The organism is Streptomyces sp. NPDC057136 (assembly GCF_042670885.1).
Lineage (GTDB): Bacteria > Actinomycetota > Actinomycetes > Streptomycetales > Streptomycetaceae > Streptomyces.
The window spans coordinates 1-56,817 of record NZ_JBHUUV010000041.1; the positions used below are offsets into that span (position 1 = coordinate 1).

General features: G+C 70.5%; 46 protein-coding genes and 2 pseudogenes. 19 read left to right on the forward strand and 29 right to left on the reverse strand.

All coding sequences use genetic code 11. The features are described from left to right. Nucleotides 1-91 precede the first annotated feature (91 nt). The 5 genes from ACFT7S_RS32825 to ACFT7S_RS32845 form a co-directional block, all read right to left on the reverse strand. Nucleotides 92-1,624 (reverse strand): cytochrome P450, encoded by a 1,533-nt coding sequence (locus ACFT7S_RS32825; protein WP_382738191.1) that lies wholly within the window; start codon nt 1,622-1,624, stop codon nt 92-94. A 130-nt stretch (nt 1,625-1,754) separates the two neighbouring features. Further along, a complete protein-coding gene (locus tag ACFT7S_RS32830; protein WP_382738194.1) occupies nt 1,755-2,369 on the reverse strand; it encodes an ATP/GTP-binding protein in 615 nt (204 codons plus the stop codon). After that, on the reverse strand, nt 2,350-2,718 hold the full coding sequence (locus ACFT7S_RS32835; RefSeq protein ID WP_382738197.1) for a DUF742 domain-containing protein: 369 nt from the start codon (nt 2,716-2,718) through the stop codon (nt 2,350-2,352). Before ACFT7S_RS32835 ends, ACFT7S_RS32830 begins: the two co-directional genes overlap by 20 nt. After that, nucleotides 2,715-3,122 carry a roadblock/LC7 domain-containing protein gene (locus ACFT7S_RS32840; RefSeq protein WP_382738200.1) on the reverse strand — a complete coding sequence of 136 codons (408 nt, stop codon included), beginning with the start codon at nt 3,120-3,122 and terminating at the stop codon, nt 2,715-2,717. Before ACFT7S_RS32840 ends, ACFT7S_RS32835 begins: the two co-directional genes overlap by 4 nt. Next, entirely contained in the window at nt 3,119-4,759 is a 1,641-nt protein-coding gene (locus tag ACFT7S_RS32845) for a sensor histidine kinase (protein WP_382738203.1), read from the reverse strand. The genes ACFT7S_RS32840 and ACFT7S_RS32845 overlap by 4 nt, the downstream gene beginning before the upstream one ends. A 452-nt stretch (nt 4,760-5,211) precedes the next feature. Between ACFT7S_RS32845 and ACFT7S_RS32850 the strand changes: the two genes are divergently transcribed. Continuing rightward, complete coding sequence (locus ACFT7S_RS32850; RefSeq protein ID WP_382738206.1) at nt 5,212-6,009, forward strand: IclR family transcriptional regulator; 798 nt, start codon at nt 5,212-5,214, stop codon at nt 6,007-6,009. A gap of 14 nt (nt 6,010-6,023) precedes the next feature. On the opposite strand, the gene ACFT7S_RS32855 is transcribed toward ACFT7S_RS32850, so the two are convergent. Both ACFT7S_RS32855 and ACFT7S_RS32860 read right to left on the reverse strand, forming a co-directional pair. Next, on the reverse strand, nt 6,024-6,530 hold the full coding sequence (locus ACFT7S_RS32855; protein WP_382738208.1) for a MarR family winged helix-turn-helix transcriptional regulator: 507 nt from the start codon (nt 6,528-6,530) through the stop codon (nt 6,024-6,026). Further along, nucleotides 6,527-8,284 (reverse strand): FUSC family protein, encoded by a 1,758-nt coding sequence (locus tag ACFT7S_RS32860; RefSeq protein ID WP_382738211.1) that lies wholly within the window; start codon nt 8,282-8,284, stop codon nt 6,527-6,529. Before ACFT7S_RS32860 ends, ACFT7S_RS32855 begins: the two co-directional genes overlap by 4 nt. Before the next feature lie 137 nt (nt 8,285-8,421). Between ACFT7S_RS32860 and ACFT7S_RS32865 the strand changes: the two genes are divergently transcribed. Next, a complete protein-coding gene (locus ACFT7S_RS32865; RefSeq protein ID WP_382738214.1) occupies nt 8,422-9,183 on the forward strand; it encodes a VOC family protein in 762 nt (253 codons plus the stop codon). A 124-nt stretch (nt 9,184-9,307) separates the two neighbouring features. Here the strand turns inward: ACFT7S_RS32865 and ACFT7S_RS32870 are convergent, their stop codons facing one another. The 4 genes and pseudogenes from ACFT7S_RS32870 to ACFT7S_RS32885 all read right to left on the reverse strand — a co-directional run bounded on the left by ACFT7S_RS32870 (nt 9,308) and on the right by ACFT7S_RS32885 (nt 10,987). Further along, complete coding sequence (locus ACFT7S_RS32870; RefSeq protein ID WP_382738217.1) at nt 9,308-9,658, reverse strand: hypothetical protein; 351 nt, start codon at nt 9,656-9,658, stop codon at nt 9,308-9,310. Nucleotides 9,659-9,744: 86 nt separating this feature from the next. Beyond that, a pseudogene (locus ACFT7S_RS32875) lies at nt 9,745-10,065 on the reverse strand (IS982 family transposase); the annotation flags it as partial. Further along, nucleotides 10,055-10,249, reverse strand: a pseudogene (locus ACFT7S_RS32880) (IS982 family transposase); the annotation flags it as partial. The pseudogenes ACFT7S_RS32880 and ACFT7S_RS32875, both read right to left, overlap by 11 nt. Nucleotides 10,250-10,309: 60 nt before the next feature. Continuing rightward, a complete protein-coding gene (locus tag ACFT7S_RS32885) occupies nt 10,310-10,987 on the reverse strand; it encodes a hypothetical protein (protein WP_382738221.1) in 678 nt (225 codons plus the stop codon). A 388-nt stretch (nt 10,988-11,375) separates the two neighbouring features. Here ACFT7S_RS32885 and ACFT7S_RS32890 point away from each other — a divergent pair, with 388 nt between their 5' ends. The 3 genes from ACFT7S_RS32890 to ACFT7S_RS32900 are packed head-to-tail and all read left to right on the forward strand — an operon-like array spanning nt 11,376 to nt 12,688. Then, entirely contained in the window at nt 11,376-11,837 is a 462-nt protein-coding gene (locus ACFT7S_RS32890; RefSeq protein WP_382738224.1) for a hypothetical protein, read from the forward strand. Nucleotides 11,838-11,872: 35 nt separating this feature from the next. Continuing rightward, nucleotides 11,873-12,268 carry a hypothetical protein gene (locus ACFT7S_RS32895; RefSeq protein ID WP_382738226.1) on the forward strand — a complete coding sequence of 132 codons (396 nt, stop codon included), beginning with the start codon at nt 11,873-11,875 and terminating at the stop codon, nt 12,266-12,268. 21 nt (nt 12,269-12,289) lie between these two features. Continuing rightward, the gene (locus ACFT7S_RS32900) at nt 12,290-12,688 is read left to right on the forward strand and encodes a hypothetical protein (protein ID WP_382738229.1); all 399 of its coding nucleotides are present in this window, start codon (nt 12,290-12,292) and stop codon (nt 12,686-12,688) included. Between the two features lie 409 nt (nt 12,689-13,097). Here ACFT7S_RS32900 and ACFT7S_RS32905 read toward each other — a convergent pair whose 3' ends face one another. Together ACFT7S_RS32905 and ACFT7S_RS32910 are read right to left on the reverse strand one after the other, a co-directional pair. Then, nucleotides 13,098-13,619 (reverse strand): ATP-binding protein, encoded by a 522-nt coding sequence (locus tag ACFT7S_RS32905; RefSeq protein WP_382738232.1) that lies wholly within the window; start codon nt 13,617-13,619, stop codon nt 13,098-13,100. 88 nt (nt 13,620-13,707) lie between these two features. Next, the gene (locus ACFT7S_RS32910) at nt 13,708-14,553 is read right to left on the reverse strand and encodes a phospholipid scramblase-related protein (RefSeq protein ID WP_382738235.1); all 846 of its coding nucleotides are present in this window, start codon (nt 14,551-14,553) and stop codon (nt 13,708-13,710) included. Between the two features lie 71 nt (nt 14,554-14,624). Between ACFT7S_RS32910 and ACFT7S_RS32915 the strand changes: the two genes are divergently transcribed. The 5 genes from ACFT7S_RS32915 (at nt 14,625) to ACFT7S_RS32935 (ending at nt 18,256) form a co-directional block, all read left to right on the forward strand. Next, nucleotides 14,625-15,053, forward strand: coding sequence for a hypothetical protein (locus ACFT7S_RS32915; protein ID WP_382738238.1), 429 nt, complete (start codon nt 14,625-14,627; stop codon nt 15,051-15,053). A 78-nt stretch (nt 15,054-15,131) separates the two neighbouring features. Then, a complete protein-coding gene (locus ACFT7S_RS32920; RefSeq protein ID WP_382738241.1) occupies nt 15,132-15,788 on the forward strand; it encodes a DUF3105 domain-containing protein in 657 nt (218 codons plus the stop codon). Then, nucleotides 15,785-16,444, forward strand: a complete 660-nt coding sequence (locus tag ACFT7S_RS32925) for a DUF305 domain-containing protein (RefSeq protein ID WP_382738244.1) — start codon at nt 15,785-15,787, stop codon at nt 16,442-16,444. Before ACFT7S_RS32920 ends, ACFT7S_RS32925 begins: the two co-directional genes overlap by 4 nt. 121 nt (nt 16,445-16,565) lie before the next feature. Beyond that, nucleotides 16,566-17,822, forward strand: coding sequence for an ROK family protein (locus ACFT7S_RS32930; RefSeq protein ID WP_382738247.1), 1,257 nt, complete (start codon nt 16,566-16,568; stop codon nt 17,820-17,822). Then, the gene (locus ACFT7S_RS32935) at nt 17,819-18,256 is read left to right on the forward strand and encodes a protein-tyrosine phosphatase family protein (RefSeq protein WP_382738250.1); all 438 of its coding nucleotides are present in this window, start codon (nt 17,819-17,821) and stop codon (nt 18,254-18,256) included. The genes ACFT7S_RS32930 and ACFT7S_RS32935 overlap by 4 nt, the downstream gene beginning before the upstream one ends. 137 nt (nt 18,257-18,393) lie before the next feature. On the opposite strand, the gene xylA is transcribed toward ACFT7S_RS32935, so the two are convergent. Beyond that, complete coding sequence (gene xylA / locus ACFT7S_RS32940) at nt 18,394-19,563, reverse strand: xylose isomerase (protein WP_382738319.1); 1,170 nt, start codon at nt 19,561-19,563, stop codon at nt 18,394-18,396. Nucleotides 19,564-19,800: 237 nt separating this feature from the next. On the opposite strand from xylA, the gene xylB reads away from it, so the two are divergent. From xylB to ACFT7S_RS32960, 4 genes are all read left to right on the forward strand, one after another. Then, nucleotides 19,801-21,282: a xylulokinase gene (xylB, locus tag ACFT7S_RS32945; RefSeq protein WP_382738253.1), complete on the forward strand. Its 1,482-nt coding sequence runs from the start codon at nt 19,801-19,803 to the stop codon at nt 21,280-21,282. A gap of 70 nt (nt 21,283-21,352) precedes the next feature. Continuing rightward, complete coding sequence (locus tag ACFT7S_RS32950; RefSeq protein ID WP_382738256.1) at nt 21,353-22,627, forward strand: VWA domain-containing protein; 1,275 nt, start codon at nt 21,353-21,355, stop codon at nt 22,625-22,627. Continuing rightward, a complete protein-coding gene (locus ACFT7S_RS32955) occupies nt 22,627-23,481 on the forward strand; it encodes a hypothetical protein (protein WP_382738259.1) in 855 nt (284 codons plus the stop codon). Before ACFT7S_RS32950 ends, ACFT7S_RS32955 begins: the two co-directional genes overlap by 1 nt. A gap of 234 nt (nt 23,482-23,715) precedes the next feature. After that, a complete protein-coding gene (locus ACFT7S_RS32960) occupies nt 23,716-26,661 on the forward strand; it encodes a glycoside hydrolase family 2 TIM barrel-domain containing protein (protein WP_382738322.1) in 2,946 nt (981 codons plus the stop codon). Nucleotides 26,662-26,717: 56 nt separating this feature from the next. Here ACFT7S_RS32960 and ACFT7S_RS32965 read toward each other — a convergent pair whose 3' ends face one another. Continuing rightward, entirely contained in the window at nt 26,718-27,968 is a 1,251-nt protein-coding gene (locus ACFT7S_RS32965) for an alginate lyase family protein (RefSeq protein WP_382738262.1), read from the reverse strand. Between the two features lie 47 nt (nt 27,969-28,015). Beyond that, nucleotides 28,016-28,690 (reverse strand): ThuA domain-containing protein, encoded by a 675-nt coding sequence (locus ACFT7S_RS32970; RefSeq protein WP_382738264.1) that lies wholly within the window; start codon nt 28,688-28,690, stop codon nt 28,016-28,018. Between the two features lie 137 nt (nt 28,691-28,827). On the opposite strand from ACFT7S_RS32970, the gene ACFT7S_RS32975 reads away from it, so the two are divergent. Further along, entirely contained in the window at nt 28,828-29,631 is an 804-nt protein-coding gene (locus ACFT7S_RS32975) for an alpha/beta fold hydrolase (protein WP_382738267.1), read from the forward strand. A gap of 9 nt (nt 29,632-29,640) precedes the next feature. Here the strand turns inward: ACFT7S_RS32975 and ACFT7S_RS32980 are convergent, their stop codons facing one another. From ACFT7S_RS32980 to ACFT7S_RS33010, 7 genes are all read right to left on the reverse strand, one after another. Beyond that, nucleotides 29,641-34,146, reverse strand: coding sequence for a Tat pathway signal protein (locus ACFT7S_RS32980; RefSeq protein ID WP_382738270.1), 4,506 nt, complete (start codon nt 34,144-34,146; stop codon nt 29,641-29,643). A gap of 104 nt (nt 34,147-34,250) precedes the next feature. After that, complete coding sequence (locus ACFT7S_RS32985) at nt 34,251-35,180, reverse strand: carbohydrate ABC transporter permease (RefSeq protein ID WP_382738273.1); 930 nt, start codon at nt 35,178-35,180, stop codon at nt 34,251-34,253. After that, nucleotides 35,177-36,127, reverse strand: a complete 951-nt coding sequence (locus ACFT7S_RS32990) for a carbohydrate ABC transporter permease (RefSeq protein WP_382738276.1) — start codon at nt 36,125-36,127, stop codon at nt 35,177-35,179. The genes ACFT7S_RS32985 and ACFT7S_RS32990 overlap by 4 nt, the downstream gene beginning before the upstream one ends. A 9-nt stretch (nt 36,128-36,136) precedes the next feature. Further along, a complete protein-coding gene (locus tag ACFT7S_RS32995; protein ID WP_382738279.1) occupies nt 36,137-37,471 on the reverse strand; it encodes an ABC transporter substrate-binding protein in 1,335 nt (444 codons plus the stop codon). Nucleotides 37,472-37,776: 305 nt separating this feature from the next. Continuing rightward, nucleotides 37,777-38,841 carry a LacI family DNA-binding transcriptional regulator gene (locus tag ACFT7S_RS33000; protein WP_382738282.1) on the reverse strand — a complete coding sequence of 355 codons (1,065 nt, stop codon included), beginning with the start codon at nt 38,839-38,841 and terminating at the stop codon, nt 37,777-37,779. 74 nt (nt 38,842-38,915) lie between these two features. After that, nucleotides 38,916-41,024: an alpha-galactosidase gene (locus ACFT7S_RS33005; protein ID WP_382738284.1), complete on the reverse strand. Its 2,109-nt coding sequence runs from the start codon at nt 41,022-41,024 to the stop codon at nt 38,916-38,918. A 26-nt stretch (nt 41,025-41,050) separates the two neighbouring features. Continuing rightward, on the reverse strand, nt 41,051-42,070 hold the full coding sequence (locus ACFT7S_RS33010) for a hydroxyacid dehydrogenase (RefSeq protein WP_382738287.1): 1,020 nt from the start codon (nt 42,068-42,070) through the stop codon (nt 41,051-41,053). Between the two features lie 166 nt (nt 42,071-42,236). Between ACFT7S_RS33010 and ACFT7S_RS33015 the strand changes: the two genes are divergently transcribed. Both ACFT7S_RS33015 and ACFT7S_RS33020 read left to right on the forward strand, forming a co-directional pair. Further along, nucleotides 42,237-44,021 (forward strand): ABC transporter ATP-binding protein, encoded by a 1,785-nt coding sequence (locus tag ACFT7S_RS33015; RefSeq protein ID WP_382738290.1) that lies wholly within the window; start codon nt 42,237-42,239, stop codon nt 44,019-44,021. Nucleotides 44,022-44,120: 99 nt separating this feature from the next. Then, complete coding sequence (locus ACFT7S_RS33020; RefSeq protein ID WP_382738293.1) at nt 44,121-44,789, forward strand: DUF6000 family protein; 669 nt, start codon at nt 44,121-44,123, stop codon at nt 44,787-44,789. On the opposite strand, the gene ACFT7S_RS33025 is transcribed toward ACFT7S_RS33020, so the two are convergent. Continuing rightward, the gene (locus ACFT7S_RS33025; protein ID WP_382738296.1) at nt 44,698-46,290 is read right to left on the reverse strand and encodes a glycoside hydrolase family 43 protein; all 1,593 of its coding nucleotides are present in this window, start codon (nt 46,288-46,290) and stop codon (nt 44,698-44,700) included. The two genes, ACFT7S_RS33020 and ACFT7S_RS33025, sit on opposite strands and share 92 nt — an antisense overlap. A 235-nt stretch (nt 46,291-46,525) precedes the next feature. On the opposite strand from ACFT7S_RS33025, the gene ACFT7S_RS33030 reads away from it, so the two are divergent. Beyond that, complete coding sequence (locus ACFT7S_RS33030) at nt 46,526-47,566, forward strand: LacI family DNA-binding transcriptional regulator (RefSeq protein ID WP_382738299.1); 1,041 nt, start codon at nt 46,526-46,528, stop codon at nt 47,564-47,566. Nucleotides 47,567-47,726: 160 nt separating this feature from the next. Beyond that, nucleotides 47,727-49,124: a cytochrome P450 gene (locus ACFT7S_RS33035; RefSeq protein WP_382738302.1), complete on the forward strand. Its 1,398-nt coding sequence runs from the start codon at nt 47,727-47,729 to the stop codon at nt 49,122-49,124. Between the two features lie 57 nt (nt 49,125-49,181). Here ACFT7S_RS33035 and ACFT7S_RS33040 read toward each other — a convergent pair whose 3' ends face one another. The 5 genes from ACFT7S_RS33040 to ACFT7S_RS33060 all read right to left on the reverse strand — a co-directional run bounded on the left by ACFT7S_RS33040 (nt 49,182) and on the right by ACFT7S_RS33060 (nt 56,574). Beyond that, on the reverse strand, nt 49,182-50,165 hold the full coding sequence (locus ACFT7S_RS33040) for an ABC transporter substrate-binding protein (RefSeq protein WP_382738305.1): 984 nt from the start codon (nt 50,163-50,165) through the stop codon (nt 49,182-49,184). A 1-nt stretch (nt 50,166) separates the two neighbouring features. Then, nucleotides 50,167-52,149, reverse strand: a complete 1,983-nt coding sequence (locus ACFT7S_RS33045) for an ABC transporter permease (RefSeq protein WP_382738308.1) — start codon at nt 52,147-52,149, stop codon at nt 50,167-50,169. After that, on the reverse strand, nt 52,149-53,210 hold the full coding sequence (locus ACFT7S_RS33050; protein WP_382738311.1) for a glycine betaine/L-proline ABC transporter ATP-binding protein: 1,062 nt from the start codon (nt 53,208-53,210) through the stop codon (nt 52,149-52,151). Before ACFT7S_RS33050 ends, ACFT7S_RS33045 begins: the two co-directional genes overlap by 1 nt. Then, nucleotides 53,207-54,802 carry a GMC family oxidoreductase gene (locus ACFT7S_RS33055; RefSeq protein ID WP_382738313.1) on the reverse strand — a complete coding sequence of 532 codons (1,596 nt, stop codon included), beginning with the start codon at nt 54,800-54,802 and terminating at the stop codon, nt 53,207-53,209. The genes ACFT7S_RS33050 and ACFT7S_RS33055 overlap by 4 nt, the downstream gene beginning before the upstream one ends. Before the next feature lie 269 nt (nt 54,803-55,071). Next, a complete protein-coding gene (locus tag ACFT7S_RS33060; RefSeq protein ID WP_382738316.1) occupies nt 55,072-56,574 on the reverse strand; it encodes an aldehyde dehydrogenase family protein in 1,503 nt (500 codons plus the stop codon). Nucleotides 56,575-56,817: the final 243 nt, after the last annotated feature.

A 56,817-nucleotide genomic window follows, 5' to 3' on the forward strand; every position in this document is an offset into this window, starting at 1 on the left:
CACCGCAAACAATTGTCAGCTTCACGCTGCTCGTTGGTACGTAAGTCGACGCCCGCGCGGACCAAAGACCGGCGCGGGCGTCGACGGCGCGTCAGTACCCGTTCCACCAGCGCGACACGGCCTGCCACAGCCGGGCGGGTGCTCCCGCCCGGCGCTGCCCGGGAATCGCGGGTGCACGGTCCGGCGCTCCCGGCTCCTGCGGGGAGGTGCCGGGAACGTGGGCGGGCGGCGGAACAGCCGTGCCGTGACTCGGCGCGGGGGTCGGCCGGGCCGGGGACGACACCTCCCAGTCGCTGCGCGGCCCGGGCCGGCTCATCAGCGTCAGCGGGTCGGCGTCGATCTCGTGCTGCGGGCCCGGCATGAACTTCACCGGCAGTTCCACCAGATGCCGGGACATGATGTTCCCGATCCAGCGCAGTTCGCTCTCCTCGACGCCGAGCTCCATGTCCGGCAGCCGCATGAGCAGCGCGTCGACCCCGACGTCCGCGATGGCACGTCCGATGTCCTGGCCCGGGCATTCGTGCGGGCCGCCACTGAAGGCCAGGTGGGCGCGGTTGCCCTCCATGTTGGCGGTGAGGTCGGGGCGTACGTTCGGGTCGGTGTTGGCGGCGGCGATTCCGACGAGCAGGGCGTCGCCCGCCTTGATCTGCTGCCCGCCCAGCTCCGTATCGCCCACGGCCCAGCGGCCGAACACGGCGGTGAACGGCGGTTCGTCCCAGAGGGTCTGTTCCACCGCTTCGGGGACCGTCATATGGCCGCCACTGAGCCGGGCCCGGAAACGTGGATCGGTCAGGACCATGCGCAGCACGTTGGCGATCAGGTTGGCGGTCGACTCGTACGCGGCGATGAGGATCAGGCGGAGATGCTCGGTGACCTCGATGTCGGTCAGCGAGGCAGGATGCTCCAGCAGCCAGGACGCGAGGTCCGGGGCGGGATCGGCACGCCTGTGCTGGACGAGCCGGCTGAGTGCGCCGACCACATAAGCGTTGCTCGCCACGGCGGTCTCGGTGCCGCGGGTCATGTCCCGGGCTGCCTGCACGAGACGGTCGTCGTACTCCTCGGGCATGCCGAAGATCGCACACATCACCATCATCGGCAGATGCTCGGCGAACTGGCTGACGACATCGGCGGTGCCCTTGAGGCAGAAGTCGTTGACGAGCCGGTTACTGAAGCGGTTGACGTGCCTGCGAACCCCGCGGGTGTCGATGCGCGCCATGCTGTCGGTGACGGCGCCGCGCTGGCGCTCATGGGTCGCGCCGTCGGCGAAGACACAGACCGGCTGCCAGGTGAAGATCGGCGCGAGCGGGTGGTCGGGGGCGACGCTGCCGTCCTGGAGGGCCCGCCAGCGCCGGGAGTCCCGGGAGAACTGCGAGGGCGTCCGGGTCATGTGCAGGTTCTCGCTGTGCCCCAGGACGAGCCAGGCGGGTACGTCTCCGTGCAGCAGCACCGGTGCCACCGTGCCGTGTTCGGCGCGCAGTTTGTCGTAGAGGCCCGCCGGGTCGTTCTCCGCCTCGGGGCCGTATAACCGGCGCAGTCCGCCGGGGGTGAGGCCGTGCGCGGGGCACTCGGGGGGCGGCACGGGCCCCGGGGCCGTTCCGGGTTCGTGGTGGAAGGGCGTGGTCACAATCGCTCCAGGGGTCGGGCCGCCCGGTGTCCGGGCGAGGGGCGCGCGGGGTGCGGCCGCGCGGGCGGGACGTGCGCGGACGGAAGGTGCGCGCGGGGGCGTACGCGGGCGCCGCGAGCGCGCACCTTCGTCAGGCGAGGGGAACGGCGACGCTGTGCAGATACCGCATCAGGGTCATCAGCACGTCACGGCTGGAGACCCGCAGCCGGGCATCGCAGTCGATCATCGGGACCTCGTCCGGCAGGTCGAGTGCGGTACGCAGCGCCTGGACCGGGTGATGCGGCGCGTCGGGGAAGGTGTTGACGGCGACGACGAACGGCACGCCGCGCTCCTCCAGCCGGCCGATCACATCGAAGCTGACCTCGAGCCGTCGGGTGTCGATCAGGACGACTGCCCCGAGAGCTCCTTCGAACAGCCCGTTCCACAGGAACCAGAAGCGTTCCTGGCCCGGGGTGCCGAAGAGGTAGAGAATCAGTTCCTCGCTGAGACTGATCCGGCCGAAGTCCATGGCTACGGTGGTGGCGGTCTTGCTCTCCACCCCGGCGTTGTCGTCCACGCCGACACCGGCCTGGGTCATGGTCTCTTCGGTCGTCAGGGGCCGGATCTCGCTCACCGAGCCGACCATCGTGGTCTTGCCGACCCCGAACCCGCCGACGATCACGACCTTCACCGCGGCCGTGGCCGTGGTGGGTAGGACGTCCTCGCTCCTGGGGCCAGTGATCGTGTCAGAGCTTCTGAAGTCCATGCATCACCGCTTCGAGAAGGGATCGGTCCGGGAGGGTGGCGCGGACGATGGGCGCACGTGATTCGATCTGTTCGCTCGCGAGCAGTTCGGTCAGGAGCGAGGTCACGACACTGAAGGGCAGGCTCAGATAGGCCGAGATCTCGGCGACGGACAGTGGCGCCCGGCAGAGCCGCAGGATCGCGGCCTGCTCGGGCTGGACCGTCGGCGAGGGCTCCGCCTGCGAGACCACCATCGTGACGAGGTCGAGTGCCGCACGCTCGCCGTCGGGATCGCCGGTGATGACGTACAGCCGTTCCGGATCGCTCAGCGCCGGGTCGGCCTTTCGGCGTTCTCGTCGGGGAGCATTCATCCGGCCTGCCCGTCATGTCGGGGCGGGCTCGAGAGGTGGGCTCCGATCCGGACGACCATGTCGCGCATGCGTGCTCCCACCAGTCCGGCGTCGACCGTTTCGTCGGCCAGGACCGCGAGGTACGAACCCGCTCCGGCGGCCATCAGATAGAAGAACCCGCCGTCCACCTCGATGACGACGAGGCGCATCAGGCCGTCGCTGTAAGGGATTTCGGAGGCGACGGCGGCCGCCAGGCTCTGCAGCCCGGCGCAGGCCGCCGCGAGACGGTCGGCGACGTCGGGGTCGCCGCCGTGCCGGGCGATGCGCAGGCCGTCCGAGGAGAGCACCACGATCTGGTGGATGCTCGGCACGTCGTCGGCCAGTTCCTTGAGCATCCAGTCCAAGTTCCCGCGCTGCTGGATCACTTCAGGTCTCCCTTGTCCCACGCATCATCAGAGTCCTCGTCGTTCTTCGGTTCCTGGGGCACACCGTTGACGGCCTGGGTGAATGCCTCAAGCCAGAGCCCGGGCGGCGGCGGCTCGCCGTTGCTCCGCCCGCCGTTGTGCCCGTTCTGCGCTCCCGCGGCGGGGACGGCCGGCTGTGCCGTCTGCTGCGGGAGGTTGTGCGAACCGAGCGGCGCGCGCCCGCGGCTGCGGCGCTGCGGGAGCCCGCCCGCGGTCCACTCGGTCACCACGGGGACGTCGTCCTCCAGGGCTGCCGCCGGGACCACCGGGCCCGTCGGGGTGGCCGGCTTCTCCGTGTAGCCGGGCATGCCGGCGGCCACCGAGGGGGGCAGCTCCGTGGAGACGGGCCGGGGCTTGCGCTTGCCGGGGGGCGGGACGACGTGCTGGAGCTGCGACATGTCGAGCGAGCTCTGGGGCCGCGAGGTGGCGCCGATGCCGTGGGCGATACCGGGAGCGGCGCCCGTGGTGAGCATTTCGCGCGGCACGATGACCACGGCACGTACCCCGCCGTAGGCGGACTGCCGTAGGGAGACCTGGAGTTGGTACATCCGCGAGATCCGGCCGACGACGGCCATGCCGAGGCGCGGGGACTCCCCGAGGTCGTTCATGTTGATGCCGGCCTGTGCCTGGGCGAGCATGTTCTCGGCTCGGGCGCGGGCCTCCTCGCTGAGGCTGACGCCGCCGTCCTCGATCTCGATGGCGATGCCGGTCTGGACCTCGACCGCGGTGACGTGCACACGGGTCTGCGGCGGCGAGTAGCGCGTCGCGTTGTCCAGGAGTTCGGCGCAGGCGTGGATGAGCGGTTCGACCGAGGTGCCGACGACGGCGACCTTGGCGATCGAGTGCAGATCGACGCGCTGGTATTCGAGAATCCGGGACATCGCACCGCGCAGCACGCTGAACAGCGGTACGGGCTTGGGCCATTGGCGGCTGGGGCGGGCACCGCCGAGCACGGCGATGGAGTCTGCGAGCCGTCCGATCAGCGCGGTGCCGTGGTCGATACGGAGCAGGTCGTCGAAGACCTCGGGGTTGCGCCCGTGGTGGTCCTCCATCTCCCGCAGCTCACTGGCCTGCCGGTGGACAATGGCCTGGACACGACGGGCGACGCTGACGAACGCGCGCTGCGCGGAGTCACGCATCGCCTCTTCGTTGTCGATGATGTCGAGGATCTGGAAGACCAGGCCGCGCAGGGCCTTGGGGAGGTTGCGGTACGACTCGTCCGCGTCGACGATGTCGCGCATCACCTCTTCGGGCGAGTTGCTGGCACGCAGTCGACGGATCGCGGTCGGCAGCAGTTCCTTGGTCATCCGCACGGTCTCCGCGTCGTGCGCGGCGATGCGGTGTTCCAGGTGTGCGATGCGCTGTTCGTAGTGCGCACGCTGGACGTTCATGGCGCGGCGGCGGCGGTTGAGTACGACGGTGAGCACGGAGACCACGAGCGTGGCGATCGCACCGCACCAGACGACTGGTATCCGCGCGGGCTCGGTCACCAACGCCGCGCCGGCGGCAGTGGCGCCGGCCATCAGCACAAGGGGCAACACCACAGCACGGACCACGGGGATTTCTCGGTCAATCGGTGGTGATTCAACACGAACCATCTAAACCCTCTGGCGGTTGATTCGGGGGGCATTCGGAAGATCTGCGCACTTGTGATGACAGTCGCGAACAAGTGCTCGAATTCATATCAACTCGACTTCGATGCGCGTGAGCTTAGCCAGATCAGAACACCACTTCGGCATATTCACCCAACCCCCTGCGCGAGCACTCCGGCAGTAATACACTCACCAGTTTTTGCACTGAACGGCGTCGGGCGTGCGCGGGGAGTAATCGGTGACGGTGGCGCGTGGGTACGACGCTGCGGCGTCCCGTGGTGCGGGATGCTGAAGTACGGCCCTGGCAGCGGGGCTTGACGGATCGTCGGGACTGCCCCGTAAAGGGCCACCCCGAACAGGGAACATAGGCGACCTATTCGATTCCTGAGCGATTTACTCCGTCCCTCATGACGGGACAGAGGCACAGGTGATCGAACCGGATCGAAAGGAGCAGATTCATGACCGAAGGACTGATTCACCGAAAAGAAGCCATCGCGGCGACGCGGGGCTGCACCATCGAGTCACTGGACACCGGCCTCCGGCTGATGCGACTTTTCCTCACCCACGACACACTCACAGTCTCCGGGGCCGCCGAGCTCCTGTCCGTCGGCCGTTCCACCGCGCACCGGGTGCTCTTCACCCTGGAGGGGCGTGGCTTCGCGACCCGGGACCCCTCCGGCAGCGGGTACTCGGCCGGCCCCGAGCTGATCCGGCTCGGCCGGCCCGCCGGCTTCGGTGCGGCGCTGCGGGCGCGGCTCGGAGACGTACTGGAGGATGCCGCCCGGCGCACCGGCGAGACCGTGCAGAGTGCCGCGCTGATCGGGGACCGGGTCATCGTCACCGACGGCCGCGAGTCGTCCCAGCCGGTGCGGGTGGTGCTGGAGATGTGGCGCACGCACCCCGCCCACGCGACGTCGGGCGGCAAGCTGCTGCTCTCCCGGATGACGGCCGACCAGGTGTGCGTCCTGTATCCGCAGGAGGTGCTGTCGGCAGCCACCCCGCACACCCTCACCTCGCGCGCGGCGCTGCTGGACGAGCTGGCGGAGATCCGCGACCTCGGTCACGCGGTCAGCCGCGGCGAGTCGGTCCGGGGCATGAACGCCGTCGCCGTCCCCCTCGGCGGGGCGGGCCCCCGGGACCGGCTGGCCCTGACCGCGTCGGCGCCCGCCGATCGCGGGGACGACACGGCACTGGTGGAGTTCGCACGCCAGTTGCGGCGGTCGGCCTCGCTACTGAAGGCGGCGGACGCGTCCTGATGCTCGGAGCCGGGTCAGCGGCGGGCGCCGCCGATACGGCCCTCCAGCTGCACGAGCAGTTCGCTGAGCTGCGCGCTCAGCCGGCTGCGGGCCCCGTCGTCGAGGCCGGAGAGGACGCTGCGTTCGTACGCGAGCTGCTGGGGCAGCAGCCGGTCGACCAGGGCACGGCCCTCCTCGGTGAGGCGGACGTGGGCGACCCTGCGGTCGCGGTCATCGCCGCGGCGGTCGACGAGGCCGCGTTCCTGGAGGGCACGGAGGCGTTTGGTGACGGCGGCGCCCGACGAGAACGTTTCGCGTGCCAGCTCGCCGGGTGTGAGTTCGCGGTCGGTACGGCGGACCGCGCCGAGCAGGTCGAATTCGGCGCGCGTCAGTCCGGCGGAGCGCAGCGGGGCGTCCTCCGCCTGCTGGAGGAGCGCGGCGCAGCGGTTGATGCGGCCGATGAGCTCCATCGGGCCAGTGTCGAGCTCCGGGTTGACGGCCTGCCACTGCCGTACCACCGAGGCCACGATGTCGTCGGTCACACCGCTCCGTTCTGAGGAGGCCGGAGGGCGGTCAGCCCTTGCCTTCGTGCTGTTGCGGCGAGCGTACGGTGTCCGGCCTGCTCGGCCGCGAGGAGCTGTTCCTCGGGCAGGGCGCGCTGCCACCATTCGCCGGCCGCGGCGTCGGTGGCCATGCGCAGTTCGACGAGGGAGCCGGTGAGCCCGCGGCGCGCTCCGTCGAGCTCGGCAGGTCCGGATGCCGGGTCGGCGATGGTCCGTACGGCGTGGACGCGGGCCGCGTCGGTCGCGGCCAGCGTCTTCTCAACGTACCCGGAGGCGCGCCGGTTGGTGACGGCCGTCGCGGCGAGGAAGCCGACGACCGCGCCGACGAGGGTGTCGAGGACCCTGTCCCCGATGAGTTCACCGGCCGGGTGGGTACCGCCGAACTCCAGGACCAGGAGGGCCATCGGGGTGACGGCGATCGAGCCGAGCCAGTAGTTGCGGGTGATCAGGGCCTCGGCGGCGAAGTTGAAGAACAGACAGCAGGCGATGAGGGCGAGCGGACCGGTCCGGCTGACCGGGAGGACGGCGGCGAAGACCAGCACGCCGATGAGGTTGCCGAGGGTCCGCTGAAGAGTCCGGTTCCAGGACAGGGTGACGTTGGCCTGATAGAGGGAGGCGGCGGTGACGATCGCCCAGTACGGGCGGCCGATGCCGAGGGCGGCGCAGACGTATCCGGCAAGTGCGCAGCCGATGAGGGTGCGGGCGGCGATGGGCAGCAGGGGGGAGCCGGGCGCGAGCGCACGCAGCACCGTGCGGCGGGCACGGAGCTCGCGGTGGGCGGCCCGTTCGGCGTCGACGCCGAAGATCTCGGCGGTGGTGCCCGGCGCCGGTGGCGGGGAGGGCACGGGACCGCGCGCTCGCGTCGCGGCGGCCCAGGCGCGCAGCTGTGCCGGACCGGGTGCGGGGGTCGCGGCGGGGCCGGGTCCGGAGGAGTGCGGGGCTGCCGACCGGACCGGTGCCTCACGATCCGGGGCCCCGTCGAGGGCCGTTGAGGCGAGTGCAGCCTCCGCGTGGATGACGAGGCGTGCCAGCTCCCGGCGTACGGGGGTGGCGCGGCCCGTGGCGAGCAGGGACTGCCAGGCGCCGTGCACGGCGGCGGCCGCGGCATGCCGGGTGCGGTGGCCGGGGGCGGCGGCGTAAGCGGCCGCGGCGTCGAGTGCGCGGGCGGTGGCGCGGCGCTCCGGGCCCTCCCTGCGCAGCAGTGCGGGGCAGACGGTGACGAGCCAGGAAAGGGCTCCCGCGGCGAGGGCCAGTGCGAGGTGCCCGGGCACCTGGCCGAGTTCCTGTGGGGTGAACAGGGCGGCGGAGGTGACGAAGGTGAAGATCACATGGCCGGGCGGCCCGATACGGGTCGCGTCGCAGAGCGCCTTCTGCGCCGCGGCCAGCAGGGCGGCGACGGCGATCAGAATCGCGGTCGAGTCCGTGACCGAGGCGGTGACCAGCGACAGCGCGACGCCGACGAGCATGCCGAGCACCACGCGTGCGACGGTGGCGGCCCGGCGGGCGTACGGCAGGCTGTGGCCGTAGAGCGCGCAGAGCGAGCCGGCCATCGTGTACATCACGAGGTCGAGCCGGTCCAGGGCGAAGAGCAGCAGGTTGGGCACGGCGGAGGCGACGACGACGCTCAGCGCCGGCTTGAACCAGGTGTCCGAGGGGCGCGCGAGGCGCAGCGCCCCGGCTATCGGGAGGCTGCGGACGGAGGGCCGCCGGGGTCGAATAGGTGTATCGCTCACTCAAATACCTTAGCAGGTATTACACCCGTAAAGCATTTGTCTCCGGAGCGGCCCGATGGCAGGCGGATCCGGCCGGTCATAGCGTGCAAGGACACACGTGGGTTGATGAACGTCCGCATGATCACAGAGGGAGCGGAATGAAATACTCCAAGCCGCTGGACAGCGGCCCTTGCTGGGTCGAGCTGAGCACGTCGGACATCCCGGCCGCCAAGTCCTTCTATACGGCCCTGTTCGGCTGGCGGTCCGAGACCGATCCGCGCCCGGAGGCCGGCGGCTACACCATGGCCCGGCTCGGCGACGCCGCGGTGGCCGCGCTCAGCCCGGCCTACCAGCCGGATCAGCCCCCCGCCTGGACGGTCTCCTTCTCCACCCAGGACACGGACGCCACTGTGGAGAAGGTGACATCCGCGGGTGGGACGCTGCTGGTCGGTCCGATGGACGTCTTCGACCTGGGCCGGTTCGCTGTGGTCGCCGATCCGGACGGCGCGGTGTTCTCGCTCTGGCAGCCCCGTACGTTCGCGGGCGCCGAGCGTCTCAGCGATCCGGGCGCCCTGGGCTGGGTCGAGCTCTCCACCCGCGACACGGAGAAGGCCCTCTCCTTCTACCCGTCGGTCCTCGGCTGGACGGTCAACGCCGGGGAGTCCTACACCCACTGGGGCGTGGGCGGCGCCGATTTCGGCGGCATGATGGCGATGGACGAGAAGTTCGAGCCGGAGGTGTCCCCGTACTGGCTCCCCTATTTCGTCGTCACGGACGTCGACGCCACGGCCGCCACGGCGCTGAGCGCGGGCGGTGATCTGCTGCTGCCGCCCACCAGCATCCCGGACGGACCCCGGATCGCGGTCCTCCGCGACCCGCAGGGCGCCGCGTTCGGCATCCACAAGTCGTACGAGGGCTGAGGCACCCGGACGTCTCAGCTGCGCAGGTTCGCCGTCGCGTCCCGTCAGGTAGAGACGCGCGGCGAATGTACCGATTTCTGGTGTGCCTGTTCCGCCGCCTGGCTAAGGCTGCCGGTGGCGGCGCTTACGAAGGTGTGATCCCCGCCTGCCGCTGCTGCCGCACACGCCGCGTCATAACCGCACCGGGGATGGCGACCGCGAGCAGGACTGGGATCGCGGCGGCGATCCCGAACCAGAGAAAGATGGCGAGGTAACCGTAGGCAGCGTTCCCCACGTCCTTGTCCGCCTGTACAAGGAGGACAAGGCTCACCACGAACGCAACCACCATGAGGACCGCGATGATGATTGCGAGCCAGATGAGAATGCTGGCCCATCGCCGGTAGCCGGCGCTGACCCCCCGGGCTTGCGGTGGCGCGTACGCCTTGGGCGCACCGGGCATCTGGGCCGGGTGAGGGGCTGGCTGCTGGTCAGACATGGGGCCCAGTTCTACTGTGCGCGGCCCCGAAACACCACCCACACCGCCGCAAGCGGGCGCCGCGCCAGGGCGTTCCCCAGCCAGCACTCGGCCCATCCGGCCAGGTCGGAGCGCTTGACGGTCTCGCGCGAGCGGCCGCACTCCGCCGGCGTGGAGTTCACGATCCACACGTCGTCGCTCCACATGGAGGTGTCGGTGGCCAACAGTGGGGTGACCCGACGCAGCAGCTCGGCGGCCTTGCGCAGACGCTTGTTGTAGCCGGGCTGCTTGGGCAGGTACGGGAAGAGATGCCGCAGGTGAGCGCAGGCGCGGCGGAGCCATTTGGCCTCGGAGGCGAAGCCGAGCACGGCCTGCATCATCGCGAGCGTGACCAACTCGATGAATGAGTCCGATGTTTCAGTGGGCATAGGCGATCAGGGGTCGTTTGATCTTGGCCCCGGTGGTGGTCCAGTTGTGCCAGACGCCGGCTGCGAGGGCGAGGAGCCTATGGCCAGTGCGGGCGAAGACTCCGGCGAGGGTTCTGCCGCCGTGTTGTTCCAGGCTGAACTGGCCTTTGAGGGTGTCGAACACGGCCTCGATCCACTGACGGACACGGGCGGGGCGGCCGTGCCCTCGGCAAGGGACGGACGCGGCCGGCGGCGGATCGACCGGTCACTTCTTCCTGGCGTCCCACGAGCCGGCGTTGAAGCTGCGCAGCAGGACGACCAGCGTGGCCCCAAGCCGCCAGTCCAGTCCCGGCGCGTGCACATGCAGCTTGTCGCCGCGGGATCTGAACTCCAGCGGCATCTGCCCACCCGCGCGCCACCTGATGCGCCGGGGGCCGCGCGCGACACCACCCTCGTTGCCGGGGACACTGTCGAAAACGCTGAACACGAGGATCAACAGCTGAAATGGCACCGACAGCCACCACATGCACCACCACAAGATCCGGCCCTTGAAGCCCACCGCATCGGGGCCGCCGGGCTGAGTCACCGTCCAGCGGGTGCGCAGGCCCCTGCCACGGAGCGCCTTCTCGCGCACGAGCGTGCCGATGAGCTCGCCCTGCGCACCGAGCGCCTGAAACGTCGCGACACCGCCGGTGGCTGACAGGGTCACCAGGGTGGCCACCCGCTCCCGGCGGTGCTCGTCGGCCCACAGGACGAAGGAGCGAGCGCCGCTGCTGCGGGCCGCGAGGTATGCGGGTATGCCGCCCGGCGGCAGCTCGCGCTCCACGTACGCGACCACCCGGTCCGGTCCCGATCCGTCGGAGAAGTCGACCACGTTGACCGGCGCCGGAGCGCCGTCGTGGACTCTTTCCAGGAGGCCTCTCATGGTCAGTACATTGCTCACCCGACATGCTCCTTCGTGCTCGGGCAGGTGCGGCGCCAGTAGCGCCCACTCAACATCTGTCAGATAACCCCGCCCCACAGGGGGCGGAACTATTCACCGGCCAGCCCGTCACGTGTGGCCCGTCGGACAGGTCCTGGAAACCGTAGTGGTCGCATGGTGTCCCTCGCCGCCCGGGCAACCGCCGTCGCGCCGCGCGGCGTTCGCCGCGCGTGGACGGGCAGCGCCGCAGCCACCGCGCCTTCCCCAGGACGATACTGATCACGGTGAGCGTACCCAGGTGGCGGCTCGGACGGAGCCGTTCCGGACCCACTGATGCCGAAGACCGGCACCGCCCGCCGCTCCGTGCGGGTCGGCCCGCAGCGTACACTCACGGGCGCACCGTCGAGCGATGGCGAACCCGGGGGGGAAGACACTGTCCGTGCATGACTACGACGCCCCGGCCTGGGGGCCGCTTCCCGTCCGCCCGGCCGCACTGCGCCGGCTGCTGCTTCTCCCCCTGCCCCTGGTGTTCCTGCCGCTGTGTTGGGTGGTGTGGGTCTTCCTCGCGGTCTGCTTCTACTGCGTAGCGACGGTGGCCGAGCTGATCGTCTACATGGTGCCGCGTGCCGAGAACGGCGCGATACGGGTGCTGGACACCACGCTGGGCCGGGTGCCGTTCGTCCAGCTTCGGTGCGTGACCCCGGTAGCGCTGGTGCGGGAGGGCGACACGGCGTACTACCAGGCGCACAGCACGGATCCCGGATATCTCGCCTACGAGCAGTCGCTCCGCGACAGCGGGTTCCTGACGGATCCTGACTCGTCGGGTAGCAACGTAACCGCCGTGGACGTCCACGGCGGCCGGAAGCACTGATGGGCAAGGGCTGGGAACGCCGCAGGCGTCGGCTTGTGAACCGGATGTCTCAGGCGGGGCCGGTCGGCGGCGTGCTTGCGGCGCTGCTCAGCCTGGGGCGGGCGAGGAACTCCGACTGCGAGGACGTGTTCGCGGAGACGGCACTCGCCGTCGACGGCGTGGTGTCGGCCGAGTTCGACTGCAGCGACATGTTCGGCGGAGGCTGGCAGCGGGGCAAGGTGGTCCTGCGGGCCTCGTCACGCGACGAGGCGATTCGCATCATGGACGCGCTGTTGCGGGCGTTCGCTGCCGAGCCGCGCCTCGAACCCCGGTGGGCGACGCCGCAGGAGTACCGCAACGAGGACGGGTCGATCGTCGTGGGGGCGGGGGCCGTCGGGTTCTCGGCGGTTCCGAGGATCCGTGAGGTGCGCGAACACTATGGAAGGGACTGATGAGTGATACGACGTGAGCGAATGCGGTTGTTGCCGGCCGTCGTGGTGGCGGCGCTGGTGCTCCCAGTCTCGGCGTGTTCGTCCGGCAGTGCCGCCAAGTGCGAGGAGGCGTTCACCGCGGCGGCGATGTCGGTCGCCGGCGTGGCCTCCGCGGAGTGGGAGTGCAGCGACAGCTTCGGCGGCGGCTGGCAGCGCGCTGACGTGGTGATCGAGGCGACCACCGAGGACGAGGCCATCGCGGTGATGGACGCGACCCTGCGGGCCCTAGCCGCATCGCCCGACCTCGAGGACGGTTGGGGGACCCCGCAGGAGTACGTGACCGAGGACGGGTCGATCATCGTCGGGGCGAACGACCTGGGGTTCAACGGCCCGCCAAATGTCGGCGAGGTGCGCGAGCACTACGGCATCACGCCCGGCTGACACCGCCAGTACCTCCGGCCGCACCCGGACTCAGCCCGATTCCCGCCCGGCCCCGGAGACAGCCGCCGAGGCCCTCGCCGACGCAGAGGAGGGCGCGGCCCGGATGTCGCGAGTGTCGCCGCGGCCACCGCCCGGCAGGTGCCCAGGTGGGGATCGGCGAAGCGGTCGCCCGAAACGCAGAAGGACATCGAGCGGTTCGCCCTGCGGGCGGCAATGTGGGCTGCTCTACAGACCGCGGGCGAGCGGGCCCAGCTCACTGCCAGATGGCTGCTCGAGTCCTACGCTCTGCTCCCTCTCCCGGACGGTGGGGACGATCGGGAGGAGCCCTGGTTGAGCCTGTTCGCACTACTCGACACCAGAAGGTCGTTCTCTGTTGCCACCTGCGCCTGTTTCGCGTGGGGGGAGGACCTCAACTCTTGACGGCCTCTGCGATCTGCAGGGCGGCCTGGGCGGGCGTGAGGTGCGTGGTGTCGACGACCTCGGCCTCGCCGTGTAGCCACGTGCGGGCCGCCTCGGCGTAGGGCTCAAGGTATTTGAGACGGAATGGGGAGGGGCCAAGAAGAGTGTCCCCCTCGATGCGCCCGCGGAGGGTGTCTTGGTCAGCGTGGAGGACGAAGTGCCGTACCGGAATGGCATGTTGGGCGAGGCCCGTGCTGATCTCGCGCCAGTACTGCTCGACCAGGACAGTCATGGGCATCACCAGAATGCCGCCGGTGTAGTCGAGTACGCGGCGGGCGGTCTCGACTACGAGCGGCCGCCACGGCGGCCAGTGCTGGAAGTTGTCCGTCCCGGGCAGCCCCGGCGTGATGTCCATGAGTGTCTCGCCGACCTTCTCGGCATCGAACACCCGTGAATCCGGGATCAGCTGCTGCACGAGTGCACTGGTCGTCGTCTTGCCTGCGCCGTGAGTGCCGTTGAGCCATACGATCATGGGGCCCAACGCTAGCGCTGTGCGGGCCGCGGGAACGGGCACAGCAAAAGAAGGGCGTCGGCCCGGCGCACCGAGGTGCCGGTGGGCCTCAGCCCAGGCCGCGGGCGTCCTGCTTGAGCGCGGTGTCGACCGTCAGGGCCGTGGCGACGACGAGGCTCAGCAGCGGCTCGGGCAGCTGGTAGTGGATCTGGAGCACGTAGTTGTCGGCCGTGGTGAACATGGTCTTCGCGAGGCCTTCCCAGGTCTTGGTGATCCGGGCTATCTCGGCGTCGTTGTGGTCGACGATCGCGAAGTTCCAGGCGCGCCAGTTCTCCGCCTTGATGGCGCCGATCTTCTGACCGTCGACCATGATGGCGAAGTTGATCTTGCCGATGGCGTTCTGCTGGACGATCTCACCGACCGGCTGTCCGTCCGGGCGCTGGACGACGACCCGGGACTTGATGAACTTGGCCGGCCGCGTCAGCAGCAGTTGCGGCTGACCGTGCGCGTCGCGGATCTCCAGCCGGTGCGTCAGGTACTGGTCGATGCTCGCGACGAACCGCAGCACCTTGCGCAGTGCGCTCTGGCCGACCTGCACGACCGAACCGACGGTGTTGCCCTGCTGGTCGAAGACCTTGTACTCGGTCGTGACCTCGATCAGCTTGGCCTTCTGGTTCACGACCAGGACCTGCTGGTTGAAGAGCGAGCCGGCACTGGGGACGCCCTGCTGGGGCTGCATCGCCTGCTGGGGCTGCATCGCCTGCTGAGGCGCCTGGTGCGGAACCTGCGCCTGTACGGGAACCTGACCCTGGACCTGACCCTGAGCCGGGGCCTGCTGGCCCTGCGCCGGGTTCGTGTGTTCGGTCCACTGGGAGCCGTCCCAGTAGCGCAGCAGCTGAGGTGCGCCGTGGGGGTCCGGATACCAGCCCGCAGATACGTTCGAGTGCGTGGTCACCGGGGCACACTATCCCGCGAACCTGTGACCCCATACTCCTTGAATCTTCACACACCATTACGATGGCGGCGATGACCAGGCTGAGCGAGCGGACGGACCGGCGACGGAGCGGCACACGCGTGCCCGCCGCGGTGGGCTGGGTCCTGGTCCTCCTGGCGATGGTGTTCTGTTGCTCACTGAGCACCGCGGCTGCTGCCCCGCCGCCGGGCGATGCCCGGCTCGCGGCCCCCGCACGGGCCATGACCCCGACGCCGGCCACCGCCGCGTCGCTCGTGACGGCGCACGCACCGGACAACCGGGGCATGGGCAGTTCCTGTCACGGCACCTCGGACCACTCCTCGGCCGTCGTGCTGCCCGGCCCGCCCGCGCTCGCCGGCCTTCCCACCGCTCTCGCCCCGGCCCCGGCCGTCCCGCTCGCCGGAGCAGCCGCGATCCGCGGCCCCTCCAACGACGCCGTGGGCGCCGTCGACCATCTCCGACTGCAGATCCAACGGATCTAGAGGCCACCGCCGCCTCTTCCTTCCCCACGCGACGCGCACGCCCGCGCGCTCGCGTCCCGTTGAACCCGAGGATCTGCCATGGCTTCCGCCAAGAACAAGAACCAGAACACCCCCGCCGCCGCCCGCCGGGCCAAGCTCGACGAAGCCCGCCGCAAGGAGCGGGCACGTGAGCGGCGCGTCCGCATCATCACCATCAGCGCCTCCGTCGCCGTGGTCGCCGCACTCGTCGCCGGAGGCGGCTATCTGATGGCCGCGGCCGACGACAAGGACAAGGCCGAGGAGCAGGCCAAGTCCTCTCCGGTCAAGGGCGAGCGGACCTGGGACAAGCTGAAGCAGAACCATGTGAGCAAGAAGGTCGACTACCCGATGAACCCGCCCGTCGGCGGCGACCACAACCAGGTGTGGATGAACTGCGACGCCGACGTCTACACCGCGGAGATACCGAAGGAGAACGCGGTCCACTCCCTGGAGCACGGCGCGGTCTGGGTCACGTACAACGACAAGGCGAAGGACGCCGACATCGAGGCCCTCAGCAAGCGCGTCTCGAGCACCCCGTACTCCCTGATGAGCCCCGTCGCGGACCAGGACGCCCCGCTGATCCTCAGCGCCTGGGGCAAGCAGGTCACGGTGAAGAGCGCCACCGACGCGCGCGTCGCCCAGTTCTTCAGCAAGTACGTCCAGGGTCCGCAGACGCCTGAGCCGGGCGCCGCCTGCTCGGGTGGGCTGGACAAGTGACCTCCGCCGTACGCGTCCCCCGCCCGCTGGTGCTGGCGGGCGCCGTGGTGTTCCTGCTGGCGCTGGGGCTGATGGTGCTCACGATCGGACAGCCGTCCTCGGCGGCCTCGTCCGCTTCCGGTACGTCCTCCTCGGCCTCGGCCGCGCCCGCGGAGACCTCCGCCGATGTGGGCTTCGCCCGCGACATGTCGATCCATCACCAGCAGGCGGTGGAGATGTCCTTCATCGTCCGGGACCGGACGGACGACGTGGACGTACGCCGTCTCGCGTACGACATCATCAACACCCAGGCCAACCAGCGCGGCATGATGCTGGGCTGGCTGGAGACGTGGGGCAGGCCGAAGAGTTCGGAGCGGCCGCCCATGGAGTGGATGGGGCACACCGTCACGGCCACGGGTGACGGCTCGCTGATGCCGGGCATGGCCACCGACGCGGAGCTGGACGAGCTGCGGAAGGCCAAGGGCACGGCGGCCGAGATCCTGTATCTGCGGCTGATGACCGTCCACCACCGGGCGGGCGCCGAGATGGCGCAGGCGGCGGCCGGTGCGGCGGTCACGGAGGAGATCAAGAACCTGGCGGCGGGCATGGTCCGCGGCCAGAAGTCGGAGATCGGGCTCATGGCGGACATGCTCAAGGAGCGGAGCGCCACCGCCTGACGGGCGACGGATCATCCTTGGACGGGCCGCCCCGTCGGCCGGTACGCCGGGCGACGGGGTGGCCCTTTCGCGCTGTTCGGCGGCTTGCGGAGGGCGGCCGGGAGATAGGGTCGACGACTATATGAAGAGCAACCTCACACCCCTGGGGCCCAAGGCGGACAAGGACACCGTGCGACGTCACAATCTGAGCCTCGTGCTGCGGGCCGTCCGGGACGAGGGCGAGGCCGGGGACGCCACGAGGGCAGGAGTGGCCGGCCGGGTGGGGCTGACCCGGGCCGCCGTGTCCTCCCTGGTCGAGCAGCTCATCGACAGCGGATTCCTCACCGAGTCGGGCAAGACCTTCAGCGGGCAGGCCGGGCGTCCCGGTACGGCCCTCAAGGTGGCGCGTACGGGCCCGGCCGGCCTCGGCGTGGAGATCAACATCGACTACGTCTCGGTGTGCGTCGTGGATCTGGCGGGCACGGGACGGGTCCGCCAGACCGAGCACCTCGACAACCGGGGCGCACCGCCCGGTGAGGTACTGGCCCGGGCGGCGGGGATCGCCGCCCGCACCCTGGACTCGGCGCGCGAACAGGACCTGCACCCGGTCGGAGCGGCGCTCGCGCTGCCGGGCCTGGTGTCCGGTGGTTCGGTGCGCCAGGCGCCCAACCTCGGCTGGAACCAGGTACCGGCCGAGGAGCTGTTCGCGAGCGCGCTCGCCGGGCTGCGCCCCGGCCGGGCGGCGCTGCCGGTGAGCTCGGAGAACGAGGCCAATCTCGCTGCGCTGGCCGAGCTGTGGTTCGGCGGCCTCGACAAGGCGCGCAGTTTTCTCTATCTGACGGGCGAGATCGGGGTCGGCGGGGCCCTGGTGCTCGACGGCGAACTGCTGCGTGGTGCACATGGTTTCGCCGGGGAGATCGGGCATGTGGTGGTGGACCCGGCGGGTCCGCAGTGCCGTTGCGGTTCCCGGGGCTGCCTGGAGCAGTACGCGGGACAGGCCGCGCTGTTGCGGGCGGCGGGCATCGACGAGGGCGCCACCGGCCCGGTGGCCGAGCTGGAGAGACGTGCGCGGGCGGGCGACGCGCGTGCGGTGGCGGCGGTGGCGGAGGCCGGGCGCATGCTGGGCAGAGTGCTGTCGGGCGCGGTGAATCTGATCGACCCGGAGGCGGTGGTGCTCGGTGGCATCTACCGGAGCCTGATGCCGTGGCTCGCGCCGCCCGCCGACGAGGAACTGACGGGGAGAGTGGTCTCCGGCCTCTGGTCCCCTGGCAGCGGACGGCTGCGCGCCTCGTCCGTCGCGGGGGACGCGGCGCGGGGCGCGGCAGCCCTGGTGATGCAGGACGTGCTGGCCGACCCGGTGGCGTACGCGGGCCAAAACGAACCGAGGGTGTCACGATGACCGAGACCTGGGACCCCGCCGACGCGGGTGTGCTGACCTTGCCTTCCGGCCTGCTGGTGCGTGGACGGGGACTGCGCCGTCCGCTTCCCGACGGGGCCCTGCCCACCTTCGGGGTGTATCTGCTGGGCAAGGAGCCGGCGCCCGTCGCATGGGAATCGCGGTGGGTGCGCTGGCCCGACTTCCGGCTTCCCACGGACCGGCAACGGGCCCGGGAGGTCTTCGGCGAGGCGCTGGCGCGGGCGGCCACGGACCGCGTGGAGGTGGCCTGTGGCGGTGGCATCGGACGTACGGGAACGGCCCTGGCGTGCCTGGCCGTGCTGGACGGGGTCCCGGCGGACCAGGCCGTGGCGTTCGTCCGCCGCGCCTACTACCACCGCGCCGTCGAGACCCCCTGGCAGCAGCGGTTCGTGCGGCGCTTCGACGCCCTCGTGTAGGCGACGCCCTCGTACAGACATGGACGCGGGCGGGCGCGGGCCCGGGTGCGTACGACCGGTGTGGGAAGGAAACCGCCGTTTCCCTCCCACGCCCTCCGCAGACCCGCTCCCGCGCCCGGTTTCGTACGCGTCCCGGGTCAGCGCACCCCGAGCAGGTGGTCCATCGCCAGCTGGTCCAGGACCTCGAACGCCATGCCGCGCTCCGCCGCCGCCGTGATGTCGAACTCCTCGTACGCCGAACGGTCGGCGAGCAGTCCCGCCACCCCGTCCTCGGCGGTCGGCAGGGCCAGCTCGTCCAGGCGGGACGCGCGCAGCGCCTCCTGCACGGCCGGGTCCGCGCGGAAGGCCGCGGCGCGCTCCTTGAGGATCAGGTAGTTGCGCATGCAACCCTCGGCGGAGGCCCAGACGCCCGTGTAGTCCTCGGTCCGCGGCGGCTTGAAGTCGAAGTGGCGCGGGCCCTCGTAGCCACCGGTCTCCAGCAGGTCGACCAGCCAGAACGCCTGGCGCAGGTCACCGGCGCCGAAGCGCAGGTCCTGGTCGTACTTGATGCCGGACTGGCCGTTGAGGTCGATGTGGAAGAGCTTTCCGGCCCACATCGCCTGGGCGATGCCGTGCGGGAAGTTGAGCCCGGCCATCTGCTCGTGGCCGGTCTCCGGGTTCACGCCGACCAGCTCCGGGCGCTCCAGGCGCTCGATGAAGGCGAGGGCGTGGCCGATGGTCGGCAGGAGGATGTCGCCGCGCGGCTCGTTCGGCTTGGGCTCGATGGCGAAGCGGAGGTCGTAGCCCTGCTCCGTGACGTAGTCGCCCAGCAGGTCGAATGCTTCCTTCATCCGGTCGAGCGCGACCCGGACGTCCTTCGCGGCGCCGGACTCGGAGCCTTCACGCCCGCCCCACGCCACATAGGTGGTGGCGCCCAGCTCGACGGCGAGATCGATGTTACGGAGGGTCTTGCGGAGCGCGTACCGGCGCACGTCCCGGTCGTTGGCGGTGAAGGCCCCGTCCTTGAAGACCGGGTGGGTGAAGAGGTTCGTCGTGGCCATCGGCACCACGAGCCCGTTCGCGTCCAGCGCTTGCCGGAACCGCTTGACGAGCCCCTCCCGCTCCGCGTCCGTCGAGCCGAACGGGATCAGGTCGTCGTCGTGGAAGGTGACTCCGTACGCGCCGAGCTCGGCGAGCCGCTGCACGGACTCGACCGGGTCGATCGCCGCGCGGGTCGCGTCACCGAACGGGTCGCGTCCCTGCCAGCCCACCGTCCACAGACCGAAGCTGAACTTGTCCTCCGGTGTGGGCGTGAAGCGTTCCGTCATCGTCTGGCCGCCTTCGAGTGCTGTCGGGTCCGGTACCGGCAGCACCGGCCGACCCTATTTGTTCAGTGTCATGACTAATCATGCACGGGGCGCCCCGGCGACGTAACCCCCCGCCCCCACAAAACCGAAACAGGCCCTGGTCCAGGGCGCTGCGATCACGTAATTTGTTTGCGACACGATCAAATCTCCGAGTGCAGAGTTCCTCCGCACCGTTCCCCAGGCGAGAAGAGGTAGCCCATGCCGCCGCGCAGCGTCGTCATCGGCGTGGACAGCTCCACCCAGTCCACCAAGGCGGCGGTGACCGATGCCGTGACCGGCGAGCTGCTCGCCGTCGGCCGCGCCCCGCATACGGTCACCGGTGAGGGCGGGGCCCGCGAGAGCGACCCCGAGATCTGGTGGCAGGCACTGTCCCTGGCGGTGGCCGCCGGAATCAAGGAGTCCGGCGTCGGCGCCTGTGCCATCACCGGCCTCGCCGTCGCCGGGCAGCAGCACGGCCTCGTCGTGCTCGACCGGGAGGGCCGGCCACTGCGCCCGGCCATGCTGTGGAACGACACCCGGTCCGCCCCGCAGGCCACCGCGCTCACCGCGGCGCTGGGCGGCCCCGACGCCTGGACCGCACGCACCGGCTCCGTGCCGGTCGCCTCCCTCACCGCGACGAAATGGCAGTGGCTGCGCGAGAACGACCCCGGCGCCGCCGCGGCCGCCGCCGCCGTACGGCTCCCCCACGACTTCCTGACCGAGCGGCTCACCGGCACCGCCTTCACCGACCCCGGCGACGCTTCGGGCACCGGCTGGTACTCCACGGCCACCGGTGCGTACGACCCCGAACTGCTCACGCTCCTCGGCCTGGACCGGTCCCTGCTGCCGGAGGTGGCCGCCACCGGGGCGACCCGGACCGGTTCCCTGACCACCGCCGCCGCCGAGGCGCTCGGCCTGCCGGCCGGGATCGCCGTCGCGGCGGGCACCGGGGACAACATGAGCGCCGCCGTCGGCCTCGGCCTGGGCGGCGCCGGGCTCCTGGACCACCCGGTGCTCAGCCTGGGCACCTCGGGGACGGTGTTCGCCGCGTCCCGAACCCGGCCCGTCTCGGCGGCCCTCTCCGGCTTCGCCGCGGCGGACGGTACGTACCTCCCGCTGGCCTGCACCCTCAACTGCACGCTCGCCGTCGACAAGGTGGCCGCTCTCCTGGGCCTGCACCGCGACGACGCGACGCCCGGCGGCGATGCCGTACTGCTGCCCTACCTGGACGGCGAACGCACCCCCGACCTGCCCCTGGCGTCCGGCCTGCTCACCGGACTGCGGCACGACACGACCCCGCAGCAACTGCTGGGCGCCGCCTACGAGGGCGCGGCCTTCACCGTGCTGCGCGCACTCGACGAACTGCTGCGGGCCTGCGGGCTGGACCCGGCCGATCCCGCCGTCGCGGCCCGTCCGCTGCGGCTGATCGGCGGCGGGGCCGGTGGCCGCACCTGGCTGGAGACCGTGCGCCGCCTCTCCGGCCGCCCCCTCGTCGTGCCCGCCGGTGGCGAGCTGGTCGCCCGCGGCGCGGCGGCGCTCGCCGCTTCGGCGGCCGGCGGCGGCGATCCGGTGGCCGTGGCTGCCTCCTGGAACACCGGCGAGGATGATCGTCAACTCCCGCCGGTCGACCGGGACATGGACACCTGGGAGCGGGTCGGATCCGTGCTGGAGCGGACCGCCGGGCCCGTACTCGGAGGCTGAGACCGGGCCGCGAACGGGCCTTCGCCGCACGCGTTTTGGGATGCCACCCGATCTTCAATAAGATCCGGCGATGATCATAAGAAGACGGCTGCGGGCCGGAGTGTGCGTACTGCTCGCCACCCTGGCCGCGTGGCTCGGCACCGCCCTCCCTGCCGCCGCCGACGAACCCACCGGCACCACATCCCCCAAGGTCGAGCTGGTTCTCGACGTCAGCGGCTCCATGCGCGCCCGCGACATCGACGGCCAGTCCCGGATGGCTGCCGCAAAGCAGGCGTTCAACGAAGTGCTGGACGCGGTGCCCGAAGAGGTGCAGCTCGGCATCCGGACGCTCGGCGCCGACTACCCGGGCGACGACCGCAAGACCGGCTGCAAGGACACCAAGCAGCTCTACCCGGTCGGCCCGCTGGACCGCACCGAGGCCAAGACCGCGGTCGCCACCCTGGCCCCCACCGGCTGGACCCCGATCGGCCCCGCGCTGCTCGGCGCGGCCGACGACCTGGAGGGCGGTGAGGGCACCCGCCGGATCGTCCTCATCACCGACGGCGAGGACACCTGCGGCCCGCTCGACCCGTGCGAGGTGGCCCGCGACATCGCCGCACGCGGTGTGCACCTCGTCATCGACACGCTGGGCCTGGTGCCCAACGCCAAGATCCGCCAGCAGCTGACCTGCATCGCCGAGGCCACCGGCGGTACCTACACGGCCGTCACGCACACCGAGGAACTCTCCGGCCGCGTCAAGCAGTTGGTGGACCGTGCCGCCGAGCCCGTCGTCACCCCGGTGGCGACCGAGGGCGCCGACAGCTGTTCAGCGGCCCCGGCTCTCAAGGCGGGCCTCTACACCGACCGCGAGAAGTTCGGCGAGCACCGCTGGTACCGGGTGGATGTGCTGCCCGGTCAGGAGCTGCGCGCCTCGGTGAGCGTGGCGGCCGACCGTGCCGTCAACAACGACTACGGGGTCCTGCTGCGGGCCCTGACCGTGCACGGCCGCGAGATCGTCCGCGGTTCGGAGGCCGGCACGGGCCGTACGGATGTGATCTCGTCCGGGCTGCGCTACCCCAAGGCCGAAGAGGACGGCACGGACGACGAGGACCTGACTCCCGAGGCCGTCTGCCTCCAGGTCAGCAACTCCTTCTCGGCCCCCGCGTCGGTGAAGACCTCGCCCGGCCTTCCGCTCGAGCTGACCATCGACGTGGTGGACGCTCCGGACGAGTCCGCGGACGTGGCCGCTTTCGGCCTCGGCCGCGGCTGGTGGCTGCTCGGCGTACTGGTCCTGACCGGACTGGTCGCGGGCCTGCTGACCGGCTGGATCTCGCGCTGGCGCGTCGCCGTATGGAGGACCAACTGATGCGTACGACACGTGCACTGGCGAGCGGCCTGCTGGCCGGCCTCGCCCTGCTGAGCTCGGCGGGTTCCGCGACGGCCGTCGCCCCGTCGGTCCAGAAGACCGACGCGAGCCCCAGTACCAGCCCCGGCGTAGGAACGGACGGCGAGGCCGGACCCACGGAAGCGGGCACCACCTTCCGTACCGCCACCGCCGTCCAGCAGGGACAGCAGGCCACCGCCGAAGCCTCCACGGGTGACTACCTCTACTGGGTCTTCCCCGCCGACGCGGGACAGCGGGCGACCGTCCGCGCGAAGATCACGCTCCCCGAGAGCGCGACCCGGCACGGCGCGTCGACCTGGCAGATCGACGTGTACGACGGACTGCGGCGGCGGCAGGCGTGCATGTACGGCCACCAGACGCGCAAGGCGGCTGCGGACGCGGCCACGGTCGAGCTGACCTGTGTCCTGCGGACCGTACGTGCCTGGTCGGAGCCGTGGGCCGACGATCCGCTGCCCGGCAGCTACTACGTACGCCTCACGGTCCTCGATCTGCCCGCGACGGACCTCGGGCTCCCGGTGGGTACGGAGCTGGAGGTCACGTCCGTCGACGGGGGCGGCGCCCATGACGTGGACGGCGCGCTCGCCGAGCCGCTCGTTCCCGGCGCGTCCTCCGTGGCGCAGGCCTCGGACGACGGCACCTCGCAGGACCGGGTCTCGCTCGGCAGCGAACCGGAGGACGGCTGGGGCTCCGGCTGGTGGACGGACCGCTGGCTGTGGACCGTGGGCGGCGGCGTGCTCGGTGCGCTGGCAGCCGTCTTCGGCTACTCCCTGACGCGCGGCAACGGCCGTCCGTCCCGGGTGCCCGCGGGCGTCTGACCGACTGTCACTCAGGACGGGTGCGGCGCCGTGCCGGATCCGTCCTGAGTGGCAGGCATTCGAAAGTTTCGGGCGACCGCAGAGCCCCCACCGCTGTTCTCGCCGTCCTAGGCTCGCCCGGAATCCTGCTGTCCGCCCCAGAGCGAAGGAATCCCGGCTGTGACGACGAGCCGTTCCTCGGCCGACCCCGGCACCCCTCCCGTTTCCGGCTCCGGCCGCCTCCGAGTCGACCAGGTGGAAAACGTCGACTCCGTGGAGAACTTCGACTACGTGGAAAGCCGTTCCCCCGGTGAGGGCCGTCTCGCGCCGCGTGCCGGTTTCGCCTCCGACGCGGCGGTCCTCGGACTCGACGGCGTGTGGAGCTTCCGGCTCGCCGCCGGGCCGCACGATCTGACGCCGGGGTTCGAGGACCCGGCGCTCTCCACGGCGGAGTGGGAGACCATCGCCGTACCCTCCTGCTGGCAGCTGGACGGGATTCCCGGCCCGCCCGGCCGTGGTGCGCCCGCCTACACGAACCAGGTCTTCCCCTTCCCCGTGGACCCGCCCCGTGTGCCCGATGCCAATCCCACGGGTGAGTACCGGTACGCGTTCGCCCTGCCCGAGGACTGGCCCGGCACGGGCGGCGCGAGTGTGCTGCGTTTCGAGGGCGTCGATTCCTGCTTCGCCGTCTGGCTCAACGGGACCCGGCTCGGCGACGGCAAGGGCAGCCGGCTGCCCACCGAATTCGATACGGCCGGGGAGCTGCGCCCCGGCCGCAACGTCCTCGCCGTACGGGTGCACCAGTGGTCGGCGGGCAGCTATCTGGAAGACCAGGACATGTGGTGGGTCTCCGGGATCTTCCGTTCCGTCCGGCTGCTGCACCGCCCGGACGGCGGGGTGCGCGACCTGTTCGTCCACGCCGACTTCGACCATGTGTCGGGTGAGGGCATGCTGCGCGTCGACGCCGACGCGGGCCCCGGCGCCCGGGTCACCGTCCCGGAGCTGGCGCTCGACCTGGCCGTCGGCGAGAGCGCGCGGCTGCCCGTCGAACCCTGGACCGCGGAGACCCCCCGGCTGTACGACGCCGTGCTCGTCACCGATACGGAACGCGTCCCGCTCCGCATCGGCTTCCGTCGTGTCGAGGTCGCCGACGGTCTGCTGACCGTCAACGGCCGGCGCATCCTGCTGCGCGGGGTCAACCGCCACGAGTGGCACCCGGAGACCGGCCGGACGCTCGACCGCGAGACGATGCTGCGTGACATCGAGCTGATGAAGCAGCACAACATCAACGCCGTCCGCACCAGCCACTACCCGCCGGACCGGACCTTCCTCTCGCTCTGCGACGAGCTGGGTCTCTGGGTGATCGACGAATGCGATCTGGAGACACACGGCTTCCACCTCGTCGGATGGCGGGACAACCCGAGCGCCGACGTGCGCTGGCGGGAGGCGTATCTCGACCGGATGAGCCGCATGGTCGAGCGCGACAAGAACCACCCCAGCGTCATCATGTGGTCCCTCGGCAACGAGGCGGGCACGGGCGACAACCTCCGCGCCATGGCCGAGTGGACACGCGAGCGCGACCCCGGCCGCCCGATCCACTACGAGGGCGACTGGGACAGCGGCTACGTCGATGTCTACAGCCGGATGTACGCCGACCACGACGAGACCGACCGGATCGGCCGCCGCGCCGAGGAGCCGACGACCGACCCGGAACTGGACGCACACCGGCGCGGGCTGCCGTTCATCCTCTGCGAGTACGCGCACGCCATGGGCAACGGCCCGGGTGGACTGAGCGAGTACCAGCGCCTCTTCGAGCAACACCCGCGCTGCCAGGGCGGATTCGTCTGGGAGTGGGTCGACCACGGAATCCGGCAGCGTACTGCCGACGGCCGCGAGTTCTTCGCGTACGGGGGCGACTTCGGCGAGGTCGTGCACGACAGCAACTTCGTCGCCGACGGTCTGGTCTTCCCCGACCGGACGCCGTCCCCGGGGCTCGTGGAGTACAAGAAGGTCATCGAACCCGTGACCATCGGCATCGACGCCGACGCCCGTACGGTGTCCGTGCGCAACGGTCAGGACTTCGCGGACACCGGGCATCTGCGCTGGATCTGGCAGATCGAGGACGACGGAAAGCCGTGCGCCAAGGGCGAGTTGAGCGTCCCGTCGGTGGCCGCGGGCGAGAGCGCCTTCATCTCCTGGCCCGAGGAGTTCACCGCCACCGCGGCCGAGGGCGAGCGGTGGCTCACCGCGCGCGCGGTACTCGCCAAGGACCAGCCCTGGGGCGCCGCCGGCCACGAAGTGACCTGGTCCCAGCACCAGTTGGCGTCGACCCCGACTGCACGGCCGCAGGGGCCGGCACTCGCCCCGGTGCGGGACGGCGACATCGTCACGCTCGGACCGGCCGCGTTCGACGAACGCACCGGCCGGCTGATCCGGGTCGGCGCGCATGCCGTCGAGGGTCTGCGGCTGGATCTGTGGCGTGCGCCGACCGACAACGATCTGCGCGGCTGGCGCGGCTCGGTCGCCGAGAAGTGGCGTGCGGCCGGTCTCGACCGGCTGGAACACAAGGTGCTCGCCGTGGAGTTCGACGGTGCCGGGCTCGTGGTGCGGACCCGGGTGGCGGCGGCCGGTACGGATGCCTCGATGGCCGCCGACTACCGCTGGTCGGTGCGGGCGGACGCGCCGGACGAGCTGTGGCTCGGACTGGAGGTACGGCCGCAGGGCGACTGGCCGTTCCCCCTCCCCCGGCTCGGTGTACGGGCCGCCGTCGCCGGTGCGCTCTCGACCGTGACGTGGTTCGGTGCGGGCCCGGGTGAGGCGTACGCGGACACCCGTGCCGCCGCCCGCGTGGGGCGGTTCACGTCCTCGGTCGAGGGTTTGCAGACCCCGTATCTCTTCCCGCAGGAGAACGGCAGCCGCGCGGACGTCCGGTGGGCACGGCTGACGGACGGGGAGGGGGCGGGGCTGCTCGTCCTGGGCGCCCCGCACGTCGCCCTCACGGCACGGCCCTGGACCAGCGAGGAGCTGGACGCGGCCGGGCATCCCACGGATCTGGTCACGGGCGATGCCGTGCACCTCCATCTCGACCTCGCCCAGCAGGGCATCGGCAGCGCCTCGTGCGGCCCCGGCGTCCTGCCCGCACACCGGCTGCTGCCGGGTCCTGCGGTCCTGACCGTCGGATTCCGGGCACTGGAGGTCTGACGCGGTCCGGGTGCGCGTCCCCTTCGGGGGAGGGGACGCGCACCCGGACCCGGGGATCACTTGGCGTACAGCAGGGTCCCGAATCCCAGCTGGTCGAAGCCACCGCTGTTGGGCCCGTAGTCCCCGCCACCGCCCTCGGGCCTGCTCTTCTCGGCCATGGCGGTGATGTACGGGACGGCAAGGCCGCGGCGGCGTGCGTAGTGGTAGTGGAGCATGTCCCACACCGGCCGGACCTGTCCGCGTGAGATGTCGGAGACGACGGTGTGCTCCCGGTAGGCGCAGTTCTGACCGGTGCCCCACCCGTAGGTGGTGAAGGGCACGCTCTGGCCGAGGTTGTACTTGGCGACGTACTGCGCGGCCTTCATGAACCGGTTGTCGTCATAGCCGTAGAGGTCGTCGCCCTGGCTCCAGGCCATCTCGCATATGGCCCCCATCTGTCCCATGCCCATCATGGTGTGGCCCTGGTCGCGACCGGATTCCTGCCACTGCGCGAGTCCTTCGTCCGCTCCCCCGAACACGAAGGGGACGGCCTTCTTGATCGAGCCGTTGCCCGCGCCGTTCTTGAAGTAGTCGACGGCGCGGTCGTACAGGGCCGCGTCGTCGCAGAGGATGCCGATAGCCATCACCGAGGCCATGTTGCAGAGGTCCCAGTTGGCCCAGTAGTTGGTGATGCAGGCGTCGTTGTGGCCGGTGAGGAACTGCTCGTTGAGCGGGTGGAAGACGTTCTTCAGCATCGTGCGGGCCGCGTCCAGGCGGAAGCCCGGGTAGTCGCGCATCAGCTCGGCGGCGTTGGCGAACTGCCAGCCGTACAGTCCCGCGGCCAGGAACCGGTCGGCGTTTCCGGTGATGCCGGTGAGCGTGGCCGACCAGGCGTTGATGATGTCGCGGGCGCAGTCGCCGTGCGCGGTCGTCCCGGCGATCTTCCAGCGCAGCGCGTTCTGGTAGGCGGCGTGGATGTCGTTGTAGAGCGTGCCGTAGTTCTCCCCGGTACCACCACGTATGACGGTCTCGCGCGGGTTGGGGGTCCAGGTGGACTGTGCGTGGGGGTTGGCCGTCAGTCGCTGCCAGCCGGCCAGCCAGGGATCGTTCCCCGCGGCGACCCGTACCTTCGCCCGGTTGAGCTCGCCGTAGGCGTGCAGCATGCCGGGGTGGGTGAACACGGCGGGTGCGGCGCCGGCGGTGACACCGGTGAACAGGGCCGCTGCGCCGCCGACGGCCCCGGCGGCGGCGAGGCCGCCGGTGAGTCCGAGGAGGCTGCGGCGGCTCAGCCGGTGGGTGGGTGCGCGGCGGGTGGAGTGTCGTGACATGGGGGGATCTCCGTTCAGGTGGGGGGTGTTGAGGGGGGTTGGGGGCCTCAGCCGCCGTGCTGCCTCGTCACGTGGCGCAGGCCGCCGAGGAGGTGGGTACGGAAGACCGGATCGCGGTACGCCTCGCCGGTGTGGCCCAGCGCGGTGTAGAAGACGGGGGCGCCCTCGTGTTCGTGGGTCCAGACGAGGGGATGGTCGGCGCCCATGCCGCCGCCCTCGTAGCTGGACTCGTCGGCGGAGGCCAGGACACGCACCGTGGACCGCGGGCTGGTGCGGAAGTCGTACCACTCGTCGGTGAAGTCCCAGGTGGCGCCCAGGTGTCCGGTGGCGGGGTGGTCGTGGTCCTCGACCGTGACGGTCCCGGGCTGAAGCTCCGGGTGGCGGGCGAACCGGGCGCCGAGGAGCGCGCCGTAGAACGGCCAGTCGTACTCCGTACAGGCCGCCGCGTGCACCCCCATGAAGCCGCCGCCCCCCGCGCAGTGCGCCCGCAGCCCGGTGCACCCCGCGGCAGTGAGGACGTCGCCGCTGGTGGAGAGGAACACCACGGCGGTGTACGGGCCGAGTCCGTCCGCGAAGACGTCGGGGTCCTCGGTGGCGTGCACGGCGATGCCGTGTTCCGCGCCGAGCTCCTGGAACGCGGCGATCCCGTCGGGGATCGAGTCGTGCCGGTAGGCGGTGGTCCGGGTGAAGACCAGCACTGCGGAGAAGCTGCGGGAGGGCATACGTGCTCCGGGGACGAGGGCGATCCCCCATGATGTGCGGCGCGGGAACGTGGAGTCGCACCGAAGCCCGTGATACGAAACTTTCGCTCGGCCGGACCACCAGCCGTCCCAGACCGCGACCCTTTACGCTCGCCTCCATGCCACCGCACCCGGTCCACCTCCACCACACCGATCGGCCCGGAAATGGCCCCACGCTGCTGCTGGTGCACGGCTGGGGCGGCGACGGCGCCGAGTGGTCCGCGCACCGCCGGCTGTGGGTCCACCGCCGTGTCGTCGTTCCCGATCTGCGGGGTCACGGCCGTTCCCCGCGCCCCCGGTCCGGCTACGGCCCCCGCGACTACGCGGCCGACCTCGCCGCGCTGCTCGATGAGCTGGGGACGGGACCGGTGGTGGCCGTGGGCCATTCCATGGGCGGCCAGGTCGTCACCGCTCTCGCCGTCGAACACCCCTGGCTCGTACGGGCGTTGGTGGTTCTCGATCCGGCGTACGGGGCGGACGCGGCGGAGCTTCAACGCCTCCCCGGGGAGCAGCGCGCGCTGCGCGCCGAGGGCCCGGCCTGGGCGGTGCGGTTCCTCGCCGGCGCCTTCCGCGCCGATGCACCGGACGGCCTGCGGGCCGTCCGGGCCCGGCACGAGACACTGATGGGCGCGATGAACCCGGAGGTTCTGGCGCTCAGCCGCGACGGCATGTATCTGGCGCCGGACGCCTTCGGGGCGCGGGACGCCGCCGCCGCGTATCTGGCGCGGCGGCGCTGCCCGGTCCTCGCGGTGTACGCGACGCACCGGGCAGCCGTCTGGGAGCGGACCACGGCTGCCCCCGCGTGGTCGCGGACCGTGGAGTGGGAGGGCTGCGGCCACTATCTGCACGAGGAACGGCCGCGCGCACTCGTCGAGTTGGCCGACGAGTGGACGCGTGCCCTCCCATCCCCGCACGGTTCCTGATCCCTTCCGTCAGTCCTCGTCGGGCAGGTAGGACCAGAACTCCACCTCGGCCAGATTCGCCCGGCCGTCGTGGTTGTCGTACAGGCGGAGCCTGCGGTACGAGGCCCGTTCGGCGAGCTTCGCCTCGTACCACTGGCCGTCCGTGACCTCGCCGATGGTGTGCAGGGCCGTCCAGTCCGTGCCGTCGTCCGAGCCCTGGAGGACGGTGCCCCTGGCGCGGGCGGCCTGGCCGGAGCGGGGCAGGACGCGCAGGGAGTCGACGGTCAGTGGCCCGGCGTCACCCGCGTCGATGTCGATCCAGCTCTCGGCCGCGAGCGTGTCCGTGTAGGTGGTGGCGCTGCCGTCGAAGGCGCGCCAGCCGTTGGACGCCTTGGTGCCCGTCCCCGGCCATTCGACGGTCGATGCCACGACCATCGCCGGGGTGACCGGGAATTTGCGCAGCAACGAGTCGATGGGCACGAGGAGTTCGTACGCGGCGTGGACCGCGTCGATCAAGGCGTCCTCGTCCGCGCCCGGCTTGCCGCCCGCCGTCCCGATGCGGGCGATCTCCGCCGTGAACGCGGCGTAGCTGCGTTTCGTCCAGTCGGCCGGGTCCTTCCGGCCGGCGTCGGCCAGTACCTCGGCGAGTGTCTGGGCGCGGGCGGCCACCGCATCGGTGGTGGTGCGGGTGCCGCCGCCCGCCAGGGCTGCCGTGACCTTGTAGTAGCGCGTGCCGTGGCGGAGCCGTTCGTCCGTGTGGGCGAAGGCGGTGGTCGAGGTGACCGGTGTTTCCCAGTCCGCGAGCTTCTTCGTCGGGTCGGTGGTGCGGTGGAGGGTGAACGCGACGGCGTCCTCCGGCTTGTTCCAGCGGATCACCGCGGTATCGCCCGTGCGCTCCACGAAGGCGAGCACCGAGTTCGCCGGGACCGGGTCGAGGGCCACCGCGCCGAAGGTGGCGTCGCCCGTCGCGGAGAGACCCGTGTGCACGGCGTAGGGGAGGGGGGTGAAGAGGGAGCCGATCGAGGTCCAGAGCTTTCCGTCCGCGCTGACCTGCGCCTGGACGCGGTGGGTGGACAGGTCGCGGACGAGGCGCAGATATGGGGTGGCCGCCACGGTGTGGCCGGTCGGCCCCGCGGTCAGGGGGCTGCGCAGGTCGTCCTGCCAGTCGTGGCGGCTGTCGCGGGTCCGGTTGCGCAGAACGAGGTTTCCGTCGGCGTCGGGGCCGAAGGAGAGGTAGCGGGCGTTGGCGGCCGTCCGGTCGCGGAGCATCAGTCCGGTGAGCGGGCCCCGATGGGCGTCGATGCGCGCGGTGAGGGCGAAACTGCCTTCGGCTGGGCGGCTGACGTAGTGGAGCGCGTCCTCGATGTCCCGTTCCAGGAGCCGGTTGTCGTCGCCTTCGGCCGGTCCGGCCCCCTTGGCTCCGATGACCCGGAAGGTGGTGCCGCGGGCGGTGGTGCTGCCGTCCCTGGCAGATCCGAACGCGTCGTCGCGCCAGCCGGAGCGGACGAGACCGGGCGAGGCGGAGGGTTTCAGTGCCGCGCGCACGGCATGGGAGGCCCAGCCCCGGCCGTGTGCGTTCACGGCGGTGACGGTGTAGTAGTACGTGCTGCCCGGCCGTGCGGTGGAGTCGAGGAAGTACCGGCCGCTCGCCTTGGGTGCGAGGAGTGCGTACGGGCCGCGGCTGCGGCCGGCCCTGCGGACCTCGTAGTGGGTGGCGCTCGCGGTGGTCTGCCAGGTCACGGCGACGGCGCCGTCCCCGGGAAGTGTGTGGACGAAGTCGACGTGAGCGGGTGCCGGGGCGCCCTGGTCGGAGGCTTCGGCCAGCCTGAGTACGTAGCCCCGCCGGGGCGCGATCTCCACCGCGCCCTTGACGACGGGGAGTTCGTCGCCGGTGACCAGGTCGACGACGGTGGCGCCGGGGTGGTCGGAGGGCAGCTCGACGGTGAAGGTCTGCTCGTTCCCGTACACCGCGCGCGTGGTGTTGAAGACGAAGAGGTACCGGCCGTAGCGGGCGGTCAGCAGGTCCGGGTAGCCGGAGTAGGCGGTGTCGGCCTCGAAGTTGTCGCGGTGCACGGTGCCGACGCCCGGCTGGAAGGTGATCGGGGCGATCTCCCCGGCGAGGGCCTGGGGTGCGGCGCCGTCCTTCGTCTGCTGGTCCTCCATGAAGTCGACGTCGATGTTGTCGTGCCGGACCCAGTAGTCCTCGTACCGGAAGCGGGCGTTGGTCTGGATCTGCACGATGTTGTCGTGCGTGCCGTTGATGACGTGCAGCCTGCCGTTGCGGGCGAAGCCGCGCTGGCGCTCGTTGAGCTGGCCGAACAGCCGCAGGTCGCCGTCGCGCAGGGAGACGAACATGCAGTCCACGTCCACCCAGGCGAAGCGGGTGTAGTCGGCCGGGTCGACGCCGAGCGCCTTGATCTCGGCCGGGGTGTAGTAGGCGAAGTCGGTGTGCGGGTGGACGACGCCGGCCGGTTCGCGGTCCTTGAGGTAGGCGTAGGTGGCGGCGAGCTTCAGGTCGCAGTTCTTCTTCGCCATGACGGCCGAGAAGGTGTTGAAGTACTGGTGATCGGCGAGCTGTTGCTGGGCGTATCCGACGGCGGCGCGGGCGTGCTGCCAGGTCTCCTTCCACCCGGCGCCCCGGTAGCGGTCGGCGTGGTCCTTCATGTGCTTTTCGAGGGAGACGTAGTTGAGGATCTTCCCTTCGGAGATACGGAGCGCGTAGCCGGGGAATCCGGGGTAGTTGGCGTTGCGCTCGTCGATCACCATTTCCATGCGCATGACACGCTTGAGCTTGTCGTCGAGGTCCGTGTGGCGGGCGTGGCCGCGGGCGTTCAGGTTGCGCAGGGCGAGCTTGAGGATCTGGTCGTTGAGGTCTTCGTCGCCCTTGTGGCCCCAGGTGCGGTGGAACCACTCCGGGAGGTAGTTCGTCGACTCGCCGTAGTTGGCGACATAGCCGTTCTCCCGGGTCAGCCCGGCCGCGCTGATCGTGGTGAAGTGCTTGCCGAACGGCAGCCGCCGTACGACGTCCCCCCGGGCGTCCCGCTTGCTCTTCGCGAGGCCCTTGATGACGTAGCGGACGTAGTCCTCGGTCCAGCGGGCCGTGCTGTCGTGGTAGAAGAGCGAGTGGTAGAGGTCAAGTTCCTGGCCCCCGGGTCCGACGAGGACCTCCTCGCCCAGGAACGGCAGCCAACCGAGGGCCTCCCCGGCGATGCGGTGGCTGCGTTCCTTGCCCTCGTAGAACGCCGACCCGATGACCCGCAGCCCCTCGTGGGCCTCCCAGGCGCCCTCGTAGGTGTACATCACCTGGTTGTAGATGTACGAGAGCCGGGAGCGCGCGTAGTCGAAGTTGGCCTTCAGGACCCGGCCCCAAGCGGCGCGCCTGGTGAGCGGCCCGCCGTCGAAGTCCACGTCCGCCAGTGAGGTGTCACCCTCCGTCGTCCCCGTGACGAACGGCTCGTCCAGGTAGGCGTCGAACGCATCCGTACCGAAGACATCGTTGTCGGCGAGCAGGTTCTCGACGAGGTAGAGGGCCTCGCCGAGCGCACCGTAGTAGCCGCCCCAGTCGCCCTGGTGTCCACCGCGGGCGAGCAGCTTCGTGTTGCCGTAGTAGTCCCTGGTGTGGTTGTCCACGCACTTCAGGACACGCCCGACGGCCGCCCTCCGCGCCTCGGGCGTCGCCGCCGGGCACCACTCGGCGGTGAGCGCGGAGGCGTAGAAGCGCAGCTCGTCCTGGTACCGGACGATCGAGAGCCGCCCGTCGGCCGAGGCGTCGACCTTGGCCGAGTAGTCGTCGAACAGCTTGATCTGGGCGGCCAGATAGCCGTCGACCAGTGCCTGCTTCTGCACGTCGGAGAGGTCGGCGACGGCTTCGGCCGGCGGGGTGAAGTCACCCTGCGGCTCGCCCGTGACGTCCAGCAGGGCCCCGGTGTGGGTGTAGGCGCGGTGGTAGCCGCGCGACTCCTCGGTGACGTTCTTCGCAAAGCCGCTGTCGTACGTGCGCAGCGTGATGCGGACCCGGTCCCGGCCCCGGGTGGACTCCAGGGGCAGCATCACCGTGTTGTAGAAGAAGCGGCCCACCAGCGGCTGGGAGCCCCCGATGTTGATGGCCTCGTAGTCGCCGGAGCGGCGGTAGCCGATCTGTTCGCCGTTGATGTAGGCGATGGTCTTGTACGTGGAGGTGTCACCGCCCCAGAACTTCACCGTCAGATAGTTCTGCGCGACGGGGTCGGTCCTCATCGTGAAGACGAGTTCACCGCCCTTGATGTCGGGGGTGGCGAGGGGCTGCGCGACCCGGGCCCGGTCGCCCGCGTGGCCGTCGGTGACCGTGGTCGATTCGGCGGCGAGCGTGTGCGCGGACTCGGAGCCGGATTCGCCGAAGTCCAGGGTGTCCAGTGGGCCCGAACGGGCCTCGGGAGCGGTCTCGGCGGCAGCGGCGGCCGGTATGCCGGAGGTCCATAGCCAGCCGCTCGCGGCGATCGTGCCGGTCGTGGCGGCGGCGGTGCACAGCACTGATCTCCGGCTGATCTCGGTGCTCATGGGGTTCGTCCTCTCAGAGCTGCGGGAAGGGAAGGGTGCGCATGCGGGCAGGGGGGACCGGCCCGGCGCGCACGGCGCCGGGCACGGGGGTCCCGCGGAGGGTGCTACTTGAGGGAGCCGAGCGTGACGCCCGAGCGCCAGAAGCGCTGCATCGAGATCATCAGGACGACCATCGGGATGAGCGACAGCATCGAGCCGACGACGACCATGCCGGTGAGGTCGGCGGAGGCGTCCACCTTGACCTTCAGCCAGGAGTAGAGCCCGACCATCACGGTCCACTTCTCCGGCGTCCGCAGAAACACCAGGGGCCCGAAGAAGGAGTTCCAGGAGCCGACGAAGCCGAGCAGGAAGACGGTGGCGGCGCCCGTCGACATCAGCCGCGCCCCGATGGTGAAGAAGATGCGGTACTCCCCCGCCCCGTCGATGCGGGCCGCCTCCAGCAGTTCGGGCGGGATCGCACCCTCGGCATACACCTTGGCGAGATAGACGGAGAAGGCGTTGAAGAAGCTCGGCGCGATGATCGCCCAGGGGGTGTCGATCATCTGGAGATCCGTGTAGAGCAGGAAGGACGGGATGGTGAGCAGGGCGTGCGGCACCAGGAAGGAGCCGATGATGCAGCCCATCAGGATGCCCCGGCCCTTGAACTCGTACATCGCGAGGCCGTAGCCGCAGGCCACACAGAGCAGCGTCATTCCGGCGGTGCCCACGACACCGTAGAAGATGGTGTTCCACATCCACTTCAGGAAGATGCCGTCCTGGTACGTGAACAGTTGCCGGAGGTTGTCCATGAGGTGCATCTCGGAGAACCACAGGCCGTTGGTCGTGTACAGGTCGCGCTGGCTCTTGGTCGCGGAGACGATCAGCCACCAGATGGGGGCCAGCGAGTAAATGGTGAAGAACACCAGGCCACCGATGACGAGGGCCTTGGTACGGGTGGTGTGACGGACCCGGCCCGTGCCGGTGCGCGGGGCCACCGGCCGGCGGCGTCCGGTCTTGACGGGGGACGTCCTGGGGTCGTCGAGCGTTGCTGTCATGAGGTGGGCGCCTTGTTCGTGAGCCGGTAGAAGAGCGCGGAAGCGGCGCCGACGACCAGCGCCAGGATGATCGACAGTGCAGCCGCGTAGTTGAAGTTGCCCTGCTGGAAGGCCCAGTCGTAGATGGCCATGATCGGGGTGAAGTCGCGGGTGATGGTCTCCGGAGTCATCGACTTGAAGAGCATCGGGTCGCTGAAGATCTGGAGGGTGCCGATGATGCTCAGTACGGAGGTGAGCACCAGCGACCTGCGCACCAGCGGCACCTTGATCGACCAGGCGATGCGCCACTCGGACGCGCCGTCGATCCGGGCGGCGTCGTAGACACCCATGTCGACGGAGCGCAGTGCCGCGTAGACGATGAGCATGTTGAAGCCGATGCCGCTCCAGGCCATCAGATTGCCGATGGACACCCAGATCAGCTCGCCGCTGTAGAAGTCCGCGTCGATGCCGAACAGGGCGAGGAACGGGGTGAGGGGCCCGACCGCGGGGCTGTAGAGATAGATCCAGATGAGGGTCGCGACGATCCCCGGGATCATGTACGGGACGAGCAGCGGGAGCCGGAATCGGTCGGCGACGCGCTGGGCGGCGGCGTCCAGCAGCAGGGCGAGACCCACGCTGGCCACCTGGATCAGCGGGATGCTGACGACCGCGAAGAGGGCGACGCGCAGCATCGAGGCCCAGAAGCGGTCGTCCGTGAAACCCTGGACGAAGTTGTCGAGGCCGACGAACTCGACCGTCTTCTCGCCGAAGCCGAGACCGGACCCCTTCTCCGTGTACAGGCTCTCCTTCAGCGCCATGACCATCGGGGTGACCGTGAAGAGGGCGAACCCGAGGAAGAACGGGACGGTGAACGAGGCCCCCTTGAGGGCCATGATCCGCTGCCAGCGCAGACGCGGCGGCCGCAGGGCGGGCTCGGTGGAGGCGGAGGCGTCCATGGTGTGGCTCACGGTTGCGGCTCAGCCTTCGACGTTGATGTTCTTCGACTTCAGGTCCTTGACGGTGAACTCCTGAAGGTGCTTCAGCGCCTGCTCCACCGTGGTCCTCTTGGTGACGATGCGGGCCCACTGGTCCTGCAACTCTGCGAAGACACCGGTGTAGTTGGGGCCGACGGTCCAGGAGTCCCTGGCAGCCTCGACGGACTTCAGGATCACGCCCCTGGCGGCGTCCTTGCGCGGACCGAAGAGCTTCTCGGGGACGGCGGAGTCGACCCACGGCGTCACATCCGGAAGCGCGCCCGGCCAGGAGTACTGCTTGGTGTCCTTCTGGTAGGTGGCGTCGATGGCTTCCTTGGTGCTGTTCATCCACACCCCGGCCTCGACGGCCTCCTTCACATGCGCACACCCCTTGGGTATGAGGAGCCCGCTGCCTGCGCTGTGCGCCGGGGTGGTGAACTGCGCCGCGTCGGAGAACTGCGGGAGGTCGATCGGCTCCCAGTCGCCCAGCGACTTCTTGTAGTTGAGCTCGTAGTTCGGCAGCTGCCAGGTCTGGGTGGGGAGCGAGACCATCTTGCCGGAGTCGAAGTAGTTGATCAGCGCCGGACGGTCCTGGTACGTCTGGTTGGCCACCATGTCGTTGTCGACGAGCTGCTGCACGATGTCGGCCGCCTTGAGAGTCTCGGGCGAGAGGAAGTCCACCTTCCACGCGTCACCGGACTGCTTGTACCAGGTGCCGCCGGCCTGCTGAACCAGGTTGACCAGCGTCGAGGGGTCCTCACCGGCCAGGTTCATCACATAGACGCCGTGCTTCTTCAGCGCCTTCCCGGCGGTGATCAGCTCGTCCCAGGTCTTCGGGGGCTGGACGCCGTACTTGTCGTACACCTTGCGGTTGATCATCAGGAACGAGGGGTTGAAGCCGGTCGGCACGGCGAAGTACTTGCCGCCCGCCTGTACGGCCGGCAGGGCCGCCTCGTTGAAGAGGCCCTTCTTCGCGTACGGCTCGAACTCCTCGGTGATCTCGGAGAGCAGGCCCTCGCCGACCAGGCCGGGCACCTCGCCGAAGTTCTTCACCAGACAGGGCACGTCCTTCCCCGAGGCGACGACATTGCGCACGTTCTGCGCGGTGCCCGGATTGTCGGCCTGCTTGACGAGCTTGATTTTGATGTCGTCGTGCGTGGCGTTGAACTTCGCGGCCACGGGCTCGGTGTACTTGCTCTCCTCCCACGACCACCATTCGACAGTGACCGGTCCCTTCGAGGCCGCGTCCTCCGTGTCGTCACCGCTGCCGCAGCCGGTCAGTACGACGGAGAGCGCCGCAGCGCTCGCAACGGCCGTTCTCAGGTGCTTGCCGTTCATGACCCCTCCTCGGGGATACTTCTGGGGGTGGTGGTGTGACCGTAGAAATCGGTCTCTATGGAAGCTAGAGCCGCGTCCATGGCCGGGCAAGATGTCACACGGGAAAATCTTGCGTTACGGGGAAGAAACTGCTCCATGTGCGATATTTCGAACCGTTCAGGGTCCCTGAGGGCATGCTTCGGCCACTCAAGCGGGGTGCGGTGGCCGGGAGTTGCTCAGAGATCGGTTTCTAGAACGGTCGGAGCGGGACGCGTTGTCGGGGCGTACGGGTGGTTCGAAATGTGCGGGCCCGGACGTGCGGACGGTCAGCGGCGGGGGCCGCGCGTCGATCCGCGTACCACGATGTGCGTACCGAGCATCTGGTGCTGGCTCTCCGGGAGTTCGTCCCGGTGCAGCGCGAGCCGGACCGCGGTGCGGCCCAGCTCCTCGTGCGGGATGCTGACGGTGGTCAGAGCGGGCACGACGTCGATCGCCACCGGCACGTCGTCGTACCCGACCACGGACACGTCGTCGGGCACCCGCACCCCTGCCTCGCGCAGTGCCTGCATGGCACCGGCGGCGACCATGTCCGTGGCGGCGAAGACCGCGGTGAAGTCGGCCTTGTCGGCCAGTAGCTTGCGGATCCCCTGATAGCCGTACGAGCGCGAGAAGTTGCCCTCGCGGAGCAGGTCGGGATCAGGGGTGAGGCCCAGCATCTCGTGCGCGCGGTGGAAGCCGTCGAGACGCTGCCGGCTGGTGCTCAGACCGGGTACGACGCCGAGGTAGGCGATCCGCTGGTGCCCGGAGCTCAGCAGGTGGGTGGTCATCGCGAAGGCGCCGCCCTCGTTGTCGTACTCGACGACGGTGGCGGGCACCCCCTCGCCGAGCGGCGGGCGGCCGACCAGCACGAGGCGCGACCCGGCCCGGTCCAGAGCGTGGGCGAAGTGCGTCATCCGGTCCTGGTAGGTCTTGTCCTCCCAGGCGCCGCCGACGACGATCACCGCGTCCGCGCGCTGTTCGCGCATCATCTCGACGACGGCCAGCACCCGCTGGGGGTCGCCGTGCGTGGTGCAGAGCATGCACAACCGGCCCTCGGCCGACGCCTGTTCCTCCACCCCACGGGCGATATGGGCGTAGAACGGTCCGGTGACGTCGTCCACGACGAAGGCCACTGTTTTGTTGGTGGCGCCGCCGAGGGCGCGTGCGTGTGCGTTGACGACGTAGTCGAGGTCACGCATCGCGCGCAGCACCCGGGTCCTCGTCGCCGCGGCCACCGGATACGTGCCGCCCAGGACGCGGGAGACCGTCGAAGCGGAGACCCCGGCGCGCTTGGCGACGTCCCTGACCGTGGAGGCATCGCTGCCGGTGGCGCCTGGCGCTTTTCTGTCCACGTGTCCGTTCCCCTGTCCCCTGCCCCGGCCCGGAATCAGTCCCTGTCCCGGCACCCGGCCTGCTGCGTGTGCGCTCACGATAGTGGAGCCCCGTCCCGGGTCAGCCGCCACAGCCTCGCGGACGGCGCCGACGGCGCCGACGGCAGAGTGACCCGCAGCCTCCCGCCGACGGGGTCGAGGACGGCCTCCCCCGGCGCACCGACGGGATAGACCGATTCCACCCGGGTCGTCCCGGCCGGCACCGGCAGTTCGCGTACGGTCTCGTCCCCTCCTCTGCGCCAGACGGCGAGCAGTGTCTCCGTGCCGGTGTCGAGGGCGAGGGCGAGCCAGTCGTCGCGCCAGCCGGGCAGCCCGAGCGGCCAGGACGGCAGGGCATGGGCGAGGGACCGGCGGTAGCCGCGGTACGCCGTGACGGCGTCGGTGACCAGTCCCGTCTGCCGCGGATCGAGCAGGTCGAGGCGCCCGCTGAGGTGGATCCGGCCGAGCATGGCGGACACCATCGTGAAGGTGATCTCCTCGTCGCTCCATGCCGCGTCCGGATAGGCCCAGACGGCGCCCTGTTCCGGAGGTACGGCCGTGGGCGCGGCGGCGGCGACGGCCGCGATGAGCAGGGCGTCCTGCTGATCGGTGAGCGACTGGACGGGGACGTGGGCGAGGGTGGCGTGGTCGATGCGCATGCCACCGGCCGCGCAGCCCTCCACGACGAGGCCGGGATGCCGGTCGTGAACTCCGTCGAGCCAGCGGAGATAGGCGCGGTTGTGTTCCAGGAGGCCGTGCCCGGGATCGTGCGGGGAGCTGTCCGTACCGGCGCCGATGTCGATGTTGTAGTCGAACTTGAGGTAGCCGAGGCCGAATTCGGTGACGAGCCGGTCCACCGCCGCGTCGAGGTGGGCGACGGCCGCGGGGTGGCGCAGGTCCAGCTGGTGGCGGCCCCATTCGGTGATCCGTTCGCCGCCCCGGCGGAAGAACGCCTCGTCGGGCAGGGTGGGGACGATCCCGCTGCGTACGCCGACGACCTCGGGCTCCAGCCAGAGTCCGGGGATCATCCCGGCCGACTTGATGGCGTCGGTCACCTCGGCCAGTCCGCCGGGGAAGCGGGACCTGGACGGCTCCCAGGCGCCGACCGCGTCCCACCAGCCGGGTACGCCGCCCGCGCCGGGGCCCGCACGCTCGTCGTCGTACCAGCCGGCGTCGATACAGAAGTATTCGGCGCCCGTGACCGCGGCGGCCCGGACGAGGGGGAGCAGCCGTTCCGTGGTCGGGTCGCCGAGCAGGCAGTTCATGAAGTCGTTGAAGACGACGGGGAGTTCGACGGTGTCGGGGTGCGGGCGGCGTACGGCCCGCCGGTGGCCGGTGAGGGCGGCGAGCGCTTCGTCCCGGCCGGCGGCGAGCGCGAGGGTGGCGCGGGCGGTGGTGAAGGTCTCCCCAGGTGCGAGGTGCACGGCCCACTGGTGTTCGCGCTGGGCGGGTCCGGACAGCAGCAGGTAGAGCTCGTCGTGCCGGTCGGCCAGTTCGGCGAGCCAGGAGCCGTTGTGCTCGATCTGCCAGGCCAGGGTGGCGTCGGGGCCGGTCAGCCAGCCCATGGGGAGCCGTTCGGACGAGGGCCAGGAGCCGGTCCCGGTCAGGGCGATGCGGTTCTTGGTGCCCGTCTGCCCGTAGCGGGTCATGCCCGTGTCGATCAGCCCGGCGTCGGCGAGCGGTACGCCGCGCCAGCGGTATTCGCCGCTCCACGGGTTGTCCGCGGTCCACAGCTCCATGTCGCGCTCCCAGCGGGGCGCGCCGAGCGCCGAGCCGAGGCCGGCGAGGACGAAGCTGCTGACGCTCTCGGCACGTACCTCCTGGGAGCCCGCGGTGATCTCCGCCCAGGCGGTGACGACGGGCTGCGCGCCGGTGAGCCGGTAGTGGGCGGCGACCCGCAGGTCCGTCTCCGGGTCGCGCAGCCGTACGGTCAGCTGCTCGGCAGTCGCCTCGTGACCGGCGTAGCGCATCCGTGCCGACACGAGGCTGTCGACGTGCCGGGTGCCGGACGTGCCGCTGCGGCCGTGTCCGGCGAGCTCGATCTCGACGAGCGGGAGGGCCGCACGGCCGGCGGTGGAGCCGTTGAGGCCGGTGAGGCGTACCCGCCCCTCGGGCTCGGTGGTGAAGTGGAGGGTCAGGGCCTCGTTGCCCCAGGTCTCGATCATCGCTACGTCTCCTGCCGCGCCCGGGCTCATGCCGCACGTTCCAGGGAGGCGCGGTCGATCTGGTGGGAGAGCGGCAGTCCGTGCAGCAGCCGTTCCAGTTCCTCGGCGACGCAGAGCCCCAGCCGGGCCAGTTCGTTGCCGTGGGAGCCGGCGAGGTGCGGGGTGAGGAAGGCGTTTGGCAGGTCGAAGAGCGGCGACGCCGACGGCAGGGGTTCGGGGTCGGTGACGTCGAGTACGGCGGCGATGCGGCCCGCGCGCAACTCCTCGACCAGGGCGTCCGTGTCGACGAGGCTGCCGCGTGCGGTGTTGATAAGCACCGCGCCGTCGGGCATCAGGGCCAGTTCGCGGGCGCCGACGAGATGCCGGGTCTCCGGGGTGGCGGGGGCGTGCACGGTCACGATGTCGCTGCTGCTCATCAGCGCGTCCAGGCTCATCGGGGTGACCCCGAGAGCGCTCGCTTCGGCGGCGTCCACGTACGGGTCGGCGAGGGCGATCCGGAAATCGAAGGGGCGCAGCAGCTCGATGAGCCGGCGCCCGATCCGGGAGGCGCCGACGATGCCGATCCGGCGCCCGAAGTTGCCGATGCCGGGCATGACTTCGGCGAGGGTGAACGAGCGCGCGGCACGGTAGCGGTCGCGGGCGGCGAAGAGGTCCTTGCCCACCAGCATGATCATGCCGAGGGTGTACTCGGCGACGGGCAGCGCGTTCGCGTCGGCAGCGGACGAGACGACGGTGCCGCGCTCCCAGCAGCCGGGGCCGATCAGGCCCTTGACCGATCCGGCCGCATGCAGGACGGCTCGCAGCCGGGGCGCCGCCGCCAGCACGGCCGCGTCGACCGGCGGACTGCCCCAGCCGGTGATGAGAATCTCGGCCTCGGCGAGGGCGGCGCGCACCCCGTCGTTGCCGGGGCGGTCATCGAAGGATTCGGCGATCAGCGTGGGGTCGATGTCCACGACGGCCCGGACGCGCCGCAGCACATCGGGCGGAAAGAGCGACGGCAGGTTCTCGGCACTCATGGCGAACAACGCCAGGGGACGCTCAGGCAAGGGAAGTGGCCTCCGGCTCATGTTCTTGCGCACCTCATCGAGGCACGTCGTAGCAACCGGTCTCTACGCTAGGCATCAGGTCTCGGCACGGTCAATGGCCTGTTCATCAAAATCACGAGGGCAGAAGGGGGTTGCACTCGCGCGCGGGCACGGATTGGCTTGTCTCATGCAGCGACCGGTTTCTCTGCCACGGCAGCCGTCCACGCTCGACCACCGATACCGGGGCGAGCATCCGATCCGTACACTCGGCTATCTGCTGCGGCCCGACCGGCGGCGCCTCGGCCTCGCCGTGGCCGCCTTCGTCGTCAAGCACAGCCCCGTCTGGCTGCTCCCGCTGATCACCGCGAACATCATCGACGTGGTCGTCCAGCACCGCCCCGTGCGGGAGTTGTGGCTCAACGCGGGAGCCCTGCTCGTCGTCCTCGTACTCAACTACCCGCTGCACCTGCTGTACGTCCGCTGTCTGTACGGCAGCACACGGCGCATGGGCACGGCCTTGCGCGACGCGCTCTGCCGCCGCCTCCAGCAGCTCTCCATCGGCTATCACGCGCGGACGAGCGCGGGCGTCCTGCAGGCCAAGGTCGTCCGGGACGTGGAGACCGTCGAGCAGATGACGCAGCAGGCCGCCGACATGGGGCTGGCCGCCGTCATCACGCTCATCGGCGGGCTCACCGTCATCGCGTTCCGCGTGCCCTCGTTCCTGCCGGTCTTCCTCGTGGTCGTCCCGGCGGCGGCCCTCCTCGTCATGAAACTGCGCTCCCGGCTGCGCAGCCACAACGAGTCCTTCCGCCAGGAGGTGGAACAACTCTCCGCCCGCGTCAGCGAAATGACCAGCCTGATCCCCATCACCCGGGCGCACGGTCTGGAACGTGCCGCGCTCGGGCGGGTCGACGGCTCGCTGCGTCAGGTGTTCCTGGCCGGCCTGCGCCTCGATCTGCTCAACGGGCGGTTCGGGGCGCTCGCCTGGATTCTGCTCAACTCTCTCGGCGTGGCCTGTCTGGCGGGTTCGGCCCTCGTCGCGTATCACGGCTGGCTGCCGATCACCGCGGGCGACGTCGTCATGCTGAGCGCCTTCTTCACGACGCTCACGGGCTCGATGTCCACGCTGCTGAGCCTGGCCCCCGTCATCAGCAAGGGCCTGGAGTCGGTCCGTTCGGCCGGCGAGGTGCTGGAGGCGCCCGACCTGGAGAACAACGCGGGCAAGGACCTGGTGGAGCAGGTCGAGGGCCGGATCGGCTTCGAAGGGGTCGGCTTCGCGTACGAGGGGTCGGGCGGCGCCGCGGTGGAGGAGTTCACGCTCTCCGCGCGGCCCGGCGAGACGGTGGCACTGGTCGGCGCGTCCGGCGCGGGCAAGTCGACGGTCCTGAATCTTCTGATCGGCTTCATCCGCCCCACGTCGGGGCGGATCATGCTCGACGGCACGGACATGGCGACGCTGGATCTGCGCAGCTACCGGCAGTTCCTGTCGGTCGTACCGCAGGAGTCGATCCTGTTCGAGGGCACCATCAGGGACAACGTCACCTACGGGATGGGGGACACGGACGAACGGACCGTCCGCGATGCCCTGCGGGACGCGAACGCGCTCGAATTCGTGGAGGGTCTGCCAGACGGCATCCACACGGTCGTTGGTGAGCGCGGGGCGAGGCTGTCAGGCGGGCAGCAGCAGCGGCTCGCCATCGCCCGTGCCCTGATCCGCAACCCTCGGGTGCTGATCCTGGACGAGGCGACCTCCGCCCTGGACACCCGGTCGGAGGCCCTGGTGCAGGAGGCGCTGGCCCGGCTGGTGCACGGCCGTACGGTGTTCGTGGTCGCCCACCGGCTCTCCACGATCCGGGCGGCGGACCGGATCGTGGCCATGGAGCACGGGCGGATCGCCGAGGTCGGCACGCACGAGGAGCTGGTGGAGCTCGGCGGGGTGTACGCGGGGCTGCAACCGAAGCAGTCGGCGTAGGGCCTGCGTTCGCGCACGCCGTTGGGCAAACCGCTGGCAGCCGGGCATCCACCGGGTAAGGATGATGCGATGCCTCATCCCGCAACCGACCCCGAGCTGATGGACCTGGTCCGCCGATTTGTCACGCCCGGACGGCGGTACCTTCGGCTGGGTGGAAGCATGTTGCGGCTGAGTGGGCCTGAGCGCGTGGTGTTCGCGGGGGAGCTGGTCCAGGCTGCCTCGGAGATCACTCCCGCTGAGATCGGCATCCTCTTCGAAGGTGGGTGGCGAGAGCGCAAGACTGCTTCCTGGCTGGTTGTTGTGGCCCGCAGGACCGAGTTCCGCAGCCGTATCAGCGACCATCTGCTGGACAGCGAGGGGCCCTATGCCGGCGCGGCCTACTGCGTCACCCTTGCCACGTTCGGCGACAGTGCGGACGCCGATCTGCTGTGCGGATATCTTGATCGCTACTTGCCGCGCCCTGACCTCGACTACGACCAGGGCTTCGCTCTGGGCGCACTGCTTCACCTCGATGCCGCCCTCGGGTCCGAGCGCGCATCCCGATACCTTGCCGCAGGTGGCCTGTGGCAGCAGTGGACCGGCGCTCAGCCCCGCAGGGGCCGGGCTCCGCAGGAGTATCGGCAGGTCGTGGACCAGCTGTGCGCATTCGCCGGCGAGTGCGCACAGCTCTTCCTGCTCAGAGGTCGCGCAGTTCGAAGCTGTCGAAGTCGGCCGGGGTGCCCGTACCGCCCAGGTCCTGGGCGCACAGTCCGACGAACGCGCCTGTGAACCGCAGTCGGCTGCCGTAGTCGTCGGAGAGCTTGCTCGCGTCGAGGACCGGGCCGATACGGCGCCAGTCCGCCCCGTCCGGTGAGGCGGAGAAGCGTAGTTCGGCGCCGGTGACGCGGGCCCGCAGATGGATCTGCGGCCAGGCGTCGACCGGGGTCCGGGTCTCGGGCCACTCCTGGTACGTACCGTCGTCCGTGCCCACGAGGCCCAGGACCCGGCCGCCCAGTTCCTCGTCGTGGGTGACGCGCAGGTAGTAGTGGGTGGTGGTGTCGTACCAGCAGACGAGCCCGGCGAGCTGGGAGTAGTGCGTCGGGTGGTGGTCGAGGACGGTGGTGGCCTCGCAGTCGGCCGAGCGCAGCCGCTGCGCGACCAGGCTCTGGTCGAAGCGCGAGTGCAGGCTCTGGCGCCCGCGCAGCCGCAGTCGGCCGGGGCGTTCGGTGAGGCTCAGCCAGGAGGGGTCGGCGGGCACTCTCAGCGTGCTCCAGCGCGGGCCGAGCACGGGGGCGTCGAAGTCGTCGCGGTCGGGTACGGCGGGTACGGGCGCGGCGCCGTTCCGTGCGGCGCGCGGTGCGGGCACCGCCAGGTGGGGGTGGTGCCCGCCCTGGGCCAGCCGCAGCCAGCCGGTGTCGGACCACTCGACCCGCTGGAGGCAGGTCTCGCGGCCGAGGACGCACCGGGGCCCGTCCGGGGTGTGCACGGGCCGCGACGCCAGATGGGCGAGGTACCACTCCCCCTCCGGCGTACGGACCAGTTCGCCGTGCCCGGCCTTCTGCAACGGTTCGTCGGGGGCGTCGCGGGTGGTCAGCAGCGAGCCCTCGGGGTCGAGTTCGTACGGTCCGGCCAGGCTGCGGGAGCGGGCCATCAGGATGCCGTGGTTCCAGCCGGTGCCGCCCTCGGCGAGCATCAGGTAGTACCAGCCGTCCCGGCGGTAGAGGTTGGGGCCCTCGATCAGGGTGTCCTGGCGCAGCACGGTCCGCGGCCGGCCGATCAGCGCCCCCCGCTCGTGGTCGTACTCCTGGAGCACGATCCCGGCGAAGGAGTTGTGCCCTTCCCGGTGGTCCCACTCCAGATTGACCAGCCACTTCCGGCCGTCCTCGTCATGGAAGAGCGAGGGGTCGAAGCCGGAGGAGTTCAGGAAGACCGGTTCCGACCAGGGGCCTTCGACGGCCGGGGCGGTGACGAGGTAGTTGTCGACGTCCTTGTAGGGGCTGCCGACGGTCCGCACGATGCTGTAGATCAGCCAGAACTGCCCGTCGTGGTACGAGAGCGAGGGCGCCCACACCCCGGCGGAATCGGCCACCCCGCGCAGGTCGAGCAGTCCGGGCCGGTCCAGGATGTGGCCGACGGGCTCCCAGTGGACGAGGTCGGCCGAGCGGTGCACGGGGACACCGGGGAACCATTCGAAGGTGGACGTGGCGAGGTAGTAGTGGGAACCGGCCCGCACGATGCTCGGGTCCGGGTGGAAGCCGGTCAGTACCGGATTGTGTATCTGGCCCGTCATGGTGCTGGTCCTCCGCTGGTCCGTGCTGCCGACGTCTGGGTCCGTGCTGCCGAACGTCTGGTTCGGGGTGCCGAACACCCCACCCCCGTACCGGCTCGGGGCTTCCCGAAGAGCGGGGACCGCCTTAATGTAGAAACCGGTTTCGGAGCGGTCAACGCCGCAGTGGATCATCCGCGCCCATCCGAAAGCTTTCGATGGCGCCCACGGCCCGTGCGGATGTCGACAAGGAGGCACGATGGCACCCCGCGCCAGTTCCGGCGGCCCCACCCTGGCAGTCGTCGCCCGCGCCGCCAGCGTCTCCGTGCCGACCGCGTCCAAGGTCGTCAACGGCCGGGAGGACGTGGCTCCCGACACCCGCCGCCGGGTCACCGAGGCGCTGGACCGGCTCGGTTACGTCCGCCGTGTCCGCTTCGACGCCGCCCGAAGACCCGCTCTGGTGGACCTGATGGTGCACTCCCTGGACAGTTCCTGGTCGGCCGCGATCCTGCACGGCGCCGAGTCCGCCGCCCACGAACTGGGCCTGGACGTCGTGGTGTCGGCGGCGCTCACCCGGTCCGCCCGGAGCCGGCCGGGGCGCGGCACCCTGGACCGCATCGGTACCCGTGGCTCGTCCGGGGTGCTGTTCAACCTCGCCGAACTGACCCCGTCCCAGTACGCATGGCTCGACCAGCACCGCATCCCCTTCGTGATGCTCGATCCGGTGATGGACCCGCCGCCCGGCGTCCACGCGGTGGGGGCCGCGAACCGGCAGGGCGGCCGGACGGCCACCGAGCACCTGCTCGCCCTCGGCCACCGGCGGATCGCCGTCATCGGCGGCTACCGGCGCAGGATGTGCAGTACCGCGCGCGTCGCCGGCCATCACGCGGCACTGGCCGAGGCCGGCGTCCCGCACCGGCCGGAGTACGTACGGCACGGCAACTTCGACGAGACGGCGGCGCGCGGCGCCGCACTCGAACTCCTGGGCCTTCCCGAGCCGCCCACCGCGGTCTTCGTCTGTTCCGACGCGATGGCGCTCGGTGTGTACGCCGCCGCGCGTCAACGGGGGCTGCGCATCCCGCAGGACCTCAGCGTCGTCGGCTTCGACGATCTCCCGGAGGCACGGTGGGCGGCGCCCGCGCTCACCACCGTGCGTCAGCCGTTCTCCGAGATCGCGGCGGACGGTCTGCGGCTGCTGGTCCGGCTCATCGCGGGCGATTCCCCCACGGAGACGCGCAGGGAACTACCGACCGAACTGGTCGTACGGCAGAGCACCGCGCCGCCGCGTTCGAACAGCTGACCTCTTGCGACTACGCTCGACAACTCACGTACTCCTCAAGGCCGATGACGGTTCCCGGCCATGCCGTTCGTACGCCCTGCCGGAGTGCTCCCCCGTCATATTCGATGGGGGGCGGGTCACTGCGTACCGGCTGCGGTGCGCCACCAGGGAGCGGAGTTTCATGTCCAGGGATACGGATGCGGGTACGGGCACAGGTACGGACAGCGGCACGGCTGCCGTGGCCGAGCCGCGCGGCCACGCCCTCGTACCGGGCCCCAGAGGGTTGCCGTTCCTCGGGAATCTGCCCCGGTTCGCGAAGGACCCCCTCGCCTTCTTCGAGCGGCTTCGCGGTCACGGGGACATGGTGAGCTGGCGCTTCGGCCGCAACCGCTGTGTGTTCATCTCCGACCCCGACTGCATAGGCGAGCTGCTCACCGAGACGGAACGCACCTTCGACCAGCCCGCGTTGGGCATCGCGTTCCGTACGGTGATGGGCAACGGCGTCGTGGTGGCGCGGGGGACGGACTGGCGGCGCAAGCGTTCACTGGTCCAGCCGTCCGTGCGGCCCAAGCAGGTGAAGTCGTACGCCTCGACGATGGCCCAGTCCGCGGTGGAGCTGGCCGACAGCTGGTCGGGCGGTGAACGCGTCGACATCAAGCGGGAAATGGCGGCGCTGACGCAGAAGATCGCGGTCCGCACCATCTTCGGCGTGGACACCCCGGCCGACGCCGAGTCCATGGGCCGGGCGATGGATGTCGCCCAGCAGGAGATCGGCAAGGAGTTCAGCGGCATCGGTGCGATCCTCCCCGACTGGGTGCCGACACCGGGCCGGACGAGGATCAAGAAGGCCGCCGCCGTCATCGACGCCGAGGTGGCCCGGGTGGTGGCCCGCCACCGCGACGGCGACGGGGAGCGCCCCGATCTGCTGAGCCGGCTCCTCACCGCGGTCGACGAGACCGGCGCGCACCTCACCGACGAGGAGATCCGCGACGAGACGGTCACCCTCTACATCGGCGGCCACGAGACGACCAGCTCGACGCTGGTGTGGGCCTGGTATCTGCTATCCCGCAATCCGCGGGCTCGCGCGGCCCTCACCGAGGAGCTGGACCGGGTGCTCGGCGACCGCGAGCCGGGTTTCGACGACTACGCCCAACTGACCTACACCCAGTCGGTGGTGAAGGAGACCCTGCGTCTGTATCCGACGATCTGGCTGGTCACCGGGGTGGCCAAGGAGGGTGCGCGGATCGGCGGCGTACCGATGCCCGAGGGCACACGGGTGTGGAGCAGTCAGTGGTCGACCCAGCGCGACGCGCGCTGGTTCCCCGAGCCGGAGGCCTTCCGGCCGGAGCGCTGGGACCCGGAGGACGGCGACGAGATCGCCGAGTACGCGTGGTTCCCGTTCGGCGGCGGCCCCCGGGTCTGCCTCGGTACACGTTTCGCGATGGTGGAGGCCGTCCTGATCCTTGCGGTGCTGGCGCGCCGCTTCGATCTGGAAGTGGACCCGGGGACCATCGGCCACGTACCGGCACTGACCTTGCAGCCCGACCGGGATGTGACGGCGACGGTGCGGGCCCGCTGACCGTGAGGGTGCTGCCGGGGAGATGGTCCCCGGCAGCACCCTCGCCTCAGGCCTGTCCTACTTCTTCAGCCATTTCTTCCACACCTGCGGGTTCTTCTCGATCCAGCGCTCGGCCGCCTCCTGCGGGGTGAGCTTCTCCGAAGCGATCATCGTGGACACCTCGTTCTGCGCGCCCTCGGTCCAGTTGAACTTCTTCAGGAAGTCGGCCGCCTCGCCGCCGCGCTTCGAGAAGTCGGCGTTGAGGTACTTCTGCAGAGGTGTCTTCGGATAGGCGCAGTCGATGTCCTTCGGGTCCTTGGCTCCGCAGGCGTCGGTGTACTCGGGGAGCTTCACCTCCACCATCGGCACCTCGTTGAACAGCCACTGCGGCTGGTACCAGTAGCTCAGGAAGGGCTTCTTCTCCTTGGCGAACTGCTGGATCTGGGTGATCTGGGCGGCCTCGGAGCCCGCGAAGACGACCTTGTAGTCCAGGTCGAGGTTCTTCACCAGCGCGGTGTCATTGGTGACGTAGGACGGTGAACCGTCCATGAGCTGGCCCTTGTCACCGCTCTCCGGGGTACGCAGTTCGTCGGCGTACTTGTCGAGGTTCTTCCACTCCGTGACATCGGGGTGCTTGTCCGCCCAGTACTTCGGTACGTACCAGCCGATGTGGCCGGTGACGCCCAGGTCACCGGCGGAGACGATGGTCTTCTTGTCCTCGACGTACAGCTTCTCCTGGTCGGGGTGGCCCCAGTCCTCCAGGATCGCGTCGACACGGCCCTGGCTCAGGGCGTCCCACGCGGGGACCTCGTCGGTCTGGACGAGGTCGACGCGGTAGCCGAGTTCGTCCTCCAGCAGCTTCTGGGCGACGGCCACATTGGCCTGCGCGCCGACCCAGGACTGCACGGAGAGCGTGACGGTCTTGATGCCCGCCGGGGCGGCGAAGGGCGAGGCCTGCTTCGTCATGTCCGCCGCGCCGCAGCCGGTGACGGCGAGCAGGGCGGCGGCCGACGAGACGGCCGCGAGGACGCGGGTACGGGTACGAATCGGCGTGCGAGCCATGTCAGCTCTCCTTCCGCGCGGTGCGCGTGGTGGGCTGTGTGACCCGGTCCAGCATCAGCCCCAGGCAGACGATGGCGGCGCCGGCCACGAGGCCGGTGGCCAGCTGACCCTGGGCGAGGCCGAGCACGACGAGGTATCCGAGCCCGCCCGATCCGACGAGCGCGCCGATGATGACCACGGCGAGGACCAGGACGACGCCTTGGTTCACGGCGAGGAGCAACGCTGGCCGGGCCAGCGGTAGTTGGACCTGGCGGAGCTGCTGGCCGCTGGTGGCACCCAGGGAGCGGGCGCACTCCATGGCGGCCGGGTCGACGCCGCGCAGCCCCTGGGTGGTGATGCGGATGACGGCCGGGAGTGCGTAGACGATCGCCGCTGCTGCGGCCGGGGCGCGGCCGACGCCGAACAGGGCGACGACCGGGATGAGGTAGACGAACTGCGGCATGGTCTGGAAGACGTCCAGGACCGGGCGCAGCAGGCGTTCGAACCGTTTGCTGCGGGCAGCGCCGATGGCGATGCCGAAGCCGAGGACCAGGGTGACGGCGACGGCGGCGACGACCTGGCTGAGGGTGTCCATCGAGGGCTCCCAGACGCCGAGGACACCGATGGCCGCCATGGCGAGTACGGCGGTGAGTGCCGTGCGCCAGGTGCCGATGGTCCAGGCGAGGGCGGCGACGATCAGCAGCACGGACCACCAGGGCAGGCCCTGCAGCCCGCTGCGCAGCGGGTTGAGTATCCAGTTGGTGAAGTGGGCGGCCCAGTCGGCGGTGCCGCCGACGACCGGAACTCCGGTGTAGAGGTGGTCGACCATCCACTCCTTGGCGGTGTTGACCGGTCCGGCGATGGCCACGATCGCGCCCTCGGGCCAGATCCGGCCGCCCGTGAACCGTCCCACGACGGCGACGACCGCCACGATCACGGCCGCCAGACTCCAGCCGCGCGCTCCCCGGAGGACGGCGGGGCCGGTCGGCTCCGCACCGATCCGGTGGCCGGCGGCCTCGGTCGTACGGTCCAGGACGACGGCGAGCAGCACGATCGGGATGCCCGCTGCGAGTGCGGCGCCGACGTCGACCGAGGACAGCGCCTGGTAGACGCGGTCACCGAGGCCACCGGCACCGATCACGGAGGCGATGACGGCCATCGAAAGGGCCATCATGATCGTCTGGTTGAGGCCGAGCAGCAGTTCCTTGCGGGCCAGCGGCAGCCTGGCCGTGAGCAGCCGCTGCCTGCCGGTCGCGCCGAGGGAGCTGACCGCCTCCATGACGCCCTGGTCGGCGCCGCGCAGGCCGAGTGCGGTGAGCCGCGCCATCGGCGGGGCCGCGTAGACGACGGTCGCGAGGACCGCGCCGGGCACACCGATGCCGAAGACCAGTGCGACGGGCAGCAGATAGGCGAAGGCGGGCAGCACCTGCATGGTGTCGAGTACGGGGCGCAGTGCCCGGTACGTACGGTCCGAGAGTCCGGCCGCGAGGCCGAGGAGGACACCCAGCACCACGGAAGCGAGGACGGCGACGACCATCAGGGCGAGGGTCTGCATCGTCTGCACCCACATGCCGAGCAGGCCGCAGACGACGAAGGAGACAGCTGCGGTGAGGGCGAGCCGCAGTCCCGCGACCCGCCAGGCCACGACGGCGGCGACCGCGGTGACTCCGGCCCAGCCGAGGGCGAGCAGGAGCAGGTAGATGCCACGCACCGAGAGGACGACGGCGTTGCTGATGTGGCCGAAGAAGTAGAGGAACAGGGGGTGGCTGTCGCGGTTGGCGATGATCCAGTCGTTGACCTCGCCGAGCGGCGCGGTCAGGTCGACGGTCAGGCTGCCGGGCCAGGCCGCGCCGCCCCAGCGGGCCTGCACGACGGGTACGGCGACGGCGGCGATCAGTGCGAGGACCAGCAGCTTCGCGAGGGAGGGTCGGCGGAGCAGCGCCAGGAGCTGCCGGCGCCCCGGCGGGCCGGCGACGGCGGGAGTGGCGGCTTGGGCGGTGGCCATCAGGCGGCCACCTCCTGGGTGTCGGCGGCCCCCGTGCCCGCGACGACCCCGAGCAGGCATGCGTGGTCCACGACGCCGACGAGCCTGCCGTCGTCCATGACCCGGGCCGCCGGGTCGCCGGAGCGGGCGACGGCTTCGATGGCCTCGGAGACGGTGGCGTCGGGGCGGACCGCGGGACCGCGGTCGGCCTCGCCCGCGGTCGGCGGCCGCATCGCGGTGGAGACCGTCAGGACCTGTTCGCGCGGCACGTCGCGGACGAACTCGCGTACGTAGTCGTTGGCAGGTGAGCCGACGATCTCCTCGGGGGTGCCGAGCTGGACGATGCCGCCGTCGCGCATGAGCGCGATGCGGGTGCCCAGGCGCAGCGCCTCACTGAGGTCGTGGGTGATGAAGACCATGGTCCGGCCCTCCTCACGGTGCAGCCGGACGACTTCGTCCTGCATCTCCCGGCGGATCAGTGGGTCGAGGGCGCTGAACGGTTCGTCGAAGAGCAGCACGGACGGGTCGACGGCGAGTGCGCGGGCGAGGCCGACGCGCTGCTGTTGGCCGCCGGAGAGCTGCGAGGGGCGGCGGTCCTCGAGACCGGCCAGCCCGACCTTCTCAACCAACTCGGCTGCCTTGAGGCGCCGTTCGTCCTTGCTCAGGCCCTGGATCTCCAGGCCGTACGCGACGTTGTCGAGGACGGTGCGGTGCGGCAGCAGTCCGAAGTGCTGGAAGACCATGGCCGCGCGGTGGCGGCGCAGCTCGCGCAGACGCGTGCGGTCCATCGCGAGCACGTCCTCGCCGTCGATGGCCAGGGTGCCGCTGGTCGGCTCGATCAGCCGGGTCAGACAGCGTACGAGGGTGGACTTGCCCGAGCCCGACAGGCCCATGACGACGAAGACCTCGCCCTTGCGGACGTCGAAGGAGACGTCGCGTACGGCGGCGGTGCAGCCGGTACGTTCCCGCAGTTCGGCGGGGGGCAGCTCCGCGTGCTCGCTGCCGGGGATGCGGTCGGCCTTCGGGCCGAAGACCTTCCAGAGGTTCCTGACGGTGAAGACAGGGGTATCGGTCGCGGTCATCGGACATCGCCTCCAGTGGTCGAACCGAGCAGTGTCGAACCGGGCAGTGTCGAGCCGAGCAGTTCCGCGCATTTCTCGCCGACCATGAGGACGCCGATCATCGGGTTCACGGCGGGCATCGTCGGGAAGACGGAGGCGTCGGCGATCCGGATGGATTCGAGCCCCCTGATACGCAGTTGGGGATCGACCACGGCCGCGGTGTCGTCGGCCGCGCCCATCCGGCAGGTGCCCGCCGGGTGGTAGACGGTGTGCGCGACCTTGCGGGCGTACTCACTGATGTCCTCGTCGGAGGTGACCTCGGGACCGGGGCACACCTCACGCTTGAGCCAGTGCGCGAGCGGTTCGGTCTTCGCTATCTCGCGGGCGAGCTTGATTCCGTCGACCAGCGTGCGGCCGTCGTAGTCGTCCTCGTCGGTGAAGTACCGGAAGTCCAGGGCGGGTTTGACCTCGGGGTCGGCGCTCGTGAGGAAGAGGCGGCCCCGGCTGCGGGGCTTGGGGATGTTGGGCGTCATCGACACACCGTGCTCGGGACGCTCGTAGCCGAGGCGTTCCGGGTTGTCGGTGAAGGGGATCTGGTAGAAGTGGAACATCAGGTCGGGGCCCCGGGATTCGGGGTCGCGCCGTACGAAGAGGCCCGCGTCGGAGTCCATCGCGGAGTTCTCCGGGATGGGCCCGTCGGTCTCCCAGACGATGACCGATTCCGGGTGGTCGAGCAGATTCTCGCCGACGCCCGGCAGGTCGTGGACGACCGGAATGCCGAGCGCCTCCAGGTCCTGCTTCGGCCCGATTCCCGAGTGCATCAGCAGCCGGGGGGTGTCCACCGCGCCCGCGCAGACGATCACTTCGCGGGTGGCGCGCAGCAGCAGCTCCTCGCCCTCCTTGGTGCGGACGTGCACACCGGTGGCACGGTTGCCGTCGAACTCCAGCCGGTGGGCCCAGGTCTCCAGCAGGATCGAGAGGTTGGGGCGGTCACCGGCCTCGATGTGCGGGTGGAGGTAGGCGACGGAGGCGGAGGAGCGCTTGTTGTTCTCCGGGTGGTACGCGAGGTCGAAGAAACCGACGCCTTCGTGGAACGGCTTCTTGTTGAAGCCCTCGACGCGCGGCACTCCGGCGGCGGCCTGTGCCGCGTCGACGAAGTCGCGGGCGATGGCGTTCCGGTCCTTCTCGTCGACCGGGACGATGTGGTTGCGCAGCCGGGCGAAGTACGGGTCCATGGCGGCCGCGTCCCAGCCGGCGGCGCCTGCCTCGGCCCATTCGTCCCAGTCGCCGGGCAGGGGCTTGAAGCTGATCAGGGTGTTGTGCGAGGAGCAGCCGCCGAGCACCCGGGCGCGGCTGTGCCGGATATGGGAGTTGCCGCGCGGCTGTTCGGTGGTCGGGTAGTCGTAGTCCAGGTCACCGCCGAGCAGCCCGAGCCAGCGGCGCAGGGTGAGCACGTCGTCGCGGTCGATGTCGGTGGGGCCGCCCTCGATCACGGTGACGGTGACGTCGGGGTTCTCCGTGAGGCGGGAGGCGATGACCGAGCCGGCCGTGCCGCCTCCGACGATCACGTAGTCGACCGGTCCGGGCAGGTCTGTGCGGGGGATCGGGTGCATCGGTCACTGCTCCTTCTGCAAGGTTCTTGCGTGTACGGGGTGCCGCGAACAGGGGATTGGCAGGTCGGTCAGAGCCTGTCGGGTGGCCTCGGATCGGAAAGCGGACGCGGTCTGGTGCGTGCGATTCCAAGGCGGAGGAGGGAGTCGACGCGGAGCGTCGGCGACTGACGACAACGCCGGAGGGGGTCCCCCTGCTCGAGCGAAGCCGAGAGCTCGGGGGAGTGCGTGCCAGACCGCGTCCGCCCGGTCCGAGGCCACCCGACAGGCTCTCAGCCGGCGAACCAGCGCTGGGGGCGAGGGTTGAGGTTCTGGTAGATGTGCTTGGACTCGCGGTACTCCGCGAGTCCGGTGGGGCCGAGCTCACGGCCCGTACCGGACTTGCCGAATCCGCCCCACTCGGCCTGCGGGAGGTACGGGTGGTAGTCGTTGATCCAGACGGTGCCGTGCCGCAGCCGTCCCGCGACCCTGTGGGCGCGGCCCGCGTCGGTGGTCCAGACGGCGCCCGCGAGGCCGTAGTCCGTGTCGTTGGCCAGGGTGATGGCCTCCTCCTCGGTACGGAAGGTCTCGACGGTGAGGATCGGGCCGAAGGTCTCCTCGCGGACCACCTTCATCTCGCGGTGGCAGCCGTCCAGGACGGTCGGCCGGTAGAAGTAGCCGTTCGCGGGCCGTACCGGGGAGGGTTCGGGGCGGGCGCCGCCGGAGCGGACGACCGCGCCCTCCTCGCGCGCGGAGGCGACGTACGCCTCGACCTTGGCGAGTTGCTGCGCGGAGACGAGCGGTCCGCATTCGACGCCGTCCTCGGTTCCCCGGCCGAGCCTGATGGCGTCGGCGCGGCGGGCGAGTTCGGTGACGAAGCGCTCGCGGACCGACTCCTCGATGATGAGCCGGGCGCCGGCGGAGCAGACCTGCCCGCTGTGGAAGAAAGCGGCGTTCAGGGCCTGGTCCACGGCGGTGTCGAAGCCGGCCTCGGTGGCGCAGGCGTCGGCGAAGACGACGTTGGGGTTCTTGCCGCCGAGCTCCAGGGCGACCTTCTTGACGGTGGGGGCGGCGGCCTGCGCCACCTTCGTACCGCTGGCGAGTCCGCCGGTGAAGGAGACCAGGTCGACGTCCGGGTGCTCGGAGAGCCGGGCGCCCACGGGGTCGCCCGCGCCGGTGACGAGGTTGGCCGCCCCGTCCGGCAGCCCCGCCTCGGACAGCAGCCGGATCAGATGGACGGTGGAGAGCGGCGTGACTTCGCTGGGCTTCAGGACGAAGGTGTTGCCGGCGGCGAGCGCGGGAGCGATCTTCCAGCTGGCCTGGAGGAGGGGGTAGTTCCAGGGGGCGATCAGGGCGCAGACGCCCACCGGCTCGTGCACGACGATGCTGTGGACATCGGGGTCGCCGGCGTCGACGACCCGGCCGCCGCTCTCGTTCATCACGAGGTCGGCGAAGTAGCGGAAGGCGTTGGTCACGTCGTCGACGTCGACGCGTCCCTCTTCGAGCGTCTTGCCGGTGTCCCGGCTCTCGACGAGGGCGATCTCCTCGCGGTCGCGCTGGAGGAGGTCCGCGACGCGGCGCAGCAGCCCCGCGCGCTCGGCGACGGGCCGGTGGGGCCAGGGGCCGTCGTCGAAGGCGCGGCGCGCGGCGGCGATCGCCCGGTCCGTGTCCTCGGTGCCGCCCTCGGCGACGAGCGCGAGGACGGTGGCGTCGGCGGGGTCGATGATCTCGCGCGTCGCGCCGGATGCGGCGGCCTGCCACATGCCGTCGATATGAATGGTGTCGAGCGCCGCCATGTCCTGTATCTGCCTTCCGTACCGAAATACTCCCCGCCGGATCGGCCGGGGAGCGTATGCGCGGGCGCCCGTGATTCGGTCGCACCAGCGGCCTGGGTCCCTCCCCGGTCCGGCGGAATGTATGCCAGGAACTTCACGCTGAGTGATACGAGTCACTCCGAGCAGCCCCCTGAGCCCCGAAACCCTGGGCCTCGGAATGCCTGAACCCCGGAAAGACGGCGGCCCGCCGGGGGTCCCTGGTGC

Bases quoted from the DNA above. Each gene is read 5' to 3' on its own strand.
- ACFT7S_RS32905 (WP_382738232.1), bottom strand. From the start codon at position 13,619: ATGATCGTATGGCTCAACGGCACTCACGGCGCAGGCAAGACGACGACC.
- ACFT7S_RS32850 (WP_382738206.1), top strand. From the start codon at position 5,212: ATGACCGAAGGACTGATTCACCGAAAAGAAGCCATCGCGGCGACGCGG.
- ACFT7S_RS32985 (WP_382738273.1), bottom strand. From the start codon at position 35,180: ATGACAGCAACGCTCGACGACCCCAGGACGTCCCCCGTCAAGACCGGA.
- ACFT7S_RS32870 (WP_382738217.1), bottom strand. From the start codon at position 9,658: ATGTCTGACCAGCAGCCAGCCCCTCACCCGGCCCAGATGCCCGGTGCG.
- ACFT7S_RS33030 (WP_382738299.1), top strand. From the start codon at position 46,526: ATGGCACCCCGCGCCAGTTCCGGCGGCCCCACCCTGGCAGTCGTCGCC.
- ACFT7S_RS32965 (WP_382738262.1), bottom strand. From the start codon at position 27,968: ATGTCACGACACTCCACCCGCCGCGCACCCACCCACCGGCTGAGCCGC.
- ACFT7S_RS33045 (WP_382738308.1), bottom strand. From the start codon at position 52,149: ATGGCCACCGCCCAAGCCGCCACTCCCGCCGTCGCCGGCCCGCCGGGG.
- ACFT7S_RS32980 (WP_382738270.1), bottom strand. From the start codon at position 34,146: ATGAGCACCGAGATCAGCCGGAGATCAGTGCTGTGCACCGCCGCCGCC.
- ACFT7S_RS33025 (WP_382738296.1), bottom strand. From the start codon at position 46,290: ATGACGGGCCAGATACACAATCCGGTACTGACCGGCTTCCACCCGGAC.
- ACFT7S_RS32835 (WP_382738197.1), bottom strand. From the start codon at position 2,718: ATGAATGCTCCCCGACGAGAACGCCGAAAGGCCGACCCGGCGCTGAGC.
- ACFT7S_RS32865 (WP_382738214.1), top strand. From the start codon at position 8,422: ATGAAATACTCCAAGCCGCTGGACAGCGGCCCTTGCTGGGTCGAGCTG.
- xylA (WP_382738319.1), bottom strand. From the start codon at position 19,563: ATGACGGAACGCTTCACGCCCACACCGGAGGACAAGTTCAGCTTCGGT.
- ACFT7S_RS32955 (WP_382738259.1), top strand. From the start codon at position 22,627: ATGCGTACGACACGTGCACTGGCGAGCGGCCTGCTGGCCGGCCTCGCC.
- ACFT7S_RS32920 (WP_382738241.1), top strand. From the start codon at position 15,132: ATGGCTTCCGCCAAGAACAAGAACCAGAACACCCCCGCCGCCGCCCGC.
- ACFT7S_RS32975 (WP_382738267.1), top strand. From the start codon at position 28,828: ATGCCACCGCACCCGGTCCACCTCCACCACACCGATCGGCCCGGAAAT.
- ACFT7S_RS32930 (WP_382738247.1), top strand. From the start codon at position 16,566: ATGAAGAGCAACCTCACACCCCTGGGGCCCAAGGCGGACAAGGACACC.
- ACFT7S_RS33050 (WP_382738311.1), bottom strand. From the start codon at position 53,210: ATGACCGCGACCGATACCCCTGTCTTCACCGTCAGGAACCTCTGGAAG.
- ACFT7S_RS32900 (WP_382738229.1), top strand. From the start codon at position 12,290: ATGCGGTTGTTGCCGGCCGTCGTGGTGGCGGCGCTGGTGCTCCCAGTC.
- ACFT7S_RS32915 (WP_382738238.1), top strand. From the start codon at position 14,625: ATGACCAGGCTGAGCGAGCGGACGGACCGGCGACGGAGCGGCACACGC.
- ACFT7S_RS33005 (WP_382738284.1), bottom strand. From the start codon at position 41,024: ATGATCGAGACCTGGGGCAACGAGGCCCTGACCCTCCACTTCACCACC.
- ACFT7S_RS33040 (WP_382738305.1), bottom strand. From the start codon at position 50,165: ATGGCTCGCACGCCGATTCGTACCCGTACCCGCGTCCTCGCGGCCGTC.
- xylB (WP_382738253.1), top strand. From the start codon at position 19,801: ATGCCGCCGCGCAGCGTCGTCATCGGCGTGGACAGCTCCACCCAGTCC.
- ACFT7S_RS33020 (WP_382738293.1), top strand. From the start codon at position 44,121: ATGGACCTGGTCCGCCGATTTGTCACGCCCGGACGGCGGTACCTTCGG.
- ACFT7S_RS33060 (WP_382738316.1), bottom strand. From the start codon at position 56,574: ATGGCGGCGCTCGACACCATTCATATCGACGGCATGTGGCAGGCCGCC.
- ACFT7S_RS32970 (WP_382738264.1), bottom strand. From the start codon at position 28,690: ATGCCCTCCCGCAGCTTCTCCGCAGTGCTGGTCTTCACCCGGACCACC.
- ACFT7S_RS32830 (WP_382738194.1), bottom strand. From the start codon at position 2,369: ATGGACTTCAGAAGCTCTGACACGATCACTGGCCCCAGGAGCGAGGAC.
- ACFT7S_RS32950 (WP_382738256.1), top strand. From the start codon at position 21,353: ATGATCATAAGAAGACGGCTGCGGGCCGGAGTGTGCGTACTGCTCGCC.
- ACFT7S_RS32995 (WP_382738279.1), bottom strand. From the start codon at position 37,471: ATGAACGGCAAGCACCTGAGAACGGCCGTTGCGAGCGCTGCGGCGCTC.
- ACFT7S_RS32935 (WP_382738250.1), top strand. From the start codon at position 17,819: ATGACCGAGACCTGGGACCCCGCCGACGCGGGTGTGCTGACCTTGCCT.
- ACFT7S_RS33055 (WP_382738313.1), bottom strand. From the start codon at position 54,802: ATGCACCCGATCCCCCGCACAGACCTGCCCGGACCGGTCGACTACGTG.
- ACFT7S_RS32845 (WP_382738203.1), bottom strand. From the start codon at position 4,759: ATGGTTCGTGTTGAATCACCACCGATTGACCGAGAAATCCCCGTGGTC.
- ACFT7S_RS32890 (WP_382738224.1), top strand. From the start codon at position 11,376: ATGGCGAACCCGGGGGGGAAGACACTGTCCGTGCATGACTACGACGCC.
- ACFT7S_RS33035 (WP_382738302.1), top strand. From the start codon at position 47,727: ATGTCCAGGGATACGGATGCGGGTACGGGCACAGGTACGGACAGCGGC.
- ACFT7S_RS33015 (WP_382738290.1), top strand. From the start codon at position 42,237: ATGCAGCGACCGGTTTCTCTGCCACGGCAGCCGTCCACGCTCGACCAC.